The 43,713-nt window shown below is 74.9% G+C and carries 42 protein-coding genes and 1 other RNA gene; 21 read left to right on the top strand and 22 right to left on the bottom strand.

Annotated features, from left to right (window positions below):
• Both ACFQH9_RS12835 and ACFQH9_RS12830 read right to left on the bottom strand, forming a co-directional pair.
• A partial coding sequence (locus ACFQH9_RS12835) for an acyl-CoA dehydrogenase family protein (protein ID WP_379566285.1) occupies nucleotides 1–409 on the bottom strand: 409 nt, incomplete at its 3' end.
• Between the two features lie 180 nt (nucleotides 410–589).
• Nucleotides 590–1,252 (bottom strand): TetR/AcrR family transcriptional regulator, encoded by a 663-nt coding sequence (locus ACFQH9_RS12830; RefSeq protein WP_379566241.1) that lies wholly within the window; start codon nucleotides 1,250–1,252, stop codon nucleotides 590–592.
• A gap of 177 nt (nucleotides 1,253–1,429) precedes the next feature.
• Between ACFQH9_RS12830 and ACFQH9_RS12825 the strand changes: the two genes are divergently transcribed.
• From ACFQH9_RS12825 to ACFQH9_RS12795, 7 genes are all read left to right on the top strand, one after another.
• Nucleotides 1,430–3,004 carry an ABC transporter substrate-binding protein gene (locus tag ACFQH9_RS12825; protein WP_379566240.1) on the top strand — a complete coding sequence of 525 codons (1,575 nt, stop codon included), beginning with the start codon at nucleotides 1,430–1,432 and terminating at the stop codon, nucleotides 3,002–3,004.
• 194 nt (nucleotides 3,005–3,198) lie between these two features.
• Complete coding sequence (locus tag ACFQH9_RS12820; protein ID WP_379566239.1) at nucleotides 3,199–3,990, top strand: SDR family NAD(P)-dependent oxidoreductase; 792 nt, start codon at nucleotides 3,199–3,201, stop codon at nucleotides 3,988–3,990.
• 84 nt (nucleotides 3,991–4,074) lie between these two features.
• Nucleotides 4,075–4,848, top strand: coding sequence for an alpha/beta fold hydrolase (locus ACFQH9_RS12815; protein ID WP_379566238.1), 774 nt, complete (start codon nucleotides 4,075–4,077; stop codon nucleotides 4,846–4,848).
• A 14-nt stretch (nucleotides 4,849–4,862) separates the two neighbouring features.
• On the top strand, nucleotides 4,863–5,663 hold the full coding sequence (locus ACFQH9_RS12810) for an SDR family NAD(P)-dependent oxidoreductase (protein WP_379566237.1): 801 nt from the start codon (nucleotides 4,863–4,865) through the stop codon (nucleotides 5,661–5,663).
• Entirely contained in the window at nucleotides 5,660–6,898 is a 1,239-nt protein-coding gene (locus tag ACFQH9_RS12805) for an LLM class flavin-dependent oxidoreductase (RefSeq protein ID WP_379566236.1), read from the top strand. Before ACFQH9_RS12810 ends, ACFQH9_RS12805 begins: the two co-directional genes overlap by 4 nt.
• A gap of 145 nt (nucleotides 6,899–7,043) precedes the next feature.
• Nucleotides 7,044–8,990, top strand: coding sequence for a helix-turn-helix domain-containing protein (locus tag ACFQH9_RS12800; RefSeq protein WP_379566235.1), 1,947 nt, complete (start codon nucleotides 7,044–7,046; stop codon nucleotides 8,988–8,990).
• Between the two features lie 123 nt (nucleotides 8,991–9,113).
• The gene (locus tag ACFQH9_RS12795) at nucleotides 9,114–11,009 is read left to right on the top strand and encodes a helix-turn-helix domain-containing protein (protein ID WP_379566234.1); all 1,896 of its coding nucleotides are present in this window, start codon (nucleotides 9,114–9,116) and stop codon (nucleotides 11,007–11,009) included.
• Between the two features lie 27 nt (nucleotides 11,010–11,036).
• Here ACFQH9_RS12795 and ACFQH9_RS12790 read toward each other — a convergent pair whose 3' ends face one another.
• Together ACFQH9_RS12790 and ACFQH9_RS12785 are read right to left on the bottom strand one after the other, a co-directional pair.
• Nucleotides 11,037–13,094 carry a DEAD/DEAH box helicase gene (locus ACFQH9_RS12790; RefSeq protein WP_379566233.1) on the bottom strand — a complete coding sequence of 686 codons (2,058 nt, stop codon included), beginning with the start codon at nucleotides 13,092–13,094 and terminating at the stop codon, nucleotides 11,037–11,039.
• A 372-nt stretch (nucleotides 13,095–13,466) separates the two neighbouring features.
• Nucleotides 13,467–14,744, bottom strand: coding sequence for an alpha/beta hydrolase family protein (locus ACFQH9_RS12785; protein WP_379566232.1), 1,278 nt, complete (start codon nucleotides 14,742–14,744; stop codon nucleotides 13,467–13,469).
• Between the two features lie 127 nt (nucleotides 14,745–14,871).
• Between ACFQH9_RS12785 and ACFQH9_RS12780 the strand changes: the two genes are divergently transcribed.
• Complete coding sequence (locus tag ACFQH9_RS12780; protein ID WP_379566231.1) at nucleotides 14,872–16,095, top strand: glycosyltransferase; 1,224 nt, start codon at nucleotides 14,872–14,874, stop codon at nucleotides 16,093–16,095.
• A gap of 27 nt (nucleotides 16,096–16,122) precedes the next feature.
• On the opposite strand, the gene ACFQH9_RS12775 is transcribed toward ACFQH9_RS12780, so the two are convergent.
• Together ACFQH9_RS12775 and rnpB are read right to left on the bottom strand one after the other, a co-directional pair.
• Nucleotides 16,123–17,238, bottom strand: coding sequence for a nitronate monooxygenase (locus tag ACFQH9_RS12775; RefSeq protein WP_379566230.1), 1,116 nt, complete (start codon nucleotides 17,236–17,238; stop codon nucleotides 16,123–16,125).
• Between the two features lie 116 nt (nucleotides 17,239–17,354).
• An RNA gene (rnpB, locus tag ACFQH9_RS12770) (RNase P RNA component class A) lies at nucleotides 17,355–17,748 on the bottom strand.
• 121 nt (nucleotides 17,749–17,869) lie between these two features.
• Here rnpB and ACFQH9_RS12765 point away from each other — a divergent pair.
• Complete coding sequence (locus ACFQH9_RS12765; protein ID WP_379566229.1) at nucleotides 17,870–18,214, top strand: hypothetical protein; 345 nt, start codon at nucleotides 17,870–17,872, stop codon at nucleotides 18,212–18,214.
• A 6-nt stretch (nucleotides 18,215–18,220) separates the two neighbouring features.
• Here the strand turns inward: ACFQH9_RS12765 and ACFQH9_RS12760 are convergent, their stop codons facing one another.
• Nucleotides 18,221–19,156, bottom strand: a complete 936-nt coding sequence (locus ACFQH9_RS12760; RefSeq protein WP_379566228.1) for a hypothetical protein — start codon at nucleotides 19,154–19,156, stop codon at nucleotides 18,221–18,223.
• Nucleotides 19,157–19,315: 159 nt separating this feature from the next.
• On the opposite strand from ACFQH9_RS12760, the gene ACFQH9_RS12755 reads away from it, so the two are divergent.
• Entirely contained in the window at nucleotides 19,316–20,077 is a 762-nt protein-coding gene (locus ACFQH9_RS12755; protein WP_379566227.1) for a sulfite exporter TauE/SafE family protein, read from the top strand.
• On the top strand, nucleotides 20,077–21,312 hold the full coding sequence (locus ACFQH9_RS12750; protein ID WP_379566226.1) for an SLC13 family permease: 1,236 nt from the start codon (nucleotides 20,077–20,079) through the stop codon (nucleotides 21,310–21,312). Before ACFQH9_RS12755 ends, ACFQH9_RS12750 begins: the two co-directional genes overlap by 1 nt.
• On the opposite strand, the gene ACFQH9_RS12745 is transcribed toward ACFQH9_RS12750, so the two are convergent.
• Genes ACFQH9_RS12745 through cobC form a run of 4 tightly spaced genes read right to left on the bottom strand, consistent with a single transcriptional unit; the run spans nucleotide 21,309 to nucleotide 25,030 of the window.
• Nucleotides 21,309–21,989, bottom strand: a complete 681-nt coding sequence (locus tag ACFQH9_RS12745; protein ID WP_379566225.1) for a histidine phosphatase family protein — start codon at nucleotides 21,987–21,989, stop codon at nucleotides 21,309–21,311. The two genes, ACFQH9_RS12750 and ACFQH9_RS12745, sit on opposite strands and share 4 nt — an antisense overlap.
• Nucleotides 21,986–22,723, bottom strand: a complete 738-nt coding sequence (locus ACFQH9_RS12740) for a zinc ribbon domain-containing protein (RefSeq protein ID WP_379566224.1) — start codon at nucleotides 22,721–22,723, stop codon at nucleotides 21,986–21,988. The genes ACFQH9_RS12745 and ACFQH9_RS12740 overlap by 4 nt, the downstream gene beginning before the upstream one ends.
• 25 nt (nucleotides 22,724–22,748) lie before the next feature.
• Nucleotides 22,749–23,879, bottom strand: a complete 1,131-nt coding sequence (locus ACFQH9_RS12735; protein ID WP_379566284.1) for a Nif3-like dinuclear metal center hexameric protein — start codon at nucleotides 23,877–23,879, stop codon at nucleotides 22,749–22,751.
• A 20-nt stretch (nucleotides 23,880–23,899) separates the two neighbouring features.
• Nucleotides 23,900–25,030, bottom strand: a complete 1,131-nt coding sequence (cobC, locus tag ACFQH9_RS12730) for an Rv2231c family pyridoxal phosphate-dependent protein CobC (RefSeq protein ID WP_379566223.1) — start codon at nucleotides 25,028–25,030, stop codon at nucleotides 23,900–23,902.
• 24 nt (nucleotides 25,031–25,054) lie between these two features.
• Between cobC and ACFQH9_RS12725 the strand changes: the two genes are divergently transcribed.
• Together ACFQH9_RS12725 and ACFQH9_RS12720 are read left to right on the top strand one after the other, a co-directional pair.
• Entirely contained in the window at nucleotides 25,055–25,513 is a 459-nt protein-coding gene (locus tag ACFQH9_RS12725; RefSeq protein ID WP_379566222.1) for a low molecular weight protein-tyrosine-phosphatase, read from the top strand.
• An 8-nt stretch (nucleotides 25,514–25,521) separates the two neighbouring features.
• Nucleotides 25,522–26,334 carry a fructosamine kinase family protein gene (locus tag ACFQH9_RS12720; RefSeq protein ID WP_379566221.1) on the top strand — a complete coding sequence of 271 codons (813 nt, stop codon included), beginning with the start codon at nucleotides 25,522–25,524 and terminating at the stop codon, nucleotides 26,332–26,334.
• 82 nt (nucleotides 26,335–26,416) lie between these two features.
• Here ACFQH9_RS12720 and ACFQH9_RS12715 read toward each other — a convergent pair whose 3' ends face one another.
• From ACFQH9_RS12715 to ACFQH9_RS12690, 6 genes are all read right to left on the bottom strand, one after another.
• Complete coding sequence (locus ACFQH9_RS12715; protein ID WP_379566220.1) at nucleotides 26,417–27,355, bottom strand: GNAT family N-acetyltransferase; 939 nt, start codon at nucleotides 27,353–27,355, stop codon at nucleotides 26,417–26,419.
• Nucleotides 27,356–27,407: 52 nt separating this feature from the next.
• Nucleotides 27,408–28,835 carry a WS/DGAT/MGAT family O-acyltransferase gene (locus tag ACFQH9_RS12710; RefSeq protein WP_379566219.1) on the bottom strand — a complete coding sequence of 476 codons (1,428 nt, stop codon included), beginning with the start codon at nucleotides 28,833–28,835 and terminating at the stop codon, nucleotides 27,408–27,410.
• Between the two features lie 35 nt (nucleotides 28,836–28,870).
• Entirely contained in the window at nucleotides 28,871–30,115 is a 1,245-nt protein-coding gene (locus ACFQH9_RS12705; protein WP_379566218.1) for a class I SAM-dependent methyltransferase, read from the bottom strand.
• A 2-nt stretch (nucleotides 30,116–30,117) separates the two neighbouring features.
• Nucleotides 30,118–31,542: an FAD-binding oxidoreductase gene (locus ACFQH9_RS12700; RefSeq protein WP_379566217.1), complete on the bottom strand. Its 1,425-nt coding sequence runs from the start codon at nucleotides 31,540–31,542 to the stop codon at nucleotides 30,118–30,120.
• Nucleotides 31,543–31,636: 94 nt separating this feature from the next.
• The gene (locus ACFQH9_RS12695) at nucleotides 31,637–32,617 is read right to left on the bottom strand and encodes an aldo/keto reductase (protein WP_379566216.1); all 981 of its coding nucleotides are present in this window, start codon (nucleotides 32,615–32,617) and stop codon (nucleotides 31,637–31,639) included.
• Between the two features lie 74 nt (nucleotides 32,618–32,691).
• Nucleotides 32,692–33,771, bottom strand: coding sequence for an alpha/beta fold hydrolase (locus ACFQH9_RS12690; protein ID WP_379566215.1), 1,080 nt, complete (start codon nucleotides 33,769–33,771; stop codon nucleotides 32,692–32,694).
• A 73-nt stretch (nucleotides 33,772–33,844) separates the two neighbouring features.
• Between ACFQH9_RS12690 and ACFQH9_RS12685 the strand changes: the two genes are divergently transcribed.
• The 3 genes from ACFQH9_RS12685 to ACFQH9_RS12675 are packed head-to-tail and all read left to right on the top strand — an operon-like array spanning nucleotide 33,845 to nucleotide 36,675.
• Nucleotides 33,845–34,987 (top strand): acyl-CoA dehydrogenase family protein, encoded by a 1,143-nt coding sequence (locus ACFQH9_RS12685; protein WP_379566214.1) that lies wholly within the window; start codon nucleotides 33,845–33,847, stop codon nucleotides 34,985–34,987.
• Nucleotides 34,988–35,041: 54 nt separating this feature from the next.
• Nucleotides 35,042–35,680, top strand: a complete 639-nt coding sequence (locus ACFQH9_RS12680; RefSeq protein ID WP_379566213.1) for a DUF47 domain-containing protein — start codon at nucleotides 35,042–35,044, stop codon at nucleotides 35,678–35,680.
• Nucleotides 35,680–36,675: an inorganic phosphate transporter gene (locus ACFQH9_RS12675; RefSeq protein ID WP_379566212.1), complete on the top strand. Its 996-nt coding sequence runs from the start codon at nucleotides 35,680–35,682 to the stop codon at nucleotides 36,673–36,675. The genes ACFQH9_RS12680 and ACFQH9_RS12675 overlap by 1 nt, the downstream gene beginning before the upstream one ends.
• A 10-nt stretch (nucleotides 36,676–36,685) precedes the next feature.
• Here ACFQH9_RS12675 and ACFQH9_RS12670 read toward each other — a convergent pair whose 3' ends face one another.
• From ACFQH9_RS12670 to ACFQH9_RS12650, 5 genes are all read right to left on the bottom strand, one after another.
• Nucleotides 36,686–37,534: a polyphosphate kinase 2 family protein gene (locus ACFQH9_RS12670; protein WP_379566211.1), complete on the bottom strand. Its 849-nt coding sequence runs from the start codon at nucleotides 37,532–37,534 to the stop codon at nucleotides 36,686–36,688.
• A 32-nt stretch (nucleotides 37,535–37,566) separates the two neighbouring features.
• Nucleotides 37,567–37,950 carry an ArsR/SmtB family transcription factor gene (locus tag ACFQH9_RS12665; protein ID WP_379566210.1) on the bottom strand — a complete coding sequence of 128 codons (384 nt, stop codon included), beginning with the start codon at nucleotides 37,948–37,950 and terminating at the stop codon, nucleotides 37,567–37,569.
• A gap of 202 nt (nucleotides 37,951–38,152) precedes the next feature.
• Nucleotides 38,153–39,001, bottom strand: a complete 849-nt coding sequence (locus tag ACFQH9_RS12660; RefSeq protein WP_379566209.1) for an ABC transporter ATP-binding protein — start codon at nucleotides 38,999–39,001, stop codon at nucleotides 38,153–38,155.
• Nucleotides 38,998–40,107, bottom strand: a complete 1,110-nt coding sequence (locus ACFQH9_RS12655) for a FecCD family ABC transporter permease (RefSeq protein WP_379566208.1) — start codon at nucleotides 40,105–40,107, stop codon at nucleotides 38,998–39,000. Before ACFQH9_RS12655 ends, ACFQH9_RS12660 begins: the two co-directional genes overlap by 4 nt.
• Entirely contained in the window at nucleotides 40,107–41,174 is a 1,068-nt protein-coding gene (locus ACFQH9_RS12650; RefSeq protein ID WP_379566207.1) for a FecCD family ABC transporter permease, read from the bottom strand. Before ACFQH9_RS12650 ends, ACFQH9_RS12655 begins: the two co-directional genes overlap by 1 nt.
• 130 nt (nucleotides 41,175–41,304) lie before the next feature.
• On the opposite strand from ACFQH9_RS12650, the gene ACFQH9_RS12645 reads away from it, so the two are divergent.
• From ACFQH9_RS12645 to ACFQH9_RS12625, 5 genes are all read left to right on the top strand, one after another.
• Nucleotides 41,305–42,180 carry a pyrimidine reductase family protein gene (locus tag ACFQH9_RS12645; protein WP_379566206.1) on the top strand — a complete coding sequence of 292 codons (876 nt, stop codon included), beginning with the start codon at nucleotides 41,305–41,307 and terminating at the stop codon, nucleotides 42,178–42,180.
• A 79-nt stretch (nucleotides 42,181–42,259) separates the two neighbouring features.
• On the top strand, nucleotides 42,260–42,781 hold the full coding sequence (locus tag ACFQH9_RS12640; protein ID WP_379566205.1) for an Asp23/Gls24 family envelope stress response protein: 522 nt from the start codon (nucleotides 42,260–42,262) through the stop codon (nucleotides 42,779–42,781).
• Complete coding sequence (locus ACFQH9_RS12635) at nucleotides 42,778–43,137, top strand: hypothetical protein (RefSeq protein WP_379566204.1); 360 nt, start codon at nucleotides 42,778–42,780, stop codon at nucleotides 43,135–43,137. Before ACFQH9_RS12640 ends, ACFQH9_RS12635 begins: the two co-directional genes overlap by 4 nt.
• The gene (locus ACFQH9_RS12630) at nucleotides 43,134–43,481 is read left to right on the top strand and encodes a hypothetical protein (protein ID WP_379566203.1); all 348 of its coding nucleotides are present in this window, start codon (nucleotides 43,134–43,136) and stop codon (nucleotides 43,479–43,481) included. Before ACFQH9_RS12635 ends, ACFQH9_RS12630 begins: the two co-directional genes overlap by 4 nt.
• Nucleotides 43,478–43,657 carry a hypothetical protein gene (locus tag ACFQH9_RS12625; protein WP_379566202.1) on the top strand — a complete coding sequence of 60 codons (180 nt, stop codon included), beginning with the start codon at nucleotides 43,478–43,480 and terminating at the stop codon, nucleotides 43,655–43,657. The genes ACFQH9_RS12630 and ACFQH9_RS12625 overlap by 4 nt, the downstream gene beginning before the upstream one ends.
• Nucleotides 43,658–43,713: the final 56 nt, after the last annotated feature.

Below are 43,713 nucleotides of genomic sequence, written 5' to 3'. Positions count from 1 at the left end.
CCGGGCGGCGGGCCGGGTCGGCCGCGGACACCGCCACGGTCGCGACGGTCTCGCCCGCGGCGATGCCGGGCAGGTACCGGGCCTGCGCCTCGGTGTCGCCGCTCTCCAGCAGCAGCGTGGCGGCGAGGGCGACGGTGGCGAACAACGGGGCGCAGAGCAGCGCGCGCCCGGCCTCCTCCAGCACGATCCCGAGCTCGACGCGGCCCGCGCCGGCGCCGCCGTGCGCGGCGGGGACGATCAGCCCCTGCAGGCCCAGCTCCCCCGCCATCCGCTTCCAGACCGCGGGATCGTGCCCGGTCGCGGTCTCCATCAGCCGGCGGACCTCCGCCTCCGGCGAACACTCGGCCAGGAACCGCCGGACCGCCGCCCGCAGGTCGGCGTGCTCCGGCGGCACGGCGAAGGCCGGCATCTCCACCTCCGACGATTACGGACGACCGTCATCCGATACGGCCCGACCGTAGGTGCCGCCCGCACGGCGTCGCAACATCCTCGACGCGGTCGCCGCTCGCTGCGAGCGTGACCCGAGGGTCGTCGACACGACCGCAGCGTCACGCTCACGGCGGTCATGGAGCCGTGGGCCGGCGGGCTCTCAGCCCGTGCCGGGCCGACCCTCCAGCACGAGGTCGACGAGCTCCGCCGCGTACCGCTCGCCGCCCGCGATCACGACCGTGCGCAGCCGCTCCGGGGTGGCGAGGGCGTGGTTGAGCATGGCGCCGCACACCGCGTCGAGGACGAGGGTCGGCGAGGTGCCGGGGGCCAGCTCGCCGCGGGCGATGCCGCGGCGCACGATCGCCCGCGCGGCCCGCACCCGCTCCTCGTTGCGGCGGGCGTAGAGGTCGGCGAACACCTCGGGGTGGGTGCGGGCGTCGACCAGCAGCCGCAGACCGGCGATCCCGGGCGCCCCCAGGTACTCGACGAGCAGCTGGCGGGCCAGGACGACCAGCTGGTCCCGCACGGACCCGGTGTCGGGCACGTCGATCCGGGTGCCCGAGCGCTCGATTGCGTCGACCAGCAGCGCCCGCGCGGAGAACCAGCGGCGGTAGAGGGCGGGCCGGCCGACGCCGGCGCGGCGGGCGACCGCCTCGAAGTTGAAGCCGGCCCACCCGAGGTCCGCGTAGACCTCCAGGGCGGCCTCGAGCACCTTGCGGTCGACCTCGGGGTCCCGGGGGCGCCCGGCCCGGCGCACCGGGGGCGCCGCGGCCGGCGGGCGGGCGGGGTCCGGGGCCCCGTCCGCTCCGGGACTCGTCGACATGGCCGGAGTATCGCACCCCATGTGCGTCCGCCCATCGGACGAGGCCCGCTGGTGGTCGGGTTCCCGTTGTCCGCGCGACGTGCCCGCGGTCACAGTGGCGGACGTCCCTGCGCGCGGGCGGATCCGGTGGTCCGACGCCCCGCGCCGTCCCCGGTCCGCTCAGACGAGGAGACCCGTGTGACCACAGCAACGACGCTGCGCCGCACCCGTTCGAGAGTGGCGGCGGTCCTGCTGGCCGTCCTGGCCGTGGTGCTGTCCGCCTGCGGGGGCGGATCCGGCGGGGGCGGCGGGTCCGGGGGCGGGGAGATCGACCCCAACGGCACCTTCCGCTACGTCTTCGTGCAGAACCCGTCCACGTTCGACCCGCACAAGTCCGCCAACCCGTGGGACATGATCTTCTTCCGGCTGGTCTACGACCAGCTCATCCGGGAGAACGAGAACGGTGAGCTGGTGCCCCAGCTCGCCACCTCCTGGGAGTTCGTCGACAACGAGACCGCGCTGGTCATGAGGCTGCGCGACGACGTCACCTTCTCCGACGGCACCAGGTTCGACGCCGCGGCGGTCAAGGCGAACATCGAGCGGATGAAGACCCTCGACGGCAGCACGCAGAAGGGCGCGATGGCCCGGGTGGCGGGCGCCGAGGTCGTCGACCCGACCACGGTCCGGATCAACCTGTCCGGGCCCGGCGGCAACCTTCCCGCGCTGTTCAGCGGCACCCCGGGCAGCATGATCAGCCCGGCCGCGATGAACAACCCCGACCTCGACCAGAAGCCGGTCGGCTCCGGGATGGCGCGGCTCGTGGAGTACGTCCCCGGCCAGGTCAGCCGCTACGACCGCACCGAGGGCTACTGGGACCCCGCGGCCGCGAGGGCCGCGCACTACGAGATCTACGTGCAGACCTCGGCGCCGACCCGGCTGAACATGCTGCAGACCGGCCAGGCCGAGCTCACCTACCTGGACCCGTCCCAGGCCGAGCAGGCCAGGAGCGCCGGGCTGAACACCGCGGAGTCCAAGAGCCTGTCGATCATGTCGATGTACATGAACACCGGCAAGCCGCCGTTCGACAAGCTGGAGGTCCGGCAGGCCTTCCAGCACGCGGTCGACCGCCAGGCGATCGTCGACGGGGTGTTCTTCGGCCTGGGCAAGCCCGTCGCGCAGTACATGCCGCCGGACTACTGGGCCTTCGACCAGAGCGTCACGCCCGAGAACCCGGACTACAGCTACGACCCGGCGAAGGCCCGCCAGCTGCTCGCGCAGGCCGGCTACCCGAACGGCGTCGACTTCGAGATGCTCGTGCCCAGCCTCGACGACCACCGCGCGGTGGCGGAGGCGCTGGTCCCGATGCTGGCGGAGTCCGGGCTGCGGGCGAAGACCCGGGTGATCGAGTCGCCGACCACGCCGCAGACCTTCTACGGCCGCCAGGAGGGCAACGCCTTCCCGGGCATGGGCGCGCCCTTCCAGGACCCGACGACCGTCTACCAGGCCAGCCTGCCGGGCCAGTACGCCAACCCGTGGAACACCACCACCCCGGAGTTCGAGAAGGCGTGGCTCGACGCGCTCAGCGGCGCGACCCGGGACGCCCGGCTCCCGGCGATGCACCGGATGATCGAGGAGGAGAAGAAGATCCTCAAGAGCTTCCCGCTGCACGCGCACTACCCGCCGTCGGCGTGGACCGACAAGGCGGTGTTCCCGGAGGGCTACCGGCCCGCCTACGCACCGACCTTCTACGGCGTCGGGGTCACCGCGGGCTGACCCCGGCCGGCCCGGCGGGGCGGGGGCACTCCCCGCCGGGCCACCCCGGCGCGGGTGGAGGAACACCCACGGAGCCCGCCCCAGGGGTGGGCATCCCTCCGTTGTCCCTCCCCCGCGCCGAACCCAGACTCGGAGGTGGGGCGCGGTCGTCCGGACCGGCCCCGCACACCGTCCCACCAGCACGGGGAGGCCGCATGCGGCTCGAGGGCAAGGTCGCGGTGATCACCGGCGGCGGTTCGGGGATCGGCGCCGCGACGGCGCGGACCTTCGTCCGGGAGGGCGCGGCCGTGGTGATCGCGGACATCGACGAGGCCGCCGGCGAGAAGGTCGCCGCGGAGGTCCGCGAGTCCGGCGGGACGATCGACCTGCGGGTCTGCGACGCCTCCCGGCCCGAGGAGATCGACGCCCTGGTCGCGTTCGCGCTGGACCGCCACGGCGCGCTCGACGTCCTGCACAACAACCACGTCGCGTTCGAGTCGGGCCGCGTCGGCGACCTCTCCCTGGAGGGGTTCCGGCGCTCGCTCGACGCGAGCCTGGTCGCGTACTGGTACGCGACCAAGGTGGCCCTGGTGCCCATGCTGGCGCAGGGCCGCGGGGCGATCGTCAACACCGCCTCGGTGTCCGGGCTCGCGGGCGACTACGGGCTCGGCGCCTACAACGTGCTCAAGGCCGGGGTCGTCAACCTGTCCCGGGTCACCGCGATCGAGTACGCGCGCAAGGGCATCCGCTGCAACGCCGTGTGCCCCGGCCCGATCGGCACCCCGCCGATCGACCGGCTGCACGACGCGGCCCCGCAGACCTGGGAGGACATCCGGGAGGCGATCCCGATGGGCCGCTACGGCCGGGCCGAGGAGATCGCGAACGCCGTGCTGTTCCTCGCCTCCGACGAGGCCTCCTTCGTCACCGGCACCCACCTGGTCGCGGACGGTGGCCTGTGGGCCCACTCGGGCATGCCGCCGATCGGCGGGCTGGGCCACGACTTCTGACCGGCCCGGGCCGACCCCGGACCGGCTCCGGGGCGGACCGGGGACCTGCTCCACACCAGAACCTGCTCACGAACCGGGAGCGACATGACCACGCTGGAGATCCCGAACATCGGGACGTTCGACGTCGAGCTGTGGGAGGAGGGCTCCGGCGCGCCGCTGCTCTACCTGCACGGGTACGAGCGCCACCCCGGCGGCGCCGGGTTCCTCAAGCGGCTCGCCGCCGACCACCGGGTGCTCGCGCCCGAGCAGCCCGGGTACGGCAACTCGACCGGCTTCGAGCACTTCACCGACGTCCAGGACGTCGCCCTCTACTACCGCGAGCTGGTCGAGTCCTGGGGCCTGGACTCGGTCGACGTCGTCGGGCACTCCCTGGGCGGGATGTTCGCCGCGGAGCTCGCCGCGGTCGCCCCGCAGCTGGTGCGCCGCCTCGTGCTGGTCAACGCCTACGGCCTGTGGCTCGACGCCGAGCCCACGCTGGACCCGTTCGGCCCTGCCGACCAGGTCAAGGCGGCGAAGTGGCACGCGGAGCCGCCCGAGGTCGAGCCGACGAACTTCGTGCCCGACCCGGAGGACCCGCACGCGTCGATCCTGTTCACCGCCCGCAACCTCGGCTGCGCCACCAAGTTCATGTGGCCCATCGCGGACCGGGGCCTGCGCCGCCGGCTCCCGTTGATCGACGCCCCCGCGCTCGTGGTGCACGGCACCTCCGACGGGCTGCTCCCCGTCTCCTACGCCGAGGAGTTCGTCCGGCTGATCCCCGACGCGCGGCTGCACCGCGTCGAGGCCGCCGGGCACTACCCGATGGTCGAGCAGGAGGACGAGTTCGTGTCCGCCGTGTCGGCGTTCCTGGCCGACTGAGGGAGGGGATCCACATGGGACGGGTCGAGGGCAGGATCGCGCTGGTCACCGGCGGTGCCGCCGGCATCGGGCGGGCGACGGCGCGGACGCTGGCGCGCGAGGGCGCCACCGTCGTGATCGCCGACATCGACGTCGACGGGGCGAAGCGGGTGGCCGCGGAGGTCGGCGAGGAGATCGGCGGCGAGGCGGAGGCGGTGCACTTCGACGCCACGGACGCGGAGTCCATCGAGGCCCTCGTCGACACGGTGATCGCGAAGCACGGTCGGATCGACGTCATCCACAACAACGCGGCACTGGTCGGCCCGGACGCCTGGTTCACCGACGGCTCCGTGATCGACACGAGCCTCGAGATGTGGGACCGGGCGTTCGCGACCAACGTCCGCAGCATCTTCCTGATGTGCAAGTTCGCGCTGCCGCACATGGTGCGCAACGGCGGCGGCTCGATCATCAACATGGCCTCGGTCGGCGGGCTGCGCGGCAGCCCCGCGCTCACCGCCTACGGCACCACCAAGGCCGCCGTCGTGGGCCTGACCCGGTTCGTCGCCGCGCAGCACGGCAAGGACGGCGTGCGGTGCAACGCCATCGCCCCCGGCGTGATCCGCACCCAGCAGCTGCTCGACGCCGTGCCCGAACTGCCCGTCCGGGCCCTGGAGGGGGTCGCCTCGCCGCGGGTCGGCGAGCCCGAGGACATCGCCAACATGGTGCTGTTCCTCGCGTCCGACGAGTCCGCGTTCGTCAACGGCGAGACCTACCGGGTCGACGGCGGCGCCATGGCCACCGCACCCGCCAACCGCACCCTGGAGACGCAGAAGTGAAGTTCCACTGGTTCGCCCAGCAGTACTACAGCAAGCTGCCGCCGGAGTACGGCGACACGGTCGAGAGCTCCTGGGTGACCCCGCCGGCGTCGTACGCGGACCCGCGGCAGGTCGGCGAGGACTACCACACCTACATCCGGCTGATGCAGCAGGCGGACGGCCTCGGCTGGGACTCGCTGCTGCTCAACGAGCACCACCAGACCTCGCTGGCGATGACGCCCTCGCCCAACCTCATCGCCTCCATCCTGGCCGCGACCACCGAGAACGCCGCGATCGCGCTGTGCGGCAACTCGCTGGCCCTCTACAACCCGCCGATCCGGGTGGCCGAGGAGATCGCGATGCTCGACGCGCTCTCCGGCGGGCGGATCATCGCCGGGATCGTGTTCGGCACGCCGATGGACAGCGCCTTCTCCTACGGCGTCCCGCCGGTCGAGCTGCGGGAGCGGTTCCACGAGGCCCGCGACCTGATCACCCGGGCCTGGAAGGCGACGGAGCCGTTCGCGTTCAACGGGAAGTACACCAAGCTGCGGTACGTGAACCCGTGGCCGCGGCCGGTCCAGGACGAGATCCCGGTCTGGATCCCGGGCAGCGGCAGCGTCGAGACCTGGGACGTGGTCAACGCGCTGGACTACTGCTACGGCTACCTCTCCTTCTCGGGCAGGCAGTCCGCCGAGCCGATCGTCAACGGCTTCTGGGAGCACACCGCGGCCACGGGTGGGAACATGAACCCGAACCGGATGGCCTTCACGCAGGTGATCTGCTGCGCGGACACCGACGAGGAGGCGGAGCGCCAGTACGCGGACGCGGTCAAGTACTTCTACCGGCAGAACCCCACGGCGATCTGGCAGGCCACGCCGCCCGGCTACACGTCCCAGGCCTCGATCCGGGAGAACCTGACCCGCGCGAAGACGATCTCGGCCGAGGAGCGGCTCAAGGCCCAGAAGGGCGAGCTGTCCTTCTGGGAGTACGACGAGCTCGGCTACATCATCGCCGGCACCCCGGAGCGGGTCGAGCAGCGGGTCCGGGCGCTGTGCACAGACCTGCGGATCGGGCAGCTCATCACGTGCATGCACGTCGGGAACCTGGCCGAGGACGTCGCGGCGAAGAACAACCACCTGTTCGGGACCCAGGTGATCCCGAAGCTGCGCGACGTCTGGGCGGACGAGGAGGACCGCTGGACCCCGAAGGTGAGCCAGGAGCGGGTCGCCGCCAGGTTCGGGGCGGCGACGGTCTGACCGTCCGACGGCCGGTGCCCGGACCGCCCGGTCCGGGCACCGCGCCCGGATTGGGCTGATCGTGGGATCCCGCTCGGCACGCTCCGCTCCGTAGGCTGCCGGTTACTGAACGATCGATCAGCGACCGGTTCCCCGGAGGTGATCCGTGCCCGAGGAGGACCTCACCGTCGAGGACATCCTGGCCCGGCTGTTCCGTCTGTTGGCCACCGAGGCACCCGACGAGGCCTTCCACCGGCTCGCGGAGCTCGTGCAGGCCCGCGAGCCCGGTCCCGGGCGGGAGACCCTGCTGCACGCGCTGCGGCAGGGCGCGATCGTGCGGACCCGGCTGCAGCGGCGCAAGCGCCGGGAGAAGGAGACCCAGGCGCTCCTCGAGACCGCGCGCGGGCTGGCCGCGCTCCGGGACCCCGACGAGGCGCTCGACGCCGTCGTGGCGCGGTCGCGGCAGCTGCTAGGGACGGACGCGACCTACCTGGCGCTGGTCGACCCGGTGCGCGGCGACGTCTACATGCGGGTCACGCTCGGCACGGTGACCCGGGCGATCGAGTCCGTGCGCCAGCCGGTCGGCAGCGGGGTCGGCGGGCTGATCGTGGCGACCGGCGAACCCTTCGCGACCCGCGACTACCTCACCGATCCCCGCATCAACCGGGACCCGGCGGTGGCCGACGCGGTCGTGCAGGACGGCATCGTGAGCATGGCCGGGGTCCCGATGCGGCTCGGCGGGTCCGTGATCGGCGCGCTGTTCGTCGCCAACCGGCACGAACGCACCTTCGAACGCGAGGAGATCGCCCTCCTCTCGGCGCTCGCCGACCACGCGTCCATCGTCATCGAGAACGCCCGGCTGTTCGGGGACGCGGAGGCCACGGCCCGGCGGCTGCGCGAGGCGAACGCCGAGCTCGCGCAGCACGGGGAGGCGCTCGAGCGCGCGAGCGCCGCGCACGAGCGGCTGATCCCGATGGCGCTGCGCCGGGCCGATCTCGCGGAGCTGGTCGACGCGGTGGCCGAGATGCTCGACTCCGGCGTCGCCGCCGTCGACCCGGACGGGACCGTCCTCGCGGGGGCGGCCCGCCCCGGGGCCGGCGGAGGCACCCGCCCGCCCGGCGCGCCGGAGGGCCTACCCCCGGACGCGACCGGCGCGGTCCGCCTCGGCCGCGCGACCTGGGCCGCGCCGATCCGCGCCGGCGGCGAGCGGTTCGGTCATCTCGTCCTGGAGACCGCGGGCCCGGTGCCCGGCACGGACGTGCGCATCCTGGAACGGGCCGCGCAGACCGCGGCCCTGCTCCAGCTCATGGAACGGCAGGTGTCGCTGACCGAGCAGCGGCTGCGCGGCGAGCTGGTGGAGGAGCTGCTGGCCGAGCGCGAACCGGACTGGGCCGCCTTCGAGCGCCGGGCCCGTCGCGCCGGGCCCCGGGGCCTGGACCTGCGCCGCCCACACACCGTCGTCGTGGTGACGGCCGACGACGCCGGGCGCCGCTCGCTGGTGCGCGCCGCGACCGGGCAGGCCGGGCGCAGGGGCGGCGTCGCCCTGGAGCACGGGGCGCACGTCGTGGTGCTGCTGCCCGGCGTCGACCCGGCCGACGCGGCACGGCAGCTGCCCGCGCAGCTGAGCCGCGCGACGTCCGGACGGGTCACCGCGGGTGTCGCCGGCCCGGCGACCACCCCGCGCGAGCTGCGGGCCGCGCACCGCGAGGCGGACCGCTGCCACCGCCTGCTGCTCGCCCTGGGCCGGGAGGGCGAGGGCGCCACCACGGACGAGCTCGGCGCGCTCGGGTTGATCCTCGACGGGACCTCCCGGGCCCAGGTGCGTACTTTGCTCGCGCAGACGGTCACGCCCCTGCAGCGCTACGACGCGGAGCACGGCACCGAGCTGCTGCGCACGCTCGACGGCTACTTCGCCGCCGGCCAGAACCCGCGCGCCGCCGCGAAGTCCCTGCAGCTGCACCCGAACACGGTCTACCAGCGGCTCGACCGGATCGACCGGGTGCTGGGCCACCGGCACTGGCGCGAGCCGGAGGGCTCGTTGAGCGTGCAGGTCGCCCTGCAGCTGCACCGGATCCTCGACCACATCCCGCTGGAGGACCTCGTCCCCGGCTGAGAGGACCGGTCGCGCCGGCTCCCTCGACCCCGCTCACGCCGCGACGCGCACACCCTTGCCCGGGCCGATCACCGCCACCTACAGTAGCTGAACGATCGTTCGTCAAGCACCGGAGGGCCGCCGATGTCCCCCCTGAAGTCCGCCGAACGTCCCGCCCCGGCGACGACCGTCGCCGACACCCTCACCCGCGTCGTCGAGCTGCTCGCCGACGACGCGCCGGCCGAGCTCGTCACCGCCGCGGTCTCCGGGCTGCCGGACGAACCCGTCGCGGCGCGCGCCGCGGCCGACGCGGTGGCCGTGCGCGACCTGCTCGACCTGCGCCGGCGACGGGAACGGGAGGGTGCTGCCCTCTACGCGACGGCCCGCGACCTGACCTCCCTGCGCAGCAGCGACGAGGTGCTCGGGGCGATCGTCGAGCGGGCACGGCGGTTGCTGGGCTCGGACTCCGCCTACATCGCCCTGGTCGACGAGACCACCGGCGACGCCTTCATGCGGGTCACCGTCGGCACGCGCACCGACGGCATCCGCGCCGTCCGCCAGCGGCCCGGCTACGGCGTCGGCGGGTTCGTGATCCAGACCGGGCAGGCGCTCGCGACCCCCGACTACCTCGTCGACGAGCGCATCCGGCACGACCCGCTGGTGGCCGCGGCGGTCGGGGCCGACGGCATCGTCAGCATCGCGGGCGTCCCGATGAAGACCGGCTCCACGGTCATCGGCGCCCTCTTCGCCGCGAACCGGGTCCGGCGCGACTTCGACCAGGCCGAGCTCGCGCTGCTGACCTCGCTCGCCGCCCACGCGTCCGTGGTGATCGAGAACGCCCGCCTCTACGAGCGCATCCAGTCGGTCACCACCGAGCTGCGCGGGGCCGGGGCGCGGCTCGCCGCCCAGCGCCACGCGCTCGAAAGGGCCGCCTTCGCCCACGAACAGCTCATGCCCCTCGCGCTCGAGCGGACGGACCTGTCCGAGCTCGTCCGGGCCGTCCGCCGCATCCTCGGCGGCACCGCGCTGCTCCTGGGCGGGGACGACGCGGTGCTCGCCCGGTGCGGCGAGGACACCCGCGTCGGCGAGCCGCACGTCCACGAGGTCGAGGTCCGCGCGGGCGAGGAGTCGCTCGGGCGCCTGCGGCTCGTCCGGGCCGCTCCCCTGTCCCCCGCCGACGAACGCACCCTCGAACGGGCCGCGCAGACGGCGGCCCTGCTGCTCGTGATGGACCGGCAGACCGCGCTCGTGGCCCGCGAGGTGCGGGCCGAGCTCCTGGCGGACCTGCTGGCCGACCGCGCGCCGAACTGGGCCGTCCTGCAGCGGCAGGCCGTGCGCTCCGGCGTCGCGGACCTCGAGCGACCGCACGCCGTGGTGGTCGCAAGCAGCGCGGCGAGCCGGCAGGACCGGCCCGCGGTCGGTCCTGCGCCGGACCAGCCGCTGGTCGCCGCCGCCGTCGACCTCGCGGAGCGGCACGGCGGGCTGGCCGGGGCGCACGGCGGGACGGTCGTCCTCGTACTGCCCGGCCTCGACCCGGACGAGGCCGCCCGGCTGGTGGTCGACGAGCTGTCCGCGGCCGGCGGGCAACCGGTCACCGCGGGCGCCGCCGGCCCCGGGGCGACGGCCCGGGTGGTGCGCGGCCTGCACCGCTCGGCGGCGCGCTGCCACCGGCTGCTGCTCGCCCTCGGCCGGGAGGGGCACGCCGCCGCGCTGCCCGAGCTGGGCATGCTCGGCACCGTGCTCGAGCAGGCCGATCCCGAGCAGATCCGGCGGCTGCTCGGGCGCACGCTGGGCCCGCTGACGGCCTACGACCGGGCGAACGGGTCGACGCTGCTGCCGACCGTCGAGGCCTACTTCGACGCGGGTCAGAGCCCGCCCGCCACCGCCCGGGCCCTCGGCATCCACGTGAACACCGTCTACCAGCGGCTGGAGCGGATCACCGCCGTGCTCGGGGGGCCGCGGTGGCGGGAGCCCACGGGCGCGGTGGAGATGCAGCTGTCCCTCGCGCTGAACCGGCAGCTGGGCGACCCGCTCGCCTGAACGCGGGCGAGCGGGGGCCGCACCGCATCACCCCGCCAGGTGCGCCGGTTCTGCCGACAGCGCCTCCGTCAGCAGCGCGACGAGCGCCGCGTGCTGGACGTCGGCCGACGACCCGACCTCCTCCTCGGAGCCGTCCAGCGCCTGGGCGGCGAGGCCGGCCTTGCTGTCGATCAGCGCCGCGATCCTGGCGTCGATCGTCTGCGCGGCGAGGATGCGCCAGGCCGTGACCGGCTCCGTCTGGCCGATCCGGTGGCTGCGGTCGATGGCCTGGGTCTGTTCCGCGGCGGTCCAGGACAGCTCCGCGAGCACGATGTTCGAGGCGACCTGCAGGTTGAGGCCCACGCCCGCCGCGGTGAGCGAGCAGACCGCCACGGCGACGCCCGGGTCGTTCACGAAGGCGTCGATGTTCTTCTGCCGCGCCGCGGGGGTCTGGTCGCCGCGGATCGAGGAGAACCGGACCCCCTGCCGCGCGAACGTCTCCTCGGCCGCGTCCATCACGTCGACGTGCTTGGCGAAGAACACGACCTTGCCCGCGCTCCGGGCGAGCTGCGCGGCGTAGTCGGCGGCGAGGTCGGCCTTCGCCCGGCCGATGCGCCGCATCATGGTGAAGACGTTGTCGCCGGTCGGGGACGCGGCCGCGTCCTTCTGCTCCCACCGGGCCACCTGGCGCACGAGGTCGTGGTCGATGCCCTCGACGACGGCGCCGGACCGGCGGGTCGCGAGGGCGTCCTCGTAGCGTGCCACCATCCGGCGGGCGAGGTCGCGCTCGGCCGCGCGGATCGAGCGGCCCGCCGCCCCGTCGAGCTCGACGGGCAGGTCGGCGATCCGCCGCGCGGGGATGTCGGCGGCCACGTCGACCTTGCGACGCCGCACGATGCCGAGGTCCACGACGCTCCTGCGGGCGGCGGGGTAGAAGCCCGGATCGGCGGGGGTCAGGCCGGTCGAGGTGAGCGCGTCCATCAGCTCGGCCCGCGGCTTCGCCCCGTCGATCCAGCCGAGGAACTGCCAGATGGCGAGGAAGTCCTCGATGTCGTTGATCAACGGGGTGCCGGTCAGCGCCATCAGCAGCGGACGCGCGGTGAAGGAGCGGATCCGGTCGGAGAGCTCCAGGACGTGCTGCGAGCGCTGGGAGGCCTTGTTCTTGATGAAGTGCGCCTCGTCGACGATCATGCCCCGGAAGCCGAAGTCGCCGAGCCATCCCGCGTGCCGGTCGAGCACCTCGTAGTTCACGACGACGATGTCGGCGAAGCCGTCGACCGAGTCGCCGTTGCCCTGGACCGCGGTGGCCGCGCGGCGGGGTGTCCACCGGCCGGCCTCGCGCACCCAGTTCGTCTTGACCACGTTGGGCACCACGACGAGCAGCGGGAAGGCGTCGGCCGCCTCCGCGGCGAGCAGCGACTGGGCCGTCTTGCCCAGCCCCGGCTCGTCGGCGAGCAGGAAGGTGCGATGACCGGCCTCGGCGGCGGCGACCAGCCGGGCCTGGTGCGGCATCAGCTCCAGACCGCCCGGCACCCTCCGCGAGGACGGCGCGGGCAGGGCCATGCACGCCGGGGCCCCGGCGCCGGCGCGCTCGAACGAGCGCAGCAGCGGGCCGAGCAGCTCCCAGCCGGCCAACGGCGTCGGCCGGGGTGCGACCGGCCGGGCGGTCGAGAAGTCGGGGGCGAGGAAGGGGTTCGCCATCTGCCGCGAGACCACCGACTGCGGCACGACCTGCGGCTTGGCGGGCGCGACGGGGACCTCCACCTGCGGGGTCTCCTCGGGCTCCGTGTCGATGCCCGCGGTCCGCAGCACCTCCCGCTTGAGCGACCGGGCCTCGTCGGAGACGACGGCGTCCTCGGCCAGGAGGGCCAGCAGCCCCGGGTCACGGACGGCCGTCAGGGCGAGGGTCTTCGCGATGTCGTCGAGCCGCTTGAGCCGCTCGGCCCGGTGCCGCTCGCTGCCGTTCTCCTCCGCCCGCACCCGGGCGCGCTCGTCGCGCAGCAGCAGGGCGACGGCCTGGAACTTCGTCCGCGTCGCGGGCGTCACCCGCCCGCCGCCGCGCAGGGCGGTCTCGACCTCCCGGACCGAGCGCGCCAGCACCGACATGACGTCGGCGGGGCGCTCGCGACCGCGTCGTCGGTCCCGCGGGTCGCTCCGGCGAGCCCTGGTCTGGGGCCTGCCTCGTCGTGCCAAGTACTCCTCCTCCGGAATGCGCGGCAGGGCCGCTCGGCGGCCGGACCGCGCACCGCGCTGCGGTGGGCGAGCGGGCGTCGCGTGGAGAGCCGAGGTGGCTGCTCCGGGGCGCGTACCCGACCCGTGTCGTGGGAGATCGCCGCCGCGCGGGCTCGACAGCCGGCTCGCCGGTCGACACCGGCGCACCCCGCACGGATGGACGCTGCAGGGTGGGACCTCGTGTCGAGGGTACCGCCCGGCGACCGGCGACGAGTGCAGCGCGGACGTGGCGCGCCGCACGGACGCTCACCGCGCGAACAGGTCGCCGTTCAGGTAGATCTCCCAGTCGGCCGCGGTCAACCCGTGCCCGCCCGACCGTAGGTGGTAACTCATCGCCGGGCCACGGAATTCCCTGTCCGTGGCCGGGGGCCAGGCCGGCGAGGGCAGACCGGTGTCGCCGAGCCCGTAGAGCGCGTACACCTGCGCCGCGCCGACGTACGCCAGGAACTCGCCCTCCGGGTCGGCGTTCGCGTCCTCCGTGGCGCTCGCGACGACGACCCGCCGGGGCGCCACGAGCGCCAGCAACTCGTGCTGGTCGACCGGCAGGGAGTCCACGCGGTCGCCGTAGGCCTTGTAGGTCGGCGGGAACCAGTGCGGGAAGGAGTCGTTGATGCGCGCGACCGTCTCCGCGCCGACGCCGCCGTCGCCGCGCCGGGCGAGCTTGGTGCCGGTCGATCCCGAGTTGTTCGGGATCGCCACCGCGAAGCGGGTGTCCTGCGCCCCGGCCCACAGCGCCGCCTTGCCGCCCCGGGAGTGGCCGATGACCGCCACCGTGGCGGGGTCGAGGTCGGGGTCCGTCTGCAGGTAGTCCATGGCCCGGCTCGCTCCCCAGGCCCAGGCGCTGATGGTGCGGCCGGCGTCGTCCGGCAGCTCCTGGTCGGCGGGGTGGAACAGGTCGATCATCCCGGTGCGGTAGCGGCCGCTGTCGTCGGGCGCGATCTCGCCGGCGTCGAAGGAGGCGAACGCGTAGCCGGCGTCGGTGATCGTCCTGACCGGCGCGAAGCCGGACGACCGGTCCGGATCGTCGCCCACCTGGCCGCGATGGTCGATCATCAGGAACGTCCCCTTGGGCTTGCCCCCGGTCTTCGGGACGAACACCTGCACGGCGAAGCTGCCGGTCCCCTGCGGGCCGGTGACGGTGATCGTGACCGTCTTGCGCGTGACGCGGGCGAGGTCGGTCGACGTGACGTCGAACGTCTGCGCGGTCGGCGCGGGCAGGCTCTCGCCGTAGACGTTCTGCCGGAAGTCGGCCAGCAGCTCCGCGCGCCGCGTGCTCTCCCACACCGCCGCCGTCCTCACGGCCTCGCCGTCGTGGAGCCGCAGCGGGTTCGGGTAGTTCTCGCCGTCGATCGTCACCGTCTTCTCGGCCTGCGTCGCCGCGACCGTCCGCTCGGCGAGCGGCTCGGGCCGCAGCGACGCGCCGCCGGCGGCGCACAGCGCCACCACGACGCACAACGACGTCGCGCTCCTGGTCACGCTGTGCAGTCGGTCGGCGCGGCGGCGCGAGCGGCTCGGGGTACGCACGGTGCGAAAACTACGCACCGGGACGCACACCGCAACTACCCTCGGCGCGGACGCAGCGATCGGATGACGATCTCGTGTATCGGAAGAGTGGTCGGCGCCGCCGCACCGGTACCGCGGAGAGGACCTGATGCGGATCCTGATCGTGACCGCGGGTTCGCGAGGTGACGTCGCGCCGTTCACGGGGCTGGGCCTGCGCCTGCAGCAGGCGGGCCACCAGGTGGCGCTGGCCGCACACCAGCGGTTCGCCGCTCTCGTGCACGAGTGCGGGCTGGAGCACCGGGTGCTTCCCGGCGACCCGGTCGAGCTCGTCCGCGCCCGCACGGCCGCCCCCTCCCCGCAGGCCGCGCGATCGGTCTTCGCCGCGTTCCTCGACGAGCTGGGCGACGGGGTGCTGGCCGCCGCGGCCGCCGGGACGGACCTGGTGCTCACCGCGTTCGGCCCGGCCCCGGTGAGCCGGCTCGTCGCCGAGGGCCTCGGCATCCCCAGCGTGGGCGTCTATCTCGCGCCGGGGGTCCCCACCCGGGAGTTCCCGCCCCCCGGCCCGCCCGTCACCGCGCACCCCTCGCCCGCCGACAACCTCGCCGCGGGCCGCGAGCTGCTCGCCCGGACCGGCTCCCTCTACGCCGACGTGCTGCGGCGGCTGCGCGCCCGGCTCGGCCTCCCGCGCGCCGCGGAGGCGCCGGCCCCGCCGGACGACTGGCCGATCTGCCACGGGTTCAGCCCGGCGGTGGTGCCCCGCCCCGCCGACTGGCCCGCGTCGGTGCACGTGACCGGCTACTGGTGGCCGGCCGCACCGCCGCGGTGGCGGCCTCCGGATCACCTGCTCGACTTCCTGCAGGCCGGTCCGCCTCCGGTGTTCGTCGGGTTCGGCAGCATGACGCCGGGGCACGACCGGCTCCACGAAATCGTGGCGGCCGCCGTCGCCCGTGCCGGGGTGCGCGCCGTCGTCCAGTCCGGCTGGGCCGGGCTCGGCCCCGTCGGCGACGACGTCCTGCTCGTCGGGGACCTGCCCCACGAGTGGTTGTTCCCCCGCGTGGCCGCCGTGGTCCACCACGCCGGGGCCGGCACCACCGGGGCCGGGCTGCGCGCGGGGGTACCGGCGGTCCCGGTGCCCGTCCTGGTCGACCAGCCCTTCTGGGCGGACAGGCTGCACCGTCTCGGGGTCGCGCCGCCCCCGCTGCCCCTCGACGAGCTGACGGCGGACACCCTGGCCGACGCCCTGCGGGCCTGTCTGGACGAACCGACCTGTCGCGATCGGGCCACCGCGCTCGCGAGCCGGATCCGCGCCGAGGACGGCGCCGCGGCCGTGGTCCCGATCGTCACCCGGCTGGAGCGTGGGCAGCGGACCTGACCCGCACGGACGGCCGGGTCCCGGCGCTCACCCGGCGTTGATCCTCTCGATCCGCGCGACGGTGTCCGCGTACTCCGCCACGATCTCCTCCAGGACCCGGCGAGCGGGCCTCACCGACCGCATCCGCCCCACGACCTGCCCCACGAAGTAGTTGACGAGCTGCTCGGAACCCGAACCGCGGACGTGGGCACCGCGGCCGATCCGGGCCTTCGCCTCGGCGATGAGCTCGCTGTGGTGCGGCATCCCGAGCGGGTCCGGATTCGCCGGGTCCTCCCACTCCCGGGTCCAGGCCGACACGAGCTGCCGGGCGTGCTTGCCGGTGCTGGACCGCGACCGGACGGTGTCCGAGGCGCTCGCCGCGAGCATCTTCTCCTTCACCACGGGGTGGGTCTCGGCCTCCTGGGTCGTCAGCCACACCGAGCCCGTCCACACGCCGGCGGCCCCGAGGCTCAGCGCGGCAGCCATCTGCCGCCCGGTCGCGATCCCGCCCGCGGCGAGCACGGGGGTGCCGTCCATGGCGTCCACGACGTCCGGCACGAGCACCATCGTCGCGATCTCGCCGCAGTGCCCCCCGGCCTCGGAGCCCTGGGCGACGACGAGGTCGACCCCCGCGGCCTTCTGCCGCTCGGCGTGCTGGACGGCACCGGCCAGCCCGCCCACGACGACCCCCTTGGCGTGGGCCTTCTCCACCAGGTCGGCCGGGGGCGGGCCGAGGGCGCTGACGAACATCGTCACCGGGTGCTCGCTGATCACGTCCCACAGCTCGGAGGCCCGCGCGACCATCGCGTCCGCCCGGCCGGCCGACGCGCGGACCCGCTCGGCCTCGTCCGCGGGCAGCTCGGGCACGTCGTACCGGGCCAGGAGGTCGGCCACGAACCTCCGGTGCTCCTCCGGGACGTGCCCTCCGGAGGCGCCGACCTGCTCGACCTTCCGCGGGATCAGCGCGTCGACGCCGTAGCCGCGCCCTCCCGTGTGCTCGTCGAGCCAGCGCAGCTCCACGTCCAGCTCCTCGGGCAGGCGACCGGCCACGCCGAGGACGCCGAAGCCGCCGGCGTGGGTCACCGCCGCGACCACGTCCCGACAGTGACTGAACGCGACGATCGGGTACTCGCACCCGATCATGTCCGTGATCGCGGTCCTCATGGCGCTCGGAGACCTCCCGGGTGTCGGCCGCGAGCCGGACGCTATTGGAGACGGTCGCCGTTCGCAATCACCTCCCGGGACGGGGAAGGGGATCGCGGGAGGCCGGAGGCGAGAGGCGGACGAGCGGGCCTGTAAGCCGGATCCTGTTCCCGGGCGCCTCACGGCGCTCCGTTCGGCGACCATCCATCTAGGCCTGCCGTCACCGGCAGGCTCGAGCGGCCTACCCGCAGGCTCGGACGGGCCGCCCTCGAACACCTGCGCAGCCTCCCTGGGGAGGCCTCTTGGCCTTGCTCCGGGTGGGGTTTACCGAGCCACCCCGGTCACCCGGGGTGCTGGTGGTCTCTTACACCACCGTTTCACCCTTACCGCGCGCCCGGGGGCGCACGGCGGTCTGTTCTCTGTGGCACTGTCCCGCGGGTCGCCCCGGGTTGCCGTTGACAACCACCCTGCCCTGCGGAGTCCGGACTTTCCTCGGCGGCATGACGCCGACGCGGTCGCCCGGCCCGCTCGTCCGCGCCACGATCGTAGCGCGAGGACCGGACGGGGCGGCGCTGGCCCGCCCCCGGCCCGGGCCCGGGGCCGCGTCGCCCTGCCGGGCGACGCCGCCTGGTGCGCCTCCCCCGTCAGCGGGATGAGCACGAGCCTCGCCCTCACCGGGGCGTACGTGCTGGCGGGTGAGCTCGCGGCCGCAACCGGCGCGACGGGGATCGACCACCGGCGCGCCTTCGCCCGCTACGAGTCGGTGATGCGGCCCTACGTGGACCGCGCCCAGAAGCGGCCGCCGGGTGCACCGCGGATCGCCCACCCGCGTACCGCCACCGGGGTGCGGCTCGTGCGGGCCGGACTGCGGTGTGCCGGGAGCCGGCCGGCGCGGCGGCTCGGCGGGCTGGTGGGCCGGTTGGTCACACCGCCGACCGAGGCGGTCGACCTGCCCGCCCGCCCCGACCGTCCGGCCGGGGCGGCGGCGCGGGCGTGATCGCGGTCAGGGGGCCGGCGGCAGCGTGGTCGTCGGCGTGACGGGCGTGGTCGACGACGTGGGCGCGGAGGGCGGCAGCGTCGGCTGAGGCGAGGGCGTGGTCGGCTTCGACCTGGCCGGCCAGGTGCGGACCGGCGTGGTCGAGGCCGGTGCACCCTCCGTCGCGGTGGCCGTCGGGCCGCCGACCGGGGGCTTGGCGACGCGGGTCCTCGTCGGTGACGAGGCCGGGGGCGTCGTGGTCGTGGTCGTGGTCGTGGTCGTGGTCGTGGTCGTCGGGGTGGTCGTCGGCGACGGCGCGGTCACCGACGTGGTCGGCACCGTGCTCGGCGGGAGGAGCGGCGGCGCGGCCGGGAGGGCCTCGTGCCGCGCCGGCCCGCCCTCGATCACGGGCGCGCTTCGGCCCCGAGGACCGGGCGCGGCCGCCGCGCGAGGAGCCGGCTGGGCCACGGCACGCGGCTGCGGGGCCGCCTCGGCGGGCACCCGCTCCGCGGGCCCGGTGCTCCCCGCCTTGTTCGGCTCCCCGACCTGGCCCGCGTCGGGCGACACCACCGGGACCCGCGGAGCGGCGACCGGTTCCGCGGCCGGCGCGCTCGCGGGGACCATGCCCCCCGTGCCTCCCGTGCCTCCCGTGCCTCCCGGGCTCCCCGTGGTCGAGGAGGGCGGCGGGGCCACCGCGGGCACCGGCGCCACGGCCGCCAGCGGCGGGCGCGCGGCCGTGGCCGCCGGACCGGTCACGAAGGTGCGCAGCGTCCCCTCGCCCGCCGAGGTCCCGACCCAGGCCGCCACCAACGCCCCGAGCCCGACGACGGCGACCACCCCGGTCACCGCGGCCCGCACCGCGCGCGTGGCGGCACCGCGGCGCTGCAGCATGATCCAGATCGGCACGACGCACCAGGCGAGGATGAGCACGGTCGCCAGGACCACGCCCCACCGTTGCGACATCGCGACCTCCCCCCGGCCCGGGGTCGACGACCCCGCGCACCCCCATGGTGCTCCCGCCCCCCGACCGTTGCGCAATGCAGCATCCGACACAACCGACATGCGGGCGGAACCCGGAGCACGACCCGGCGCCCGGCCGACCGGGCGTCTACTGTTTCCGCCGTGGTGGGCGCGTCGCCGGGTCAACTGGTCTTCCTCCTCGTCGCGGGGCTGGTGGCCGGCGCGGTCAACGCGGTCGCGGGCGGCGGCTCCCTGCTCGTCTTCCCCGCGCTGCTGGCGGTGGGCCTGAACCCGCTGGCCGCCAACGTCACCAACTCCATCGCCCAGTGGCCGGGCTACGTCGGGATCGTCGTCGGCAACCGGCGCGAGCTGCGCGAACAGCGCCGGCGCATCGTGCTGACCTGCATCGCGGCCGCGCTGGGCTCCGTCGTCGGCTGCATCCTGCTGCTGGTCCTGCCCGGCGCCGTGTTCGACGCCGTCGTCCCCGCGCTCGTCATCCTGGCCAGCGTCATGATGGCGCTCGGCCCGTACCTGAAACGGTGGATCGGCAGCCCGGACCCCGATGCGCCGGACCGGACCGCGTGGCTGCTCCCGGCCGTGTTCGTGGCCGGCGCGTACGGCGGCTACTTCGGCGGGGCGCTCGGGGTCATCCTGATCTCGGTGCTGTCGCTGCTGGCCAACGACACGCTCGTCCGGCTCAACGCCCTCAAGGGCCTGTTGTCGCTCGTCGCCGCCACGGTCACGCTGGTGATCTTCGGGCTCCGCGCCCCCGTCGGCTGGTCCGACGTCGCGATCCTCGCGCCCACCACACTGGTCGGCGGCTACGTCGGCGCCCGCGTCGCCCGGCGGATGCGCGACGACATCCTGCGCTGGTGCGTGGTGGCGCTCGGCCTGGCGGTCGGCGTGTACCTGCTCCTCACCTGATGGCGTTCGCCCTGGCGGCCGCGCTCCTCGCGGTCGTGCTGGCGGTCGCGGTCCTGCGGCCCCGCGGGCTGCCCGAGGCGGCGGCCGGCGTCCGGGCCGCGGTCCTGGTCGTCGTGCTCGGGCTCCTGCCGTGGTCCGCGGCGGTCGCGGAGATCGGCGAGCTGGGCCCGACCGTCGGCTTCCTGGCCGCGATCCTGCTGCTCGGCCGGCTCGCCGACGCCGACGGCGTGTTCACCTGGCTCGGCGCGCGGCTCGCCGGGGCTGCCGGAGGCCGGGCGCCGCGCCTGTTCGGGCTGGTCTTCGCCGCGGCCACGGCGGTGACCGTGGTGCTCAGCCTCGACGCGACGGTCGTGCTGCTGACCCCCGTGGTCCTCGCGACGACGGCCCGGCTGCGGCTTCCCGAGCGCCCGCACGCCTACGCCTGCGTCCACCTCTCCAATGCCGGCTCGCTGCTGCTGCCGGTGTCGAACCTCACGAACCTGCTGGTCTTCGAGGCCTCGGGGCTGTCGTTCCTCGGCTTCGCCGGGCTGATGCTGCTGCCGTGGCTGGTCACGCTCGCCGTGGAGTACGGCGTGCTGCGCCGGTTCTTCGACGCCGATCTCCGCGTGGCGACCCCGCTGCCGCCGGCCCGCGAGGGCGAGCGGACGCCCCGGTTCGCGCTGGTCGTGCTCGCGCTCACGCTGGTCGGGTTCGGCCTGTCGTCGACGGCGGGGATCGAGCCGGTGTGGGTGGCAGCGGCCGGCGCGGTGGTGCTCGCGGTCCGGGCGCTCGCGCGGCGGGAGATCGGCGTCGCCGGGCTGGTCGCCGGCACGTCGCCGCTGTTCTGCGTCTTCGTGCTGGCGCTCGGCGTGGTGGTCGCCGCCGTCGCCACGCACGGGCTGGCCGGCTGGCTCGCCGTGATCCTGCCGGACGCACCGACCCTGCCCGGGCTGCTCGTGGTCGCGGCGGTGGCGGCGGTGCTGGCGAACGTCGTCAACAACCTGCCCGCCACGCTGGTGCTGATCGCCGCGCTCGGCCCGGTCCCGCACCCCGCGCTGGTCCTGGCGTTGCTGCTCGGGGTGAACATCGGCCCGAACCTGACCTACGTCGGATCGCTCGCGACGCTGCTGTGGCGGCGGATCCTGCCGGCCGCCCCCGCGCTGCGCACCTTCACCGCGGTCGGGCTGCTGACCGTGCCCCTCGCACTGGCCGCGGCGACGACCGCGTTGTGGGCGGTGTGGAGCCTGGCCGGCTAGGAGGGGTCGCCGGGCACGTGCGAGGTGTCGTTGACCAGCCGGACCGAGGCGCCGCCGTCGGGGAAGAAGTCCGCGATGCAGAGCGAGGCCAGGTCCAGGTGCAGCCGGTAGAGGATCGAGCTGCCGCTGGCCAGGGCCTCCTGCAGGATCAGCTTGATCGGGGTGACGTGGCTGACCACGACGACCGTGCGGCCCGGGAAGTCCGCGACGATCTTGGCACGTTCGGCCGAGACCCGGACGCCGGCCTCGTCGAAGCTCTCCCCGCCGGGTGGGGCGACGCCCGTGTTCCCCAGCCACCGGGCGAAGATCTCCGGGTCGCGCTCGCGGGCCTCGACGAAGGTCAGGCCCTCCCACTCGCCGAAGTCCGTCTCGATCAGCCCGTCCCGCACCTGCACCGGCAGCCCGGTGGCCGCGGCGACGGCCTCGGCGGTCTGCCGCGCCCGCCGCAGCGGCGAGGTGAGGATCGCGTCGACGCCGCCGAGGGCGCCGATCCGGGCGGCGGCCCCGGCGGCCTGCGCCTCGCCGCGCTCGGTCAGGACGGGATCGCCCAGCCCGGAGTAGCGCTTCTCCACCGACAGCGGCGTCTGCCCGTGCCGGAGCAGCAGCATCCGGGTCGGGGCGCCCTTCTGCCCGGTCCAGGCCGCCGAGCCCGACGGCGTGCCGGAGGTCGTGCTCACAGCCCGGACTCCCCGGTCCGCACCAGGATCGCGCCGCACTCCTCGCAGTGGACGACGTCGTCCGCCGTGGCCGCCCTGACCCGGCCCAGGAAGGTGCGGTCGAGCTCGAGGCGGCAGGCGCCGCACCGGCGCTCGCGCAGCAGCCCCGCCCCGACGCGGCCCTGCCCGCGGCGCTGCTCGTAGGCGCCCAGCAGGTCCGCCGGCAGGTCGGGGAGGATCGCCTCGCGGTCCCGGCGCCGGCCCGCCTCGGCGGCGTCGATGTCGGCGAGCGCGGTGTCCCGCCGCCCGGCCACGGCCTGCAGGTGCTCCTCGGCCTCGGCCAGCACCCGGCGGGCGTGGTCGAGGTTGCCGCCCAACGCCTCGCGCTGTTCCATGACCTCGAGCTGCTCGTCCTCGAGGACGGCCTGCCGGCGGGCGAGGGTCTCCAGCTCGTGCTGCAGGTCGGCGGCCTGGCGGGCGCTCACCCCCGAGCCGGCGAGCACGGCCCTGTCCTTCTCGGTGCGGGCCCGCACGCCCTCGACGTCACGTTCCAGCCGGCGGATGTCGCGGTCCAGGTCGCCCGCGGCGGTCTCGGCCTCGACCACGGCGTCCTTGCTCGTCCGCACCCGCGCCTCGGCCTCGGTCAGCTCCGCGTGCTCGGGCAGCGCCCGGCGGCGGTGCGCGAGCCGGGTCAGCTCGGCGTCGACCTCGGCCAGGTCCAGCAGCCGCCGCTGCGCGGCGGGATCGGCCTTCACGCCCCTCGTCCTCCTTGTCGGGTCCTCACGCGCCGAGGGTCCAGGGATCGGTCCGGAGCCGGGACACGCGGGTCTCGACGCTACCCCCCAGCGCCTTCTCGACGACGGCCGCCGCCTGCGCGCACCAGGGCCACTCCGACGCCCAGTGCGCGACGTCGACCAGCTCGGGCGTCGGGCGGCCGGGCAGCGACCCCGCCAGCAGGTGCTCCGACGCCGGGTGGTGGCGCAGGTCCGCGGTGACGTAGGCGTCGACGCCGGCCGCGACCGCCGCGGACAGTGCCGAGTCGCCCGCGCCGCCGCACACCGCGACCCGGTGGACCGGCCGCTCCGGGTCGCCCGCCGCGCGCACGCCCCACGCGGTCCGCGGCAGGGCCGCTGCGACCCGCTCGGTGAAGGCGGACAACGGTTCCGCCTCCGGCAGCTCCCCCACCCGGCCGAGCCCGCGCGCCGAGGGCAGGGCGGCCAGCTCGAACACGTCGAAGGCGGGCTCCTCGTAGGGGTGCGCCGCGCGCAGCGCCTCGACCACCGCGCGCCGGCGGTGCCGCGGCAGCACCATCTCCAGCCGGGTCTCCGCGACCCGCTCGAGCCTCCCGACCTCGCCGATCGCCGGCTCGGCCCCGGTGTGCGGCAGGAACTGGCCGGTCCCGGCGGTGGCGAAGGAGCAGTGGCTGTAGTCGCCGATCTCGCCCGCGCCCGCCGCGGAGAGCGCCTCGTGCACGCTGCGCAGCGCCGGACCGGTCGGCACGAACGCCACGATCTTGTCCAGCGGGTCCGCCGGCTGTGGCTGCAGCGGCGCCGCCACCCGCAGGCCCAGGACCTCGGCCAGGGCGTCGGACACGCCGGGATCGGCGGCGTCGGCGTTGGTGTGCGCGGTGAAGAGCCCCACGCCGCGGCGGATCAGCCGGTGCAGCAGCGCGCCCTTGGGCGTGTCCGCGCCGACCCCGCGCACCCCGCGCAGCAGCAGCGGATGGTGCGTGACCAGCAGCTGGGCGTCCGTCTCCAGCGCCTCGTCGACCGTCTCGGCCACCGCGTCGACGGCGAACAGCACCCGGCGCACCGGCTCGGCCGGGTCGCCGCAGACCAGGCCGACGGCGTCCCAGTCCTGGGCGAGGCCGGGCGGGTAGGCGGCCTCGAGGGCGGCGGTGACGTCGGCCAGCGTCGGCGGGGGGTGCGCGCTCACGCCGCTACACCTACCAGGGCCGCGGCCAGTGCCTCGACCAGGAGCGCCACGCGGGCCGGCTCCCGCACCGCGACGCGCAGGTGGTCCGGCCCCAGACCCGGGAAGGTGTCGCACCGACGCACCGCGATCCCGTTCCGCCGCAACCGTTCCCGGACCACGGCGCCCCGGCCCGCGGGCAGCCGGAGCAGCAGGTAGGGCGCCACGCCGGGCAGCACCTCGACGCCCGGGACCGTCGCCAGGGCGGCCGCCTGCGTGCGGCGGTGCTCCGCCAGCTCCGCGGCCGCCCGCGCCGCCCCGGCCACCGCGGCGGGCTCGGAGCAGGCGGTCACCGCCTCCAGGCCCAGCGTGCCGACCGGCCAGTGCGGCCGCGGCGCCGCCAGCCGCGCGAGCAGGGCGGGGTCGCCGAGCGCATAGCCGGCGCGCAGCCCGGCGAGCGCCCACGTCTTGGTCAGCGAGCGCAGGACGAGCAGCCCCGGCAGGCGCTCCCCCGCCAGCGACTCAGGCTCGCCCGGCACGGCGTCGGCGAAGGCCTCGTCCACGACCAGCACCCGGCCGGGCCGGGCCAGGGCCCGCAGGTCGGCGGCGGGGTGCAGCACGCCCGTCGGGTTCGTCGGGTTCCCGACGACGACCAGGTCGGCCTCCTCCGGCACGGCGGCCGGGTCGAGCCGGTGTCCCTCCGCCTCCGCGGTGAGCACGTGCCCCACCGGCAGGCCCGCGCCGCGCAGGGCGGCCTCCGGCTCGGTGAACCCCGGGTGCACGACGACCGGGCGGTGCGGCCGCAGCGCGGGGAGCAGCGCGAACCCCTCCGCGCTGCCCGCGAGCACCAGCACCTCCTCGGGTTCCCGGCCGTGCCGCCGGGCGACGGCCTCGCGGGCGCGGCGGTCGTGCTCGGCCGAGGGGTAGCGGGCCAGGTCGTCCAGGGCGGCCGCGAGCCGCGCCCGCAACCAGGCCGGCGGGGCGTCCCCCCGGACGTTGACGGCGAAGTCGACGAGCCCCGGCGCGGCCTCCGCGTCGCCGTGATGACGCAGGGGATGACGCAGGGTGTCCGGATCGGGACCCGGGGCGACCGGGCGCGAACCGGACACAGTGGTCTTGATCTCCTCCGGCCGCTCCGGGACACCCTCCATACCGACGCACCCTACGGTGACGGGGTGCATGTCAGTTTCGTCTGTACCGGCAACATCTGCCGCTCCCCGATGGCGGAGAAGGTGTTCCGCGCCGCGCTCGACGACGCCGGTCTGGCGGCCGAGGTCGCGGTGACCAGCGCGGGGACGGGCGGCTGGCACGTCGGCGAGCCGATGGACCCGCGGGCGGCCGAGGTCCTCGAGCGGCACGGCTACGACACCGCCCACAGGGCCCGCCAGATCGACTCGCACGTGCTCTCCGCCGACGTGATCGTCGCCCTCGACCACGGTCACCGCCGCGCCCTGCGCGACTCCGTCCCCGAACCGGACCGGGTGGTGATGCTGCGCTCCTTCGATCCCGACTCCTCCGACGACGCCGAGGTCCCCGACCCCTACTACGGCGGCCCGGACGGCTTCGACGAGGTCCTCCGCATGATCGAGGCCGCGGTCCCGGGCCTGCTGGAGCGGGTCCGCAAGGAGCTCTGAGGGCCCGCGTGCCCGGGGAGGCGCTCGCCGCGGTCGGGCTGGACCCGCGGGCCGTGGGGGGCGGCGGGGTCCGGCGGGTGACCCTGCCGGACGGGCGGGCCGCCGTCGTCAAGCGGGACCCGTCCGTGCCGGCCGAGGCCGCGGGCCTGCGGTGGCTCGCCGTGCCCGGCGGTCCGCCCGTGCCCGAGGTGTACGCCGCCGACGCGGAGTGGCTGGTCACCCAGGAGGTGCCGGCCGGTTCGGCGTCCGCGGTCGCCGCCGAGGAGTTCGGCCGGCGCCTGGCGGCCCTGCACGACGCCGGCGCGCCCGACTTCGGTGCTCCCCCACCCGGCGGCCCGGCCGACGCGTGGATCGGCGCGACCGGGATGCGCAACGAACCGGGCGACTCCTGGCCGGAGTGGTACGCCGAGCACCGGATCCTGGCGTACGTGCGACGCGCCGACCTGCCGGACACCGCGGTGTTCGACGAGGTGTGCGCCCGGCTGCCGGAGCTGGCCGGGCCGCCGGAGCCGCCGGCGCGGCTGCACGGCGACCTGTGGTCGGGCAACGTCCTGTGGTCCGTCGAGGGCGCGTGGCTGATCGACCCGGCGGCGCACGGCGGGCACCGAGAGACCGACCTGGCGATGCTGGCGCTGTTCGGCCTGCCGCACCTCGAGCGGGTCCTGGCCGGCTACGACGAGACCGCTCCGCTGGCCGAGGGCTGGCGGTCCCGGGTGCCGCTGCACCAGCTGTTCCCGCTGCTCGTGCACACGGTGCTGTTCGGCGGCGGCTACGCGAGCCGGGCGTCGGCGGCCGCGCACGCCGCCCTCCGCGCCGTCTGACCGCCCGAATGTCGCGCTGTGGAACCAGAATGCGGCCAGAGCGACCAGAAAGTCGCGTCAGGGAGCCATGACGCGCGCGGTCTCAGCGCCAGTCGTCGATCACGAACGCGTCCTCGTGGTCGTACCCGGGCTCGTTGGGCGCGTGCATCGTGACGCCCGGGACGTCCGTGGCGAAGCCCTTCGCGACGAGGAGCCGGTACGCGCGGTGGCGGGCGGTGTTGACCCCGACCACGAGCCGCTGGGCCCCGATCGCCGCGGCGTGGGCCAGGCAGGCGTCGACGAGCGCGGCGAAGTCCGCCCGCGCGCCCGGCCGGACCAGCCCGACCTTCACGTACGCCACGCCCGAGCCCGCCTCGGACCCGGGCCCGTCGTGCACCACGGCCACCCCGGTGGGCGCCGCGGCCGGGCCGACCAGCACGACCTCGCCGATCTTCTGGTCCAGCACGCCCGCGATCTCGCCGCCCAGGTCGAGGCCGGGGTACACCGCGCCGGCGAGCCGGGCGGCCGCGGCGGTGAGGACCTCCCGGTCGACGGCCGACCCGTAGGTCGAGTCGACGGCCGGCCGCGCGGCGGGCACCGGGCGGGACATCAGCGCGGTGAGGAACCGCGGCCAGTACCCGAAGCGCTGGTAGAGCCGGTGGTGGCGGGGGCTGTGCGCGAAGGTGAAGAGCCCGCGGTGGGTGACCCCCCCTTCCCGCAGCACCCCGTCGGCCGCGCCGAAGAGCCGCGACCCGACGCCGCGGTCCCACAGCTCCGGCTCCACCGACAGCGGCCCGACGAACCCGACGCTCCCCCACCGCGTGACGAACACCGAGCCCTGCAGCCCCGTGTCGGCGAACGCGCCGAGCGCCACGACGTGTCCCGCGGCCCAGCGGGTGCGCACGATCTCGGCGTCCCGCTGGTCGTCGCCGCCGACGAGCGCGGCGAAGGCCCGCCGCTGGATCCGGTCGGCCGCGTCGAGGTCCTGCTCGCCCAGCGGGCGGATCTCCGGCTCCCCCCGCCGGGGCGTGCGTGGAACCATGCGCGAACGATGCACGCGCACCTGGCCCGCGGGAAGGGGATCGGTGCCCCGTTCAGCCGGACGTGCGCTCCGCCTCGACGACCGGTGCGTCCTTGAGCTCGGCGAGCGAGTCGTCGATCGCGGCGGCCAGGATGTCGACGTCCGGCAGGGCGTCACGGTCCGCGGTGAGTCCGTAGCAGACGGTGCCGTCGTAGGAGGTCACGCCGATGGCGACCGCCTGTCCGTGGGCCAGCGGGACGACCGGGTACATGTCCCGCATCCGGGCGCCCATCGCGTAGAGCGGGCGCGGCGGCCCCGGCACGTGCGTGACGACGACGTTGAACAACCGCGAGGAGAGCCGGGAGGACAGCCGGGCGCCCATCTGGTGCACGGTCGGGGTGGCCAGCCCGGCCAGCCCGACGACGGCGGTGGTGCCCGCCGAGCGGCCGAACCGCTTGCGCGCCTCCATCTGCGCCGCGATCGACCGCAGCCGCCCGACCGGGTCCTCGATCCCCACCGGCAGCTCCACGAAGACCGCGGAGATCTGGTTGCCCGCCACGGCGGCCCCGCTGCGGCCGCGCACGCTCACCGGCACCATCGCGCGCACCACGGAGTCCGGGAAGATCGCCTCGCCGCGGCTGATCAGCCAGCGCCGCAGCGCCCCCGCCACCACCGCGAGGACGACGTCGTTGACCGAGCCGCCGCCCGCGCCGTGCCGCCGGCGGATCACCCGGTGCTCGAACAGCGAGGTCCGGGCCATCCCGAAGCGGCGCTGCTCGCCGATGGGCGCGTTGAGGGCGCCGACCGGGCGGCCGTGGCGGGCGGTGCGCACGGCGTCGGCCAGCCCGCCCAGCGAGCGCCGGACCGACGACGCCGCCTGCCGCAGGTCCGCGGCCGAGCGCGCGACGGCGTCGACCGCGCTGCGGGGGCGCAGCATGTTCTCCACGACCGCCGAGGCCGCCAGCTCCAGGCCCGTCGGCTCCCGGGCGGGCCGCCAGTCGTCCGGGTCGACGTGCCGCGGCTTCGGCGTGGTGTCGAGCAGGACGGCGCCGATGTCCATCGACGCCAGCCCGTCGACCATCGCGTGGTGGGTCTTGGTGACGACCGCGAGCCGGTGCCCCTCGAACCCCTCGACCAGGTAGATCTCCCACAGCGGGCGGGACCGGTCGAGCTGGCGGGACAGCAGCCGCCCCACCAGCTCGCGCAGCGCCACGTCCGAGCCAGGCGCGGGCAGCGCCGAGCGCCGCACGTGGTAGCTCAGGTCGAAGTCGGGGTCGTCGACCCACACCGGCAGCCCGAGCCGCCCCGGCACCTCGCGCACCTTCTGCCGGTACCGCGGCACCAGGGCGAGCCGGTCGCCGATGAGCCGGACGAAGGCGTCGACGTCGAACGCCCCGTCCGACCCGGTCTCGAAGGTCATCACCCCGCCGACGGTCATCGCCGTCGTGCGCTCCTCCATGAACAGGAACGAGGCGTCCAGGGGCGACAGGCGCTCGGGCACGGGAGGAACCCTAGCCACGGGTGGTCAGGGCCGGCTCACCACACGCCCTCTGCCCGCCAGCCCCGCAGCGGCATGCCCGACGCGCCGTGCTCGCCGAGCTTCACGCCGAGCATCTGGTGCAGCTGGATGTTGTCGAGCTCGAACCCGAGCCGGCACGCGGCCATGTACAGCCGCCACACGCGGGCCCGGCCGATCCCGACCTCGGCGACGGCCTCGTCCCAGTGCTGTTCGAGGTTGCCGCCCCAGTCCCGCAGGGTCAGCGCGTAGTGCTCGCGCAGGTTCTCCTCGTGCCGGATCTCGAAGCCCGCGTCGTTCATCTCGGTCATCAGCAGGCCGGGCGACTCGAGCTGGCCGTCCGGGAACACGTACCGGCCGATGAACGGGTCGACCTTGCGCTTGTTCACCGTGTGCGGCTGGGTGATGCAGTGGTTGAGCAGCCGGCCCTGCGGGCGGAGCTTCCCGTACAGGAAGCGGAAGTAGGAGCCGAGCTGCTTCTTGCCGATGTGCTCGGTGAGCCCGATGGAGCTGACGGCGTCGAACCCGGTCTCGGGGACGTCCCGGTAGTCGAGGTGCCGGACCTCGGCGAACTCCTCGAGGCCCTCGCGCCGGATCGCCTCCTGCGCCCACTCGGCCTGGTTCCTCGACAGCGTGACGCCCAGCGCGTGCACGCCCGTGCGGGCCGCGTGCCGGACCATTCCGCCCCAGCCGCAGCCGACGTCGAGCAGCCGCATCCCGGGCTCGAGCGCGAGCTTCCGCGCCACCAGGTCGTACTTGGCCTCCTGCGCCTCCTCCAGCGTCGCGTCCGGACGGGGGTAGGCGGCGCAGGTGTAGGTCATGGACGGCCCGAGCACCCACTCGTAGAACCGGTTGGACACGTCGTAGTGGTGCGAGATCGCCTGGCTGTCCCGGAACTTCGAGTGCAGCCGCCCGCGGGGCCGCGCCTCGAGCTCCGGCGGGGCGGGCCGGTACTTCAGCCACACCGGGCCGACGGTGGCGAGCAGCCGCGCGAAGTCCCCCTTCGAGACCCCGTTCAGCGTGACGTCGGCCAGCGCGGACAGGGCGGTGTAGAGGTCGCCCTCGACGTCGATCTCGCCCGTCACGTAGGCCCGGGCCAGCCCGAGCGTGCCCGGCGCCGACGCCAGCCGCGCCAACGCCCGCGGCGACTCGATGCGCAGGGCGACCTCGGCGTCGTCCGGACCGGACTTGCTGCCGTCGTAGGCGACCAGACGGATGGGCGCATCCGCCCCGATGACGTGCCCGAACACCTCCGCGACCCGCATGCTCACGCTCCCCCTCCGACCTTCGTGTACAGATCCGGCAGCCGCCCCGCCGGGTCGTAGCGCTCCTTCACGGCCCGGTACGCCGGTCCGTTGTAGCGCTCCCAGAACTCCTCCCGCCCGTAGTGGACGGTCGAGTAGAGGCTCTTGTGGCCGTCCAGGTCGGCCACGAGCTTCTCGACGAACCGGTTGTGCTCCTCACCGTCCGCGCCCACCGGCACGGACGACCAGAAGCCGACGTTCACGTACGGCGTGCGCGGCTCCATCGGGTAGAGCGGCCAGGTGCGCTCCCCCCGCAGCTGCAGCGGGCAGAGCCACACCGGCGCGATCCCCACGTGCTCGTGGAACGCGGCGAGGAACTCCGGCAGCCGGGGCGTCGGGATCTCGACGTCCTGGATCACCATCTCCTCCTCGGGCCGGCCGAGGGCGCGCCGCACCGCGTTCGACGCCTGGTAGCGCTGGTCGAGCGCGACGAGCCTGCGGTACACGTCGGACCGGCGGTAGCGCTTCGGCCACACGCGACGGACGGCGGGCACCTGCACGCCGAAGGCGCGGGAGCACCAGAACCAGTCGGTGTCCCACCGCCACAGGTAGTCCTGCACGGTGAGGTGGTCGACCGGGCGCCGCTGCAGGGAGCGGTAGTACACGTCCATACCGGTGTAGTCGGAGACCTGCGCGCCCGGCGTGGGGGCGTCGACGAACCGCCCCACGCTGACGTAGTGCTCGCGGTCGGAGAACACCGTGCCGTCGACGAAGTCCGCGCGCCCGTCCGGCCGCGCCGCCTCGGCCAGCGCGGCCGTGGCCTCCTCGGCGGTGCGGAAGCGGTGGTGGGTGAGCCGGACGTAGGGCTTCACCGGCTGCAGCTCGATGCGCAGCCGCAGCGCGTAGCCGAGCGTGCCGTAGGAGTTGGCGAAGGCGGCGTAGAGGTCCGCGTGCTCGGTGTGCGGCGCGGCGGTGACCAGCTCGCCCCCGGGCGTGAGGACGTCCATCTCCAGCACGGACTCGTGCGGCAGGCCGTGCCGGAAGGAGGTCGACTCGATGCCGAGCCCGGTGACCGCACCGCCGAGGGTGATCGTCTTGAGCTGGGGCACGACCAGCGGCATCAGCCCGTGCGGCAGGGTCGCCGCGACCAGGTCCTCGTAGGTGCACATGCCCTGGACGTCGGCGGTCCGCGCGTCCCGGTCGACCTCGATCACGCCGGCGAGCCCGGAGGTGTCGAGCAGCACCGAGTGCGCGGCGGGCGTGCCGAACCGGAACAGGTTCGAGGTGCGCTTGCCGAGCCGCACGGGGGTGCCGGCCGGGACCGCGCGATAGGCCCGGACGAGCTCCGCGACGGTGGCGTCGTGCCGCCGCCGGGCCTCCGACGCCGCCCGCGAACCCGACCCCGGACCCGCCGCCGACCCCGTCCCCGCCCGCTCGACCGTGCTCACCCGGCCACGCTAACGCCGGATCGCTCCCCCGTCAGGGCTTTGCACGGGGTCCTGCGTCACTCACCTGGCGGACGAGCGCGGCGAAACGGACCGATCACCCACGCCGGCGGGAGGCGACGAGCTTCGGCAGCGCCGGGATGCCGGTGAGCGGCTGGTAGGCCTCGCCGGCGGCGGTGAGTCCCGCGTACTCGTCGTCCGTCAGCCGGATCTCCGCCGCGGCGACGTTGCTCTCGACCTGCTCGACGCTCGACGCCCCCGGGATCGCGACGACGTTCGGCGGGTGCACGACCCAGGCCAGGGCGATCTGCGACGGCGTGGCGTCGTGCGCCGAGGCGACGTCGCGCAGGGTGTCCAGCAACGGCTTCGCGGCGTCGAGGTTCTCCGGGAGGAACATCGCGTTGGCCGCGCGCACGCCGTTGGTCGGGCGGTGGTCGCGGTCGTAGCGGCCGGACAGCAGGCCCTGCGCCAGCGGGCTGTAGCCGATCACCACGTGCCCGGTGCGCTGCGCCCAGGGCAGCATCTCGGCCAGCGGGTCGCGGTGCACCAGGCTGAACTGCACCTGGTTGGACAGCAGCTTCGTGCCGAGCCGCGCCTCCGCGGACTTCCAGCGGGCCGACTTGTAGTTGGACACCCCGACGTCCCGGACCACCCCCACGTCGCGCAACGCCTGCATCCCGCGCATGGTGGTGCCGTCGCCGACCACCGGGTTCGGCTGGTGCACCTGGTAGAGGTCGAGGGTCCGCACGCCCAGCCGCTGGGCGCTCGCCACCCCCCGCTGCTGCACCACCGCCGCCGTCGGCAGCACCGGGAAGATCTTGGTGGCGACCACGACGTCGTCCGTCCCGCCGGTCTCCGCCAGGGCCCGGCCGAGGATGCGCTCGGAGCGGCCGAACCCGTAGACCTCGGCGGTGTCGAAGACCGTGACGCCCAGCTCGCGGGCCCGGGCGACGATCCGGCCGGCCTCCCGCTCGTCGTACCCGCCGCCGTAGCCCCACTCCTTGGACCCGAACTGCCAGGTCCCGAGCCCGATCACGGAGTACGGCTTCTGCGTTCCGAGGTTCTCCACATGGCGCATGGCCCCAGTGTGCCCACGTGCCGCCGCGGCCCCGTGGACGAACTCAGTGGGCCCTCAGGAACCGGCCGGGTCTCCTACCGGTGCTCGTCGAGGAAGGCGTCGAGCGCCGGCCAGGTCGTCGTCCGCGCCCTGCGCCCGGTGAGCACGCCGAGGTGCCCGCCCGGCGCGGTCTCGAAGCGCACCTCGGGGGCGCCGGACAGCAGCGGGACGGCGCGGCGGACCGCGCGCAGCGGGGCGATGACGTCGTCCCGCCCGCCCACGACCAGGACGGGCACCTTCACCGAGGCCAGCGACACCCGCCGCCCCGCCAGCGCGAGGCTGCCGGCGGCGAGGTCGTTGCTGCGCAGGAAGAGATGGAAGAGCTGGCCGAACACCCGGCCCGGGTAGCCGTGCATGTTGCGCATCATGTGGTCGACGGCCTCGATCTGGGCGAGGGTGTCGCGGTCGTCGAGCCGGGACAGGACCGCCAGCGGCTTCGTGATCATCTTGTCCACCGTGGTCAGCTGGAACACGGTGCTCACGAGCGGCGCCGGCCAACTGCCCACCGCCCGGTAGAGCGCCGACACCGCCCGCCCGCCGGCCACCTCCGCGAGCGGGCGCAGCGGCGCGACCAGGGGCACCGCGGTGACGTCCACGGGGCTGCCGATCGCCGCGACCGCACGCACCGGCAGCGGCTCCCCCGCCTCCTCGGCCGCGGCGAGCGCGAGCAGGCAGAACAGCCCGCCGAGCGACCAGCCCACCAGGTACAGCGGCTCGTCGGTGTGCTCGGCGACCCGCCGGACCGCCCGCGGCACCACGTCGTCGACCCAGTGCTCGATGCCCAGCCTGCGGTGCCCGAACGCGATCGGCCCGTAGTCCACGAGGTACACCGGCCGGCCCTCGCCGAGCAGGTGCTCGACCAGCGAGCAGTCCCGGCGCAGGTCGTAGGCGAAGTCCGGGGCGCCCAGCGGCGGGACCAGCAGCACGGCGGGCCCCGCGGGCGGCACCCCCGGCAGCGGGTCGTAGCGGTACAGCGTGCCGCCCGGGTCCCGGGCGACCTCGGTGCGCGCCATGCGGCGCAGGTCGGCGACCCCGCCGGCGACCGTCCGGTCCCAGGCGTTGGCGGCGGCGGCACGCAGGCGGGAACCGAGCTCGTCGGACAGCGCACGGAGCACGACGGCAGCCTACGGCCCGCGCGGGCCGCGGACGGCCCGCGGGGTTACCGACGAGTATGTGAGACTCCCCGTCATGCAGCGCGACATCTTCGACGCCGAACACGACGCGTTCCGCGACCTCGTCCGCACCTTCCTCGAGAAGGAGGTCGTCCCGCACCACGCCCGGTGGGAGAAGGACGGACAGGTCGACCGCGAGATCTGGCTCTCCGCCGGCAAGGCCGGCCTGCTCGGCACCGACGTCCCCGAGGAGTTCGGCGGCGGCGGCACCCCCGACTTCCGCTACAACGCCGTCGCCCTCGAGGAGATCACCGCGGCCGGTACCAGCGGCCTGGGCTTCCCCCTGCACAACGACGTCGTCGCGCCCTACCTGCTCCGCCTGGCGAACGACGAGCAGAAGCAGCGCTGGCTGCCCGGCTTCTGCTCGGGCGAGATCATCACGGCCATCGGCATGACCGAGCCCGGCACCGGCTCGGACCTGCAGGGCATCGCGACGCACGCCAGGAAGGACGGGGACGACTGGATCCTCAACGGCGCCAAGACCTTCATCACCAACGGCATCCTCGCCGACCTGGTGATCGTGGTCGCCAAGACCGACCCCGAGGCCGGCGCCCGCGGCTTCTCGCTGCTGTGCGTGGAGCGCGGCATGCCGGGCTTCGAGCGCGGCCGCCGGCTGGAGAAGGTCGGCATGAAGGCGCAGGACACGGCGGAGCTGAGCTTCACCGACGTCCGGGTGCCCGCCGCCAACGTCCTCGGCGAGGTGGGGCAGGGCTTCATCTACCTGATGCAGAACCTGGCCCAGGAGCGGCTGTCGATCGCCGTCGGCGCGGTGGCCGGCGCGGCCGCGGCGCTCGGGATGACGCTGGAGTACACGAAGGAGCGCAAGGCCTTCGGCCGCGCGATCGCGAACTTCCAGAACACCCGCTTCGAGCTCGCCGAGATGGACACCGAGATCGACGTGACCCGGACCTACGTCGACCGCTGCCTCGAGGAGCACGTGGCCGGCAAGCTCTCGGTCGCCGACGCGGCCAAGGCCAAGTGGTGGGCCACGGACCTGCAGAAGCGCGTGGTCGACCGGTGCCTGCAGCTGCACGGCGGCTACGGCTACATGATGGAGTACCCGATCGCCAAGGCCTTCGTCGACTCGCGCGTGCAGTCCATCTACGGCGGCACGAACGAGATCATGAAGGAGATCATCGGACGGGCCCTCATCGGCTGAAACGAGGGCGCCCCGGCGCGGGTGAGCCGGACGTGAACGGGTAGAAAACCCCCTATGGCCTTCCGGTTGACGCCGCAGGAGCGCGGCTTCTACCCGCTCTTCACCCGCGCCGCGGAGAACATCGTGGTCGCGGCGAACGAGCTCTACGCCCTCGTCCAGGCCCCGGCCGACGAGCGGGCCGCGATCGCGAAGCGGGTGAAGGACGCCGAGAACGCGGGTGACGAGGTCACCCACGAGATCCTGGTGAAGCTGAACTCGGTGTTCGTCACCCCGTTCGACCGCGAGGACATCTACCGGCTGACCTCCTCCCTCGACGACGTCGTCGACGCCATCGAGGAGGCGGCGGACCGGATCGTGCTCTACCGGCTGGAACGGCTGCCCGCGGGCATCGCCATGCAGGTGGACGTCCTGTGCCGGGCGGCGGCCGCGACCGCCGAGGCGATGCCGCGGCTGGAGAAGATGGCCCAGCTGCGGGACTACTGGATCCACGTGAACTCGCTGGAGGACGAGGCCGACGAGGCCTACCACGCCGTGCTGGCCGGCCTGCTGTCCCCGGACGAGGCGATCACGGATCCCGCCGCGGTGCTGGAGGTCATCAAGCTCAAGGAGGTCGTCGACACCCTCGAGGAGGCCGCGGACGCCTTCGAGACGGTGGCCAACACCGTCGAGAGCATCGCGGTCAAGGAAGCCTGATGCTCCTCGCGGCGGTCCTCGTCGTCATCGCCGTGGCGGTGGTGTTCGACTACACCAACGGCTTCCACGACGCGGCGAACGCCATCGCCACCTCGGTGGCCACCCGGGCGCTGTCCCCCCGGGTCGCGCTGCTGATGGCGGCGGTCATGAACCTGGTCGGCGCCCACCTCGGCACGGAGGTCGCGTCCACCGTCGGCAGCGGGATCATCGAGGCGCCCCAGGGCATGGCCGGGCTGGCCGTGGTGCTGGCCGCCCTGGTCGGCGCGATCATCTGGAACCTCGTCACCTGGTGGTTCGGCCTGCCGAGCTCCTCCTCGCACGCCCTGATCGGCGGCCTGGTCGGCGCCGCACTGGCCTCCGCGGGCACGGTCAAGTGGGCCGGCGTGCTCGACAAGGTCGTCATCCCGATGATCCTGTCGCCGGTCGTCGGGTTCGTCCTCTCGAGCATCGTCATGATCGTGCTGCTGTGGATCTTCAAGGACAGCAGGCCGACCCGGACCACCCGCGGGTTCCGGATCGCGCAGACGGTCTCGGCGGCCGCGATGGCGCTGGGCCACGGCCTGCAGGACGCCCAGAAGACGATGGGCGTGATCGTGCTGGCCCTCGTGGTCGGCGGCTTCCACCAGGGCAGCGAGGTGCCGTGGTGGGTCGTGCTCATCTCGGCGGGGGCGCTGTCGCTCGGCACCTACGCCGGCGGCTGGCGCATCATGCGGACGCTGGGCCGGCGCATCATCGACCTGGACCCGCCGCGCGGCTTCGCGGCCGAGCTCACCGCCTCGTCGATCCTCTACACGACCGCGTTCGTGTTCGCCGCGCCGATCTCCACCACGCAGACGATCACGTCCTCCATCCTGGGCGTCGGCGCGACGAAGCGGCTGTCGGCGGTCCGGTGGGGCGTGGGCGGCAACATCGCCGTGGCCTGGGTACTGACCCTCCCGGCCGCGGCGCTCTGCGCGGCGTTGGCCTTCTGGCTGATCCACCCGCTCGTCACCTGACGCGGCCGGCTCACCCGATCCCGGTCGAGGCCTTCAGCCGGGCCCGCTCCGCGTCGACCTCGTAGTCCGGCGGCGGGAACTGCGGGGCGAGGTCGTCGAGGGTCTCGGCCAGCAGCGCGGCCACCGCCCAGTTCCGGTACCACTTGCGGTCGGCGGGCACGACGTACCACGGTGCGACGTCGGAGTCGCAGTGCTCCAGCGCCGCGGCGTAGGCCTCCTGGTAGGCGGGCCACTTCTCGCGGGCGTCGAGGTCGCCGGGGTTGTACTTCCAGCGCTTCTGCGGGTCGTCGAGCCGGGCGAGCAGCCGCTCCGCCTGCTCCTGCGGCGAGATGTGCAGCATGCACTTGAGGATCGTGACGCCCTGGCCGGACAGCTCCCGCTCGAACTCGGCGATCGCCCCGTAGCGGGCCCGCCAGACCTCCTCCGGCACCAGGTCGTCCACCCGCGCGACCAGCACGTCCTCGTAGTGCGAGCGGTCGAAGACGCCGATCCGCCCGGGCACCGGGACCTGCCGGCGGATCCGCCACAGGAAGTCGTGCGCCCGCTCCTCCTCGGTGGGCTTCTTGAAGGAGGCGACGTGCACGCCCTGCGGGTTGACCATCCCGAGCACGTGCCGGATGGTCCCGCCCTTGCCCGAGGTGTCCATGCCCTGCAGGACGAGCAGCACCGCGCGTCTCCCGCCCGCGGTGCCCTCCGCGAAGAGCGCCTCCTGCCGGGAGTCGAGCCGCGCGCCGAGGTCCTCCATCGCCAGCGCGGCGTCGGCCTTGTCCCGCGGGCCGAGCGGGCGCCCGCGGGGGTCGATGGCCGACAGGTCGACGGGCCCGGGTGCCACCCGGAAGGTCTCGCGCGCGGTCGCCATGGCGGAACCCTACGGGTCCGGCGGCGCGGGGATCACTCCCCGAAGGCCGGGCGGGCCGCGGACCCGGCGCCGCCGAAGGCCAGGTCGCGGCGGTCCAGGGAGCCCACCACCACCGCGCGCAGGGCCTCCAGCACGCCGAGCGAGGCGGGATCGGCCAGCGCGTAGTAGACGACCGAGCCCTCGCGGCGCACGGTCACCAGGTCCGCGTGCCGCAGGACGGCCAGGTGCGAGGACAGCGTCGAGGCAACGGCCCCGGTCCGCGCGCGCAGGTCCGCGACCGAGCGCTCGCCGTCGGCCAGCAGCTGCAGGATCCAGATGCGATCCGGGTGCGCCATCGCCTTGGCGACGTCGGCGAGCACCTGCCGCGACCGCGCCGCCCCCTGCAGCTCCGGCGTCGAATCGGTCTGCGGGAACACCTTCGTACCCCTCCTTCACGCCACGACCGGCACCGCCTCCGGCCCCCTGCGCCGGACGCGTGGTCCGGTCCGCCCTCGGGGCGGAGCAGGGTTCCGGGGGGTTCCCGGCCGGTCACGGAGGGAAACCGGCGGCCGCGCACGATCGGGCGACCGGCCGAGGCGGCCTGCTCGCCTGCACGGTCGGCGGACGACCGCGGCAGGGTCAGCGGGTCCCGACGGGCACGACGAGCGGGGTGCCGGCGACGGGATCGGGGATGACCCGGGCCTCCAGCCCGAAGACCTCGCGCAGCAGCGGTTCGGTGATCACCTCGGCCGGTCGGCCCTGCGCGACGATCCGGCCGGCCTTCATCGCCACGAGCCGGTCGGCGTAGCGAGCGGCCAGGTTGAGGTCGTGCAGCACCATCACGACCGTGCGGCCGCGCTCGTGGTGCAGCCGCTCCACGAGCTCCAGCACCTCCACCTGGTGCGCGAGGTCGAGGAAGGTGGTCGGCTCGTCGAGCAGCAACAGGTCGGTGCCCTGGGCGAGGGCCATCGAGATCCAGGCGCGCTGGCGCTGTCCGCCGGAGAGCTCGTCGACCGGCCGCTCGGCGAGGTCGGAGATGCCGGTCCAGGCGAGGGCCTCGGCCACGGCCTCCTCGTCGTCGCCCGACCACTGCCGGTACCAGGCCTGGTGCGGGTGGCGGCCGCGGGCGACGAGGTCGCCGACGGTGAGCCCCTCGGGCGCGGTGGGCGCCTGCGGCAGCAGGCCGAGCACGGTCGCGACCTGCTTCGTCGGCATCTCGTCGATCTTGCGCCCGTCCAGCAGCACGTGCCCGCGGCTCGGCGTGAGGAGCCGTCCGAGGGCGCGCAGGAGGGTCGACTTGCCGCAGCCGTTGGGCCCGATCACCGCGGTCACCGTGCCCTGCAGGACGTCGAGGTCCAGCTCGTCGACGACGACGCGCTCGCCGTAGCCGAGCCGGACGCCCTCGGCCCGCAGTCGCACCCGCGTGCCGTCGGGCGCGACGGGGGCCTGCGTGTCCTCGACCAGGGCGGTGTCGGCGTCCGGTGTCATGCGCGGGCCTCCCGGCCTTGTCTCACGAGCAGGTAGAGCAGGTACGGGGCGCCGAGCACGGCGGTCACGACGCCGACGGGCAGCTCCACGCCGCCGAAGGCCGTACGCGCGAGGAGATCGGCGAGGACGGTCAATGCGGCGCCGATCAGCAGCGAGGCGCCGACGGGCGGGCGCGCGGAGCCGACCAGACGCTGGGCGATCTGCGGCGACACCAGGGCCACGAAGGCGATCGGGCCGGCCGAGGCGGTGGCCACGGCGGCCAGCACGACCGCCACCAGCAGCAGCAGGCTCCGGGAACGGTCCACGCGCACCCCCAGCCCGCGCGCGGTGTCGTCGCCGTACTGCAGCGCGCCCATCACGAACGACAGCACCAGGGCGGCCGGCACCAGGACGAGCAGGGCGAGCCCGACGGGCACCACGTGCTCCCAGCCCCGGGCGTTGAGGCTGCCGTTGACCCAGACCGTGGCCCGCGCGGCCTCGTGGACCTGCGCCACGATCAGCAGCCAGTTCACGACGGCCACCAGCATCGCGTTGATGCCGATGCCGACGAGCACCAGCCGGAAGCCCTGGATGCCCTTCCGCCACGCCAGCCCGTAGATCACGATCGCCGCGAGCAGGCCGCCGGCCAGCGCCGCGATCGGCAGCCCGACGGCGGCGAGCATGCCGACCAGGCCCGCGCCGCCGAGGACGATCAGGGTGACGGCGGCGGCACTGGCGCCCCAGGTGATGCCGATGATGTCCGGGCTCGCCAGCGGGTTGCGGGCGATCGACTGCATGATCGCGCCGGAGACCGCGAGCGCGCCGCCGACGAGCAGGCCGGTCAGCGACCGGGGCAGCCGCAGCTCCAGGATGATGAACCGCTGGCTCGCGTCGCCGCCGCCGAACAGCGTGGCGAGCACGTCCGGGATGCCGATCGGGAACTCGCCGCGGCCCACGTTGAGCGCCACCGCGAGCACGAGCACGACCAGCGACACCCCGAGGACCAGCACGTTGCGCGGGCGCCACACCCCGGAGACCGGCCCGCGGCGGAACGGGCGGCGGCCGGGGACGCGCTCCAGGACCTCCCGGGCCGCGGGGTCGAGCGTCGGCCGGACGGGTGCGGCCATCAGAGGGTCACCAGCTTCCGGCGACGCACGAGCGCGATGAAGAACGGCGCGCCCACCAGGGCCAGGACGATGCCGACCTGCAGCTCGCCGGGCCGGGCGACCAACCGGCCGACCACGTCGGCCGAGAGCAGCAGCACCGCGCCGAGCAGCCCGGAGGCCGGGAGCAGCCACCGGTGGTCCGGCCCGGTGAAGGCCCGCACGACGTGCGGCACCACCAGCCCGACGAAGCCGATCGGCCCGCAGGCCGCGGTCGCCCCGCCGGCGAGCAGCGTGATCGCGACGATCCCGAGCACGCGGGTGCGGCGGACGGACTGCCCGAGCGAGCGGGCGACGTCCTCGCCGAGGGACAGCGCGTTGAGCGCCGGCGCCGTGGCGAGCGCGATCAGCGCGCCGACCGCGATGAACCACACGACCTGCCCGGCGACGGCGGTGTCCCGGCCGGTCAGCGAGCCGACGTTCCAGAACCGGTAGGCGTCGAGCGTGTCGGTGTCGATCAGGATGATCGCCGAGACCAGGCCGCTGAGCAGGAAAGACAGGGCGGCGCCCGCGAGGGCGAGGCTCACCGGCGTCGGGCCGCCGCGGCCGCCCGAGGAGCCGAGCAGGAACACCGCGACGCTCGCGACCATCGCCCCGGCGAAGGCGAACCAGACGTAGCCGAACAGCGTGGTCACGCCGAACACGTAGATGCCGACGACCACGAAGAACGCCGCGCCCATGTTCACGCCGAGCAGGCCGGGATCGGCGAGCGGGTTGCGGGTGTGCCCCTGGATCAGCGCGCCCGCGAGGCCGAGCGCGGCCCCGACCAGCACGCCGAGCACGGTCCGCGGGATCCGCAGCGAGCGGATCACGATGTCGTCCTCGGTGCCGGTCGGCGCGACCAGTGCGCTCCAGACGTGCGGGAGCGGGATGACCTTGGTGCCGAACGCGATGCTGGCGAGCACCGCCAGCACCAGGAGTACACCGAGCACGCCGAGGCCGGCGAGTCGGCGGCGACGCAGGGACCGCTTCGGCCGGGCGCGCCCGCGCCCTCCCGCGGTCGGCACCACCGGCGCCGATCCGACTGCCACGTCTCGTCCTCCCTGGTCGTGCTCGGTCGTCCTCGGTCGTCCCGGACGGGCGAGGCAGGCCTGATGGTGACCACGGGGTCACCACGGTGCGGGACACCTCAATCGTGGTGAGGCTATCCTTAGCTCGACGGTGCGAAAAGTCCCGGTCCCCTTCCCGTTGATCACACTCACCGGCATCGGGGTCGACGACGGCGGCCGTGAACGACGGGCGGCGGTCGCGGCCGCCGGGTGCTGGGATGGGCCGGTGCGCCGACTGCTGCCGCCGGACCCCGCCGCCGCCGACCTCGCCCCGGAGGACCTGCCGGAGGTCTACGCGTACCCGCCGGACCCGGGCCGCCCGTGGGTCCGGGTCAACTTCGTCTCGAGCCTCGACGGCGCCGTCTCGGTCGACGGCCGTTCCGGCGGCCTGGGCACGCCCGCGGACAAGGCGGTGTTCGGCACGCTGCGCCGGCTCGCCGACGTGGTGCTCGTCGGCGCCGGCACCGCCCGGGCCGAGCGCTACCGCGGGGCCCGCCGGCCCACCCTCGGCCGGGACGTTCCCCCGCCGATCGCCGTCGTCACGGGATCGGCCGCGCTCGAGCCGGACCTCGGGCTGTTCACGGACACGTTCGTGCCGACGATCGTGCTGACCACGGCCGCGGCCCCGCCCGGGCGGCGGGCGACGCTGCGCGAGGCGGGCGCGGAGGTCGTCGAGCTGCCGGACCTGGCCGTGGCGACCCTGCTCGGCGAGCTGGAGCGGCGCGGGATGCGGCGGGTGCTGTGCGAGGGCGGGCCCGGGCTGCACGGCGACCTGATCGCCGCCGGCGCCGTCGACGAGCTCTGCCTCACCCTCTCCCCGCTGCTCGCCGCGGGCGACGCGGGACGCATCGCGCACGGGCCTGCCGGGCGGGCGCCGGAGGGGATGCGGCTCGCCACCGTGCTCGAGGAGGACGGGACGCTGCTGCTGCGCTACGTCCGCGCCGCGGGACGAGACCGGCGCATCCGCCGATCGGGTGATGTGGCGTGAGGCTGCGGGAGCCCGCGTCGTCGGATGCTGTGTACGGCGCCGGACACCGGCGCACCCCACGGTCCTCCGAGGAGTACGCATGAGCAGCACGACCGGCAGCACCACCGGCGGGGCCCCCGCCGCCGCCACCCCGTCGACCTCCGCCGCCGCGGGCACCTCCGGAAGCCCGGGCCGGCTGGCCGAGGAGACCGCGCAGGGCCGGACGACGATCGCCGCCTCGGTCGTCCAGAAGATCGCGGGCATCGCGGCGCGCGAGATCTCCGGTGTCCACTCGATGGGCGGCGGTCTCTCCCGCACGTTCGGCGCGCTGCGCGAGCGCATCCCGGGCGGCGGCACCGGCGCGTCGAACATCGCCGGAGTGCAGGTCGAGGTCGGCGAGAAGCAGGCCGCGGTCGACCTGGACATCGTGGTGGAGTACGGGGTGTCCATCGTGGACCTCGCGCGGGCGGTACGGCGGAACGTGATCACCGCCGTCGAGCGGATGACCGGCCTCGAGGTGATCGAGGTCAACATCGCGGTCAACGACATCCACCTGCCCGACGAGGACGGCCCCGAGGCGCCGCCGGCGCCCGCCACCCCGGCGCCGTCGCGCGTCGAGTGACCGGCGCCGGAGCGAGCGGCCCGCGGGAGTCCACCGACGAGCTCGCCCGCCGCGTCGCCGAGCTCGTGGCCGCGCACCCCGCGGTCGTCCGGCTCGACGGCGGGACGTTCGGCGCCGTCGCCACCCACCTGCCGGGGCACAGGCTCCTCGGTGTCCGGGTCGACGAGCACGGCGGGCCCGTCGAGGTCGCGGTCGTGCTGTCCCTCGCGGCGCCGATCCCGGAGGTCGTGGCGCAGCTGCGGGCCCGGGTGGCGGCGGTGGCGGGCGGGCGGGCGGTGGACATCACCGTCTCCGACGTCGTCGACCCCGGGCCCGGTGCGGCCGGCCCCGTGGCCTCGGTGGAGATCGGCCCGTGACGGAGGGGGCGGAGATCCCCGGGACGTGGACGCGCGAGGAACGGGCGGCCTATCGCGCGTTCGTGCGCGACCACCACCCGGACCGCGGCGGGGACCCCGAGGCCTTCGTCGAGGGGCTGGCCCGCCTCCGGGCGGCGCGGACCGGCGACCCCGCCGGTTCGGACCTCCCGGATCCCGACGCGCGGCGCTACGACGCCCCCGTCGAGATCGTCCCCGACCTGCCACTGGCGGTCCGGATCGTCGTCGCGGCCGTCCGGACCGCCCGCCGCCGGGCCCGCACCCGCGTGGACCGGCCCTTCCCCGATCCCAGCACCGACCCAGATCCAGGAGCGGAACGAGAATGACTGCCACCCAGACCGGCCTGCTGGCAGGTCTCCTGCTCGGTTTGGCCGCCGCCTTCGGCGGGTTCGTCGCCTTCGTCATCGTGCTGGTCCTCGGCGCGGTCGGGCTCGCGGTCGGCCGGTTCCTCGACGGCGAGCTCGACCTGTCCGGCGTGCTCGGCCGGGCCCGCGACAAGTGAGCGCCCCGGCCGAACCGGCCACCGTCGCCCGGCCGCGGGCCGCGCCCGCCCGGCCG

The sequence above is a fragment of the Pseudonocardia lutea genome (genome assembly GCF_042658055.1).
Lineage (GTDB): Bacteria > Actinomycetota > Actinomycetes > Mycobacteriales > Pseudonocardiaceae > Pseudonocardia > Pseudonocardia lutea.
The sequence above is the reverse complement of the archived record's forward strand: the minus strand, read 5'-3'. Positions and strand labels throughout refer to the sequence as shown.

Bases quoted from the DNA above. Each gene is read 5' to 3' on its own strand.
- ACFQH9_RS12830 (WP_379566241.1), bottom strand. From the start codon at position 1,252: ATGTCGACGAGTCCCGGAGCGGACGGGGCCCCGGACCCCGCCCGCCCG.
- ACFQH9_RS12820 (WP_379566239.1), top strand. From the start codon at position 3,199: ATGCGGCTCGAGGGCAAGGTCGCGGTGATCACCGGCGGCGGTTCGGGG.
- ACFQH9_RS12815 (WP_379566238.1), top strand. From the start codon at position 4,075: ATGACCACGCTGGAGATCCCGAACATCGGGACGTTCGACGTCGAGCTG.
- ACFQH9_RS12810 (WP_379566237.1), top strand. From the start codon at position 4,863: ATGGGACGGGTCGAGGGCAGGATCGCGCTGGTCACCGGCGGTGCCGCC.
- ACFQH9_RS12795 (WP_379566234.1), top strand. From the start codon at position 9,114: ATGTCCCCCCTGAAGTCCGCCGAACGTCCCGCCCCGGCGACGACCGTC.
- ACFQH9_RS12790 (WP_379566233.1), bottom strand. From the start codon at position 13,094: ATGTCGGTGCTGGCGCGCTCGGTCCGGGAGGTCGAGACCGCCCTGCGC.
- ACFQH9_RS12780 (WP_379566231.1), top strand. From the start codon at position 14,872: ATGCGGATCCTGATCGTGACCGCGGGTTCGCGAGGTGACGTCGCGCCG.
- ACFQH9_RS12775 (WP_379566230.1), bottom strand. From the start codon at position 17,238: ATGAGGACCGCGATCACGGACATGATCGGGTGCGAGTACCCGATCGTC.
- ACFQH9_RS12765 (WP_379566229.1), top strand. From the start codon at position 17,870: ATGAGCACGAGCCTCGCCCTCACCGGGGCGTACGTGCTGGCGGGTGAG.
- ACFQH9_RS12760 (WP_379566228.1), bottom strand. From the start codon at position 19,156: ATGTCGCAACGGTGGGGCGTGGTCCTGGCGACCGTGCTCATCCTCGCC.
- ACFQH9_RS12750 (WP_379566226.1), top strand. From the start codon at position 20,077: ATGGCGTTCGCCCTGGCGGCCGCGCTCCTCGCGGTCGTGCTGGCGGTC.
- cobC (WP_379566223.1), bottom strand. From the start codon at position 25,030: ATGGAGGGTGTCCCGGAGCGGCCGGAGGAGATCAAGACCACTGTGTCC.
- ACFQH9_RS12715 (WP_379566220.1), bottom strand. From the start codon at position 27,355: ATGGTTCCACGCACGCCCCGGCGGGGGGAGCCGGAGATCCGCCCGCTG.
- ACFQH9_RS12705 (WP_379566218.1), bottom strand. From the start codon at position 30,115: ATGCGGGTCGCGGAGGTGTTCGGGCACGTCATCGGGGCGGATGCGCCC.
- ACFQH9_RS12695 (WP_379566216.1), bottom strand. From the start codon at position 32,617: ATGCGCCATGTGGAGAACCTCGGAACGCAGAAGCCGTACTCCGTGATC.
- ACFQH9_RS12685 (WP_379566214.1), top strand. From the start codon at position 33,845: ATGCAGCGCGACATCTTCGACGCCGAACACGACGCGTTCCGCGACCTC.
- ACFQH9_RS12680 (WP_379566213.1), top strand. From the start codon at position 35,042: ATGGCCTTCCGGTTGACGCCGCAGGAGCGCGGCTTCTACCCGCTCTTC.
- ACFQH9_RS12675 (WP_379566212.1), top strand. From the start codon at position 35,680: ATGCTCCTCGCGGCGGTCCTCGTCGTCATCGCCGTGGCGGTGGTGTTC.
- ACFQH9_RS12670 (WP_379566211.1), bottom strand. From the start codon at position 37,534: ATGGCGACCGCGCGCGAGACCTTCCGGGTGGCACCCGGGCCCGTCGAC.
- ACFQH9_RS12660 (WP_379566209.1), bottom strand. From the start codon at position 39,001: ATGACACCGGACGCCGACACCGCCCTGGTCGAGGACACGCAGGCCCCC.
- ACFQH9_RS12655 (WP_379566208.1), bottom strand. From the start codon at position 40,107: ATGGCCGCACCCGTCCGGCCGACGCTCGACCCCGCGGCCCGGGAGGTC.
- ACFQH9_RS12640 (WP_379566205.1), top strand. From the start codon at position 42,260: ATGAGCAGCACGACCGGCAGCACCACCGGCGGGGCCCCCGCCGCCGCC.
- ACFQH9_RS12625 (WP_379566202.1), top strand. From the start codon at position 43,478: ATGACTGCCACCCAGACCGGCCTGCTGGCAGGTCTCCTGCTCGGTTTG.